General features: G+C 69.0%; 51 protein-coding genes (2 of these 51 cut by a window edge). 14 read left to right on the top strand and 37 right to left on the bottom strand.

The window, feature by feature from the left end:
• Both ACOCEP_RS37330 and ACOCEP_RS37325 read left to right on the top strand, forming a co-directional pair.
• Positions 1-1,253 carry the 3' portion of an ABC transporter substrate-binding protein gene (locus ACOCEP_RS37330; protein WP_482334430.1) on the top strand. It extends 37 nt beyond the left edge of the window, so 1,253 of the gene's 1,290 nt are visible here — the last part of the coding sequence; its start codon lies beyond the left edge, outside the window; its stop codon occupies positions 1,251-1,253.
• A gap of 9 nt (positions 1,254-1,262) precedes the next feature.
• Positions 1,263-1,589, top strand: a complete 327-nt coding sequence (locus tag ACOCEP_RS37325; protein ID WP_482334428.1) for a CU044_2847 family protein — start codon at positions 1,263-1,265, stop codon at positions 1,587-1,589.
• 110 nt (positions 1,590-1,699) lie between these two features.
• Here ACOCEP_RS37325 and ACOCEP_RS37320 read toward each other — a convergent pair whose 3' ends face one another.
• From ACOCEP_RS37320 to ACOCEP_RS37295, 6 genes are all read right to left on the bottom strand, one after another.
• Positions 1,700-2,278 carry a TetR/AcrR family transcriptional regulator gene (locus ACOCEP_RS37320; RefSeq protein ID WP_482334427.1) on the bottom strand — a complete coding sequence of 193 codons (579 nt, stop codon included), beginning with the start codon at positions 2,276-2,278 and terminating at the stop codon, positions 1,700-1,702.
• Positions 2,275-4,170 (bottom strand): YhgE/Pip family protein, encoded by a 1,896-nt coding sequence (locus tag ACOCEP_RS37315; protein ID WP_482334425.1) that lies wholly within the window; start codon positions 4,168-4,170, stop codon positions 2,275-2,277. The genes ACOCEP_RS37320 and ACOCEP_RS37315 overlap by 4 nt, the downstream gene beginning before the upstream one ends.
• Positions 4,167-4,856, bottom strand: coding sequence for an ABC transporter ATP-binding protein (locus ACOCEP_RS37310; protein WP_482334423.1), 690 nt, complete (start codon positions 4,854-4,856; stop codon positions 4,167-4,169). The genes ACOCEP_RS37315 and ACOCEP_RS37310 overlap by 4 nt, the downstream gene beginning before the upstream one ends.
• A 137-nt stretch (positions 4,857-4,993) precedes the next feature.
• Positions 4,994-5,923, bottom strand: coding sequence for a GNAT family N-acetyltransferase (locus tag ACOCEP_RS37305; protein ID WP_482334421.1), 930 nt, complete (start codon positions 5,921-5,923; stop codon positions 4,994-4,996).
• Between the two features lie 20 nt (positions 5,924-5,943).
• On the bottom strand, positions 5,944-6,846 hold the full coding sequence (locus tag ACOCEP_RS37300; RefSeq protein ID WP_482334420.1) for a GNAT family N-acetyltransferase: 903 nt from the start codon (positions 6,844-6,846) through the stop codon (positions 5,944-5,946).
• The gene (locus ACOCEP_RS37295; RefSeq protein WP_482334419.1) at positions 6,843-7,694 is read right to left on the bottom strand and encodes a class I SAM-dependent methyltransferase; all 852 of its coding nucleotides are present in this window, start codon (positions 7,692-7,694) and stop codon (positions 6,843-6,845) included. The genes ACOCEP_RS37300 and ACOCEP_RS37295 overlap by 4 nt, the downstream gene beginning before the upstream one ends.
• 302 nt (positions 7,695-7,996) lie before the next feature.
• On the opposite strand from ACOCEP_RS37295, the gene rpsA reads away from it, so the two are divergent.
• Positions 7,997-9,496 carry a 30S ribosomal protein S1 gene (gene rpsA / locus ACOCEP_RS37290; protein ID WP_007028125.1) on the top strand — a complete coding sequence of 500 codons (1,500 nt, stop codon included), beginning with the start codon at positions 7,997-7,999 and terminating at the stop codon, positions 9,494-9,496.
• 153 nt (positions 9,497-9,649) lie between these two features.
• On the opposite strand, the gene ACOCEP_RS37285 is transcribed toward rpsA, so the two are convergent.
• Positions 9,650-9,874, bottom strand: coding sequence for a hypothetical protein (locus ACOCEP_RS37285; RefSeq protein WP_482334417.1), 225 nt, complete (start codon positions 9,872-9,874; stop codon positions 9,650-9,652).
• 197 nt (positions 9,875-10,071) lie between these two features.
• Between ACOCEP_RS37285 and coaE the strand changes: the two genes are divergently transcribed.
• A complete protein-coding gene (gene coaE / locus ACOCEP_RS37280; protein WP_482334415.1) occupies positions 10,072-11,256 on the top strand; it encodes a dephospho-CoA kinase in 1,185 nt (394 codons plus the stop codon).
• Positions 11,257-11,259: 3 nt separating this feature from the next.
• On the opposite strand, the gene ACOCEP_RS37275 is transcribed toward coaE, so the two are convergent.
• The 5 genes from ACOCEP_RS37275 to ACOCEP_RS37255 all read right to left on the bottom strand — a co-directional run bounded on the left by ACOCEP_RS37275 (position 11,260) and on the right by ACOCEP_RS37255 (position 16,934).
• On the bottom strand, positions 11,260-11,886 hold the full coding sequence (locus ACOCEP_RS37275) for a response regulator (protein ID WP_482334413.1): 627 nt from the start codon (positions 11,884-11,886) through the stop codon (positions 11,260-11,262).
• Positions 11,883-13,142 carry a sensor histidine kinase gene (locus tag ACOCEP_RS37270; protein ID WP_482334411.1) on the bottom strand — a complete coding sequence of 420 codons (1,260 nt, stop codon included), beginning with the start codon at positions 13,140-13,142 and terminating at the stop codon, positions 11,883-11,885. Before ACOCEP_RS37270 ends, ACOCEP_RS37275 begins: the two co-directional genes overlap by 4 nt.
• The gene (locus ACOCEP_RS37265; protein WP_482334410.1) at positions 13,139-14,659 is read right to left on the bottom strand and encodes an ArnT family glycosyltransferase; all 1,521 of its coding nucleotides are present in this window, start codon (positions 14,657-14,659) and stop codon (positions 13,139-13,141) included. Before ACOCEP_RS37265 ends, ACOCEP_RS37270 begins: the two co-directional genes overlap by 4 nt.
• 89 nt (positions 14,660-14,748) lie before the next feature.
• Positions 14,749-16,275 carry an ArnT family glycosyltransferase gene (locus ACOCEP_RS37260; protein ID WP_482334409.1) on the bottom strand — a complete coding sequence of 509 codons (1,527 nt, stop codon included), beginning with the start codon at positions 16,273-16,275 and terminating at the stop codon, positions 14,749-14,751.
• A 143-nt stretch (positions 16,276-16,418) separates the two neighbouring features.
• Positions 16,419-16,934 (bottom strand): ribonuclease FAU-1 family protein, encoded by a 516-nt coding sequence (locus ACOCEP_RS37255; RefSeq protein WP_482334408.1) that lies wholly within the window; start codon positions 16,932-16,934, stop codon positions 16,419-16,421.
• Between the two features lie 143 nt (positions 16,935-17,077).
• Here ACOCEP_RS37255 and ACOCEP_RS37250 point away from each other — a divergent pair, with 143 nt between their 5' ends.
• Both ACOCEP_RS37250 and uvrB read left to right on the top strand, forming a co-directional pair.
• Positions 17,078-18,358 carry a DUF5685 family protein gene (locus tag ACOCEP_RS37250; protein WP_482334407.1) on the top strand — a complete coding sequence of 427 codons (1,281 nt, stop codon included), beginning with the start codon at positions 17,078-17,080 and terminating at the stop codon, positions 18,356-18,358.
• Positions 18,359-18,410: 52 nt separating this feature from the next.
• Entirely contained in the window at positions 18,411-20,567 is a 2,157-nt protein-coding gene (uvrB, locus tag ACOCEP_RS37245; RefSeq protein ID WP_482334405.1) for an excinuclease ABC subunit UvrB, read from the top strand.
• A 76-nt stretch (positions 20,568-20,643) separates the two neighbouring features.
• Here the strand turns inward: uvrB and ACOCEP_RS37240 are convergent, their stop codons facing one another.
• The 5 genes from ACOCEP_RS37240 to ACOCEP_RS37220 form a co-directional block, all read right to left on the bottom strand.
• Positions 20,644-22,053 carry a S28 family serine protease gene (locus tag ACOCEP_RS37240; RefSeq protein WP_482334404.1) on the bottom strand — a complete coding sequence of 470 codons (1,410 nt, stop codon included), beginning with the start codon at positions 22,051-22,053 and terminating at the stop codon, positions 20,644-20,646.
• Positions 22,054-22,122: 69 nt separating this feature from the next.
• Positions 22,123-22,896 (bottom strand): enoyl-CoA hydratase/isomerase family protein, encoded by a 774-nt coding sequence (locus tag ACOCEP_RS37235; RefSeq protein ID WP_482334403.1) that lies wholly within the window; start codon positions 22,894-22,896, stop codon positions 22,123-22,125.
• Between the two features lie 42 nt (positions 22,897-22,938).
• Positions 22,939-23,361: a hypothetical protein gene (locus ACOCEP_RS37230; protein ID WP_482334401.1), complete on the bottom strand. Its 423-nt coding sequence runs from the start codon at positions 23,359-23,361 to the stop codon at positions 22,939-22,941.
• A gap of 257 nt (positions 23,362-23,618) precedes the next feature.
• A complete protein-coding gene (locus ACOCEP_RS37225; protein WP_482334399.1) occupies positions 23,619-24,578 on the bottom strand; it encodes an ABC transporter permease in 960 nt (319 codons plus the stop codon).
• Positions 24,571-27,480: an alpha/beta fold hydrolase gene (locus tag ACOCEP_RS37220; protein WP_482334397.1), complete on the bottom strand. Its 2,910-nt coding sequence runs from the start codon at positions 27,478-27,480 to the stop codon at positions 24,571-24,573. Before ACOCEP_RS37220 ends, ACOCEP_RS37225 begins: the two co-directional genes overlap by 8 nt.
• Before the next feature lie 274 nt (positions 27,481-27,754).
• On the opposite strand from ACOCEP_RS37220, the gene ACOCEP_RS37215 reads away from it, so the two are divergent.
• Together ACOCEP_RS37215 and ACOCEP_RS37210 are read left to right on the top strand one after the other, a co-directional pair.
• On the top strand, positions 27,755-28,729 hold the full coding sequence (locus tag ACOCEP_RS37215) for a TerC family protein (RefSeq protein WP_482334395.1): 975 nt from the start codon (positions 27,755-27,757) through the stop codon (positions 28,727-28,729).
• 30 nt (positions 28,730-28,759) lie between these two features.
• Positions 28,760-30,721: a S9 family peptidase gene (locus ACOCEP_RS37210; RefSeq protein ID WP_482334393.1), complete on the top strand. Its 1,962-nt coding sequence runs from the start codon at positions 28,760-28,762 to the stop codon at positions 30,719-30,721.
• A gap of 57 nt (positions 30,722-30,778) precedes the next feature.
• Here the strand turns inward: ACOCEP_RS37210 and ACOCEP_RS37205 are convergent, their stop codons facing one another.
• From ACOCEP_RS37205 to ACOCEP_RS37195, 3 genes are all read right to left on the bottom strand, one after another.
• Positions 30,779-31,435 (bottom strand): RES family NAD+ phosphorylase, encoded by a 657-nt coding sequence (locus ACOCEP_RS37205; RefSeq protein WP_482334391.1) that lies wholly within the window; start codon positions 31,433-31,435, stop codon positions 30,779-30,781.
• A gap of 97 nt (positions 31,436-31,532) precedes the next feature.
• On the bottom strand, positions 31,533-32,114 hold the full coding sequence (locus ACOCEP_RS37200) for a DNA-binding protein (RefSeq protein WP_482334390.1): 582 nt from the start codon (positions 32,112-32,114) through the stop codon (positions 31,533-31,535).
• Between the two features lie 324 nt (positions 32,115-32,438).
• Positions 32,439-33,419 carry a LacI family DNA-binding transcriptional regulator gene (locus ACOCEP_RS37195; protein WP_482334388.1) on the bottom strand — a complete coding sequence of 327 codons (981 nt, stop codon included), beginning with the start codon at positions 33,417-33,419 and terminating at the stop codon, positions 32,439-32,441.
• 114 nt (positions 33,420-33,533) lie between these two features.
• On the opposite strand from ACOCEP_RS37195, the gene ACOCEP_RS37190 reads away from it, so the two are divergent.
• Positions 33,534-35,057 (top strand): FGGY-family carbohydrate kinase, encoded by a 1,524-nt coding sequence (locus tag ACOCEP_RS37190; RefSeq protein WP_482334386.1) that lies wholly within the window; start codon positions 33,534-33,536, stop codon positions 35,055-35,057.
• On the opposite strand, the gene ACOCEP_RS37185 is transcribed toward ACOCEP_RS37190, so the two are convergent.
• On the bottom strand, positions 34,988-35,674 hold the full coding sequence (locus ACOCEP_RS37185) for a helix-turn-helix domain-containing protein (protein ID WP_482334384.1): 687 nt from the start codon (positions 35,672-35,674) through the stop codon (positions 34,988-34,990). The two genes, ACOCEP_RS37190 and ACOCEP_RS37185, sit on opposite strands and share 70 nt — an antisense overlap.
• 30 nt (positions 35,675-35,704) lie before the next feature.
• Between ACOCEP_RS37185 and ACOCEP_RS37180 the strand changes: the two genes are divergently transcribed.
• From ACOCEP_RS37180 to ACOCEP_RS37170, 3 genes are all read left to right on the top strand, one after another.
• Entirely contained in the window at positions 35,705-36,109 is a 405-nt protein-coding gene (locus ACOCEP_RS37180) for an NUDIX hydrolase (protein WP_482334382.1), read from the top strand.
• A gap of 199 nt (positions 36,110-36,308) precedes the next feature.
• Positions 36,309-36,794, top strand: coding sequence for an MmpS family transport accessory protein (locus tag ACOCEP_RS37175; RefSeq protein ID WP_482334380.1), 486 nt, complete (start codon positions 36,309-36,311; stop codon positions 36,792-36,794).
• Between the two features lie 15 nt (positions 36,795-36,809).
• A complete protein-coding gene (locus ACOCEP_RS37170; RefSeq protein ID WP_482334378.1) occupies positions 36,810-37,577 on the top strand; it encodes an ABC transporter permease in 768 nt (255 codons plus the stop codon).
• Here ACOCEP_RS37170 and ACOCEP_RS37165 read toward each other — a convergent pair.
• The 11 genes from ACOCEP_RS37165 to ACOCEP_RS37115 form a co-directional block, all read right to left on the bottom strand.
• Entirely contained in the window at positions 37,540-38,226 is a 687-nt protein-coding gene (locus ACOCEP_RS37165; RefSeq protein ID WP_482334376.1) for a histidine phosphatase family protein, read from the bottom strand. The genes ACOCEP_RS37170 and ACOCEP_RS37165 overlap by 38 nt on opposite strands.
• Positions 38,227-38,407: 181 nt before the next feature.
• A complete protein-coding gene (locus ACOCEP_RS37160; RefSeq protein ID WP_482339894.1) occupies positions 38,408-40,276 on the bottom strand; it encodes a Na+/H+ antiporter in 1,869 nt (622 codons plus the stop codon).
• Between the two features lie 40 nt (positions 40,277-40,316).
• Positions 40,317-40,712, bottom strand: coding sequence for a VOC family protein (locus ACOCEP_RS37155; RefSeq protein ID WP_482334375.1), 396 nt, complete (start codon positions 40,710-40,712; stop codon positions 40,317-40,319).
• A 5-nt stretch (positions 40,713-40,717) separates the two neighbouring features.
• Positions 40,718-41,122 carry a helix-turn-helix transcriptional regulator gene (locus ACOCEP_RS37150; RefSeq protein WP_198941864.1) on the bottom strand — a complete coding sequence of 135 codons (405 nt, stop codon included), beginning with the start codon at positions 41,120-41,122 and terminating at the stop codon, positions 40,718-40,720.
• 120 nt (positions 41,123-41,242) lie between these two features.
• Complete coding sequence (locus ACOCEP_RS37145; protein ID WP_482334373.1) at positions 41,243-44,314, bottom strand: glycosyl hydrolase 2 galactose-binding domain-containing protein; 3,072 nt, start codon at positions 44,312-44,314, stop codon at positions 41,243-41,245.
• Positions 44,315-44,435: 121 nt separating this feature from the next.
• Entirely contained in the window at positions 44,436-44,822 is a 387-nt protein-coding gene (locus ACOCEP_RS37140; protein ID WP_482339893.1) for a YchJ family protein, read from the bottom strand.
• Positions 44,823-44,841: 19 nt separating this feature from the next.
• Positions 44,842-45,219, bottom strand: a complete 378-nt coding sequence (locus ACOCEP_RS37135) for a DUF1801 domain-containing protein (RefSeq protein WP_482334371.1) — start codon at positions 45,217-45,219, stop codon at positions 44,842-44,844.
• A 73-nt stretch (positions 45,220-45,292) separates the two neighbouring features.
• The gene (locus tag ACOCEP_RS37130; RefSeq protein WP_482334369.1) at positions 45,293-45,496 is read right to left on the bottom strand and encodes a helix-hairpin-helix domain-containing protein; all 204 of its coding nucleotides are present in this window, start codon (positions 45,494-45,496) and stop codon (positions 45,293-45,295) included.
• Between the two features lie 16 nt (positions 45,497-45,512).
• The gene (locus ACOCEP_RS37125; protein WP_482334367.1) at positions 45,513-47,732 is read right to left on the bottom strand and encodes a UvrD-helicase domain-containing protein; all 2,220 of its coding nucleotides are present in this window, start codon (positions 47,730-47,732) and stop codon (positions 45,513-45,515) included.
• Between the two features lie 76 nt (positions 47,733-47,808).
• Positions 47,809-48,462 (bottom strand): hypothetical protein, encoded by a 654-nt coding sequence (locus ACOCEP_RS37120; protein ID WP_482334366.1) that lies wholly within the window; start codon positions 48,460-48,462, stop codon positions 47,809-47,811.
• Between the two features lie 182 nt (positions 48,463-48,644).
• A complete protein-coding gene (locus ACOCEP_RS37115) occupies positions 48,645-49,898 on the bottom strand; it encodes an HNH endonuclease signature motif containing protein (RefSeq protein WP_482334364.1) in 1,254 nt (417 codons plus the stop codon).
• A 246-nt stretch (positions 49,899-50,144) separates the two neighbouring features.
• On the opposite strand from ACOCEP_RS37115, the gene ACOCEP_RS37110 reads away from it, so the two are divergent.
• Both ACOCEP_RS37110 and ACOCEP_RS37105 read left to right on the top strand, forming a co-directional pair.
• Positions 50,145-50,462 carry a putative quinol monooxygenase gene (locus ACOCEP_RS37110; protein WP_482334363.1) on the top strand — a complete coding sequence of 106 codons (318 nt, stop codon included), beginning with the start codon at positions 50,145-50,147 and terminating at the stop codon, positions 50,460-50,462.
• A 37-nt stretch (positions 50,463-50,499) separates the two neighbouring features.
• Positions 50,500-51,297 (top strand): DUF1684 domain-containing protein, encoded by a 798-nt coding sequence (locus ACOCEP_RS37105; protein ID WP_482334361.1) that lies wholly within the window; start codon positions 50,500-50,502, stop codon positions 51,295-51,297.
• On the opposite strand, the gene ACOCEP_RS37100 is transcribed toward ACOCEP_RS37105, so the two are convergent.
• From ACOCEP_RS37100 to ACOCEP_RS37080, 5 genes are all read right to left on the bottom strand, one after another.
• Positions 51,279-52,274: a BtrH N-terminal domain-containing protein gene (locus ACOCEP_RS37100; RefSeq protein ID WP_482334359.1), complete on the bottom strand. Its 996-nt coding sequence runs from the start codon at positions 52,272-52,274 to the stop codon at positions 51,279-51,281. The genes ACOCEP_RS37105 and ACOCEP_RS37100 overlap by 19 nt on opposite strands.
• Positions 52,271-53,074, bottom strand: coding sequence for a MerR family transcriptional regulator (locus ACOCEP_RS37095; RefSeq protein WP_482334358.1), 804 nt, complete (start codon positions 53,072-53,074; stop codon positions 52,271-52,273). Before ACOCEP_RS37095 ends, ACOCEP_RS37100 begins: the two co-directional genes overlap by 4 nt.
• A 46-nt stretch (positions 53,075-53,120) precedes the next feature.
• Positions 53,121-56,021, bottom strand: coding sequence for a discoidin domain-containing protein (locus ACOCEP_RS37090; RefSeq protein WP_482334356.1), 2,901 nt, complete (start codon positions 56,019-56,021; stop codon positions 53,121-53,123).
• A 158-nt stretch (positions 56,022-56,179) separates the two neighbouring features.
• On the bottom strand, positions 56,180-56,866 hold the full coding sequence (locus tag ACOCEP_RS37085) for a hypothetical protein (RefSeq protein ID WP_482334354.1): 687 nt from the start codon (positions 56,864-56,866) through the stop codon (positions 56,180-56,182).
• A gap of 38 nt (positions 56,867-56,904) precedes the next feature.
• On the bottom strand, positions 56,905-57,126 hold the end of the coding sequence (locus tag ACOCEP_RS37080; RefSeq protein ID WP_482334352.1) for a HEAT repeat domain-containing protein. It continues 486 nt past the right edge of the window; 222 of the gene's 708 nt are visible here — the last part of the coding sequence; its start codon lies off the right edge, out of view — the gene reads right to left on this strand; its stop codon occupies positions 56,905-56,907.

The following is a 57,126-nucleotide window of genomic DNA, read 5'->3' as shown; positions in this document are numbered from 1 at the left end:
TGGTCGCGGGCGGCTGCTCGGCGTCGGCGGAAGACGAGCCCGTCGTCGTCCTCGCGTCCTGGACCGGGGAAGAGGAGAAGGCGTTCCGCCAGGTGCTGAACGCTTTCAAGGCCGACACCGGGATCGACTACCTGTACGAGGGCACCCGCGCCGTCGACCAGGTGCTCGCTTCGGACGTCCAGCGTGGCACGCCGCCGGACGTCGCCGTCCTCCCCAACGCCGGAGTGCTGGCGAAGTACCAGAAATCGGGCGACCTGCTGCCGCTCGACGAGAACCTGTCCGCCGCCGTGACCCGGTCCTTCAGCCCGCAATGGGTCACGCTGCAGCAGATCGGCACCGAGCGGTTGTACGCGGTCGCCGTGAAGGCCGACCTCAAGAGCCTGATCTGGTACGACCCGGCGCGGATGACCGGGATCCGGCCCACGACGTTCGCCGGGCTCCGCGAGTACGCGGCAGGGCTGACGGCCGCCGGGGGCACGCCCTGGTGCGTCGGGATGGGCGCCCCGCCCGCCTCGGGCTGGCCGGGAACCGACTGGATCGAGGACATCCTGCTGCACTCGGCGGGCCCCGAGAAGTACCGGCAGTGGGCGTCCGGCGGCCTGGCATGGACGTCGCCGGAGGTCAGGCAGGCCTGGCTGGACTGGGGTTCCGTGCTCGAGCCCGCCGCGATCCGCGGCGGTACCGCGGCCGCCCTGCTGACCGACTTCGGCGATGCGGGCAAGCCGATGTTCACCGACCCGCCCGGCTGCGCGCTCGAACACCAGGCGTCGTTCATCATGAGCCGGTATCAGAACTTCCCACGGCCCGACGGCACTTTCCCCAAGCCGGGTACCGATTTCGACTTCCTCCCCTTCCCGGGGCGGGACGTCTCCGAGGTCGCCGCCGACCTCGCCGGGATGTTCCAGGACACGCCAGGGGCGCGGAAGCTGATCGAATTCCTCGCTTCGGAGAAGGCACAGCGGATCTGGCCGTCGATTCCCCGCGCGAACGCCTTTTCCGCCAACCGGAAGGCCGGCCTCGACGTCTACCCGGATCAGGTGAGCCGTCGGGTCGCGGACACGATCACGTCGGCGTCCGCGCTGTGCTTCGACGCCTCCGACCTGATGCCCGCGACGATGACCGGCGCGTTCCACCGTGCCGTCCTGGAATACCTGAGCAACCGGGACCGCCTCGAAATCCTGCTGAAACAACTCGACGACGTCCGGGAGAGCATCCAGCCCGGCGAATGGTTGAAAATCCATTGTGGACAGTGAGGAGCATCGGTGAACGACCTGGCGCGGTTCCCCCTCGAAGGCGGCGGTTCGGTGGTCGTCGAGATCGACCCGGTCCCCGGCACCGCCCGGGTCTCCCGGCGTGACGACCTGGTCGACGACGCCAAGGGGTCCTTCGAAGCGGCGCTCGCGAACGTCAAGGACGCGGCCGTGGCGGCGCTGGACACCTTCCGGTCGATGACCAGGGGACCGGACGAGGTCGAGCTCAAGTTCGGTGTCAAGCTGACCGCGCAGGCGGGCGCGGTCATCGCGAAAACGGGCCTGGAGGGGAACTTCGAGGTCAAGCTGAAGTGGGCCCGAAGCACCGAAGACGCGTGATCGAAGCCGTAACTCGCGTGATCAGAGCCGTAACTCGCGTGTTTGAAGCCGCAACACGTGAGTTACGCCTTCGATCACGCGAGTTACGCGTCTGAGCACGCGAGTTACGCCTAGCGGCCGAGGCCCCGGATCAGCACCATCACCGATTCCCGCACGTCGGCCCGGGTCCGCTTCGGCTGGAACACCTGCCAGTCGAGGGCGACCACCAGCATCGTGCCGAACAACCCGGCCGCCGCCGTCGGGATCTGGACGCCGTCGGGCAGCCGCCCGGCGGCGTCCAGCCGGTGGAGCTGGTCGCGCACGATCGAGATGATCTCCTCGCGCAGCAGGGTCAGCGTCTCGTGCCAGGTGCCGGGCGTACGCCACATCTCGCTCACCAGGATCTGCGAGAAGCCGGGGTATTCGGCGATGAACTCCAGCGCACCGTCCACTTGAGACTCGATGACGTCCATCGGGTCGCCGTCGCCGGTGGCCGCGCGCAGCCGGTCCGCGAGCACGCCGACGCCGTAGCGCAGCAGCGCGTCGACAAGGCCGTCCTTGCTGCCGAAGTTGTAGTAGACAGTGCCCTTCGCGACCTTCGCCTCGGCCGCGATGTCGTCCACCGTCAAGCCGACGAGACCGCGGCTGGCGGACAGCCGCAGCGTCGCCTCGAACAGCTTCTGTTTCGTCGCCTCACCCCGGGGACTCACAACGCGAGCTCGGGTTTCAGCGCCGAAACCGTCCACGTACGCCGTTTCCGCGCCGCCAGCGTCGAGACCAGGATCCCGCCGACGAGATACGCGACCAGGACGCCGATGTCACCGAGGATCTCCATCGAGGCGCCACTGTAGAGCAGGTGCCGGAACCCGTCGATCGCGTAACCCATCGGCAGCACGATGTGCAACGGGTACAACGCGTCCGGGATGGTCTGCCATGGGAACGTGCCGCCCGCGCTGACCAGCTGAAGCACCAGCAGCACCAGGCCGAGGAACTTCCCGACCGCGCCGAAGAACGCGTTGAGCGCGTGCACCACCGACGTGAAGGTCAACGACACCAGTACCGCGAACCCGATCGCGCCGAGCGGATGCGCGACGTCGATGCCGACCAGCCAGGTCACCGCGCCGAACAGCACGATCACCTGCGCGATCCCGAGCAGCGCCGAGGACAGCCAGCCGCCGAGCGCGACCTTGAACGGCGACGCGCCGGCGGTCAGGGCGCGGGTCGAGAGCGGGCGCAGCAACAGGAACAGCACGAACGCGCCGATCCAGGTCGCGAGCGAGATGAAGAACGGGGCGAGGCCGGCGCCGTAGGTTCCGGCCGAGGCGACGCCGGAGGAGTTGACCGCCACCGGGTCGGCGATGGTGTTGGCGGTCGCCGCGCGGGTCGGGTCGTCCGGGTTCGGGATCTCCTTGAGCCCGGCGGCGAGCCCGTCGCGCAGCTGCACCGAGCCGTCGGCGAGCTGGTTCGTGCCGGTGAGGGCGGCCTTCTCGCCGTCGTTCAGCTTCGCGGCACCGTCGCGGATCTGGTTCGACGCGTCGGCGGCCTGCGCGATGCCGCTGGTGAGCTGCGGCGTGGCCGAGGCCAGCTGGTGCGCGCCGTCGGACACCTGCCGGGCACCGGACGCGAGCTGGGCGAGCTGGCTGTTCGCGCCCTGGATCTTCGTGTTCGCCTGGTCGACCGGTGACCGGAGGGTGTCGAGGCGGCTCAGGATTTCCTGCACCTTCGCCTCGGGGACTTCGGCGGCGCGCAGGTCCTGTGCGAGCTGGGTGCGGTAGCCGTCGAGTTTGGCCTGGATGTCGCCGGAGGCCGTCGCCGCGAGCGAGGCGGCGTCGGAGACCTTCTGGTTGCCGTCGGCGACCTGACCGGCGCCGTCGGCGAGCTTCTGCGTCTGCGCGGGGAGCTGGGCGGTACTGGATTTCAGGGTGCCGAGACCGGTCGCCAGCTGGGAGCTGCCGGAGGCGAGCTGGTTGGCGCCGTCGGCCAGCTGCTGTTGCCCGGTCTTGAGTTCGCCCGCGCCGTCGGCGAGTTGCGAAGCGCCGGTCGAGGCCTCCTGGATCTTGCCGTAGATCGTGGAGAAACCGACCAGGAACTTGTCCGCGGCCTCGCTGCCGACCTTCTCCGCGATCGTCTTGCGGACCTGTTCGGCCACCTGTTTCGCGATGGTGCCGGACAGATAATTGTTCGCGTCGTTGGTGGTCAGCGTGATCGTCGCCTGCTGGGGCTGGAAGTTGCCCGAAGACAGCAGCGCGGTCGAGAAGTCGCGCGGGATGCCGATCGCGAACGAGTACTTGTCGTCGCGGACGCCCTTCGCGGCCTCGTCCTGGGAGACCTCGTGCCACTGGAACGTGCCGGATTTGACCAGTTCGTCGGTGACCTCGCGGCCGACGTTGCGTTGCGCGCCGGCCGAGTCCTTCGCGCCGGTGTCGGAGGTGAAGACGGCGGCGGGCAGCTTGTCCAGGCGCGAGTACGGGTCGTAGTTCGCGTAGAGGTAGAAGGACGCGTAGAGCAGCGGCACCAGGACGAGCGCGGCCATGGCGAGCTTCGGCAGGGTGCCGCTGCTCAGCCGGCGCAGCTCGTTGGCGGCGATCCGGACGGGGTTCATTCCTGGTCTCCTGAAGTCTTTTCGATCTCCGCGGTTTCGGCGGGCTCGGGCTCGACGGGCGCGCAGCGCACGGGGTCGGGCTGGTCGAGGGCGCCGCAGAGGGCGGGTTTCTCCGGCAGGGCCGAAACCGGGGTGGTGGCGGTCAGCACGACGACGGCGAGGCCGCGCTCGGCGTGCTCGCGCGCGAGCTTCGCCCAGCTGTCGACGTCGCTGGTGTGCCGGTCCGGGGTGTCGAGCACGAGGACGCCGACCCCCTTGCGGCCCGCGGCCAGCGCGGTCAGCAGCCGCGTGCGCGTCACCGGTTCGAGATTCTCGAAGCGGGTGGTGGCGAACGCGGCGGCGTCGTGTTCGGCCAGCCAGCTCGCGACGGCGGCCTTGTCCGCCGGGCGTTTCGCCAGTTCGAGTTCCTCCCCGACGACGACCTGCAGCGACAACGCGCCGTCCGGTTCGCTCACGCCGGGGGAGTCGACGATCGCCACGACCTGGCGCGGGTCGCCGCCCTCGACGGTCACCGTCCCGGTGGCGGGCTTCAGCCTCCCGGCCAGCGCCAGCCCGAAGGCGGTGACGCCGACCCCGGGCTCGCCGTGCACGATCGCCAGCTCACCGCCCGAAACGGTGAGCGAGGTGGGCGACAGCAACGTGCCGTGGGGTCCGGTCACGGACACCCTGTCGGCTTGAACCCGCACGAAGAACTCCCAGGTCGGTGACTCGCGGAACTTGAACTGACTGGTCAGTTCAAAAGTTAGCCCTGACCTGGGAGGTGCACAACCGTGGGGGGCCCACGTCACACGCAAGAGTGACGAAACCCCCGCAAACCGGACGGCTAACGCAGGGCCGAAGCCGGATGGACCTCCCAGGACGTCCACAGTGGACGATAACCCTGGCGGTGCCAGAACACCGAAGAAAGCGGGTTGGTCGGGTTGTAGTAGAGGTAGGTGCCGTCCGCGCCGCCCGCGGCGAACTCCTCGTGCACCGCCGCCATCAGTGTGCGGCCGAGACCGTTCCCGCGCAGGGCGGGCACGGTGACGACGTTGTTGACGTAACCCCAGTGGCCGAGGGGGAGGAGTTCGGCCTCGGCCGACCCCGGTGACGAGGTGATCCAGGCGCCGTGCGCGAACGCGGCCACGCGGCCGTCCCGTTCGGCCAGCCACAGCAGCGGGCGTTCCTTGTCGAGGGCGAGTTCCAGTGCCGGGGCGAGCAGTTCGGCGGCGTTCGGGCGGTGCCGGGTGGCGACCTGACCGATGTACTCGTGCGTCGACACGGCCAGCCCGAGCAGGGTGTCGAAGTCTTCGTGCCGGGCGCGGCGGACGGTCAAGCCGTCGACACCCTGGCCGGAGAGACGGCGCCCGGTGCGCACGGCGAGCGCGGACATCGGCACCAGCCCGTGGTCGAGGAACGCGCGGATCGCCTCGGCGTCCCGGCTCGGCCAGTTGATCACGCAGGCCGAATCCTCGTCCGGCGTTTCGGCGTCCATCCGCGTGCGCCACGCGCGCAGCAGCACGTCCATGCCCTCGGTGCCGGTGTCCCCGACGAACGGGAACAGCTGCCGCGCGTCGGCGGCCGACCAGAGCAGGGTGACGTCGTCCGGGCCGTGCAGCTGACGTTGCACCACCCCGGTGACCTGGACGCCGGCCGCCGTGGCGGCGTCCACGCGCTCGCCGCCGACCGGGGGCGGCGGGGCTTCGGGCAGGAGCCGGTCGATCGCCGCGAACCGGGCGCGGTGCGCGTCGAGCAACGTCTTCTCGATTTCCATCCCGTCCCCCGGGTCGACCGCTACCGCAGGGCCGCGGCGGGACCGGCGGCCCACGTCGTCCACAGTGGACGATAACCCTGCCGGTGCCAGAACACCGGGGAGAGCGGATTGGCCGGATTGTACGAGACGAAGGTGCCGCGCAGCGACGGCGAGAACAGTTCGTCGTGCGCGACGGCGGCCAGCGCGCGCCCGATCCCGCGCCCGCGCGCGGCCGTGGTCACCGCGAGCGTTCCGAGATAGCCCCATTCGCCCGGCCGCAGCCGCCCGGCGAGCGCGTCACCGGGGAGCGGGGAGCGCTTTCCCGTGGTCACCATCCCCACCGTGACACCTTCCTCTTCGGCGATCCAGACGCGGCCGCCGAACTGCAGGCCGCGCCGGACCTCTTCGGCGAGCAGGGCCTCGGCCCCCGGCCGGACGACACCATGGCCGACGAGCGAGGTGTAGTGGAGTTCTTCGAGGCGCAGACCGACGATCTCTTCCAGGTCTCCGTGGGTCGACGCGCGGACGGTCACGCCGGGTACGGAGTACTCCTCGCCCGTCGCGGGCGCGCGGACGGCCAGCGCCAGTTGTGGCGCGAGCCCGTGGTCGAGCAGTGCCCGCGACACCGCGACGTCACGGCTGGGCCAGGTGACCGTGCACGACGAATCGGCTTCGGCGTCGGCGCGCGCGATCCGCTCGCGCCAGGCGGAGAGCAGCGCGCTCATCCCGGCGGCGGCGTCGAGCGGGAGGATCGCGGAGAGGATCTGCAGATGGGCCGGGCTCCACAGACGTTGCCAGGAGCCCGCCGCGAACCGTACGTGCGCGATCGTGCCGAAGGCGCCTCCCGCCTCGACGGGTTCTCCGGCCGGGAGCGGGGGAGGCGGCGGAAGCAACGGGTCGAGCGCGGCGAACCGCGCCCGCTGCCGCTCCGCCGCCGGGGTCATCCCCGCTGGGTGCAGAAGATCGCCGTGCCGGGGAAGAGCTTGCCGCGCAACGGGCTCCACTGGCCCCAGGTGCGGGAGTGGCCCTCCGGCCAGGCGGGTTCGATGAGGTCGGTCAACGCGAAGCCGGCGTCGGCGAGCGCGCGGACGTAGTCGCCGAGTGTGCGGTGGTACTCGACGTAGGTCGCGACGCCTTCTTCGTCCACCTCGACGTACGGCGTCCGGTCGAAGTACGGCTGGGTGACGGTGAGGCCCTGCGGGCCGGGGTCGTCGGGGAAGATCCAGCGCATCGGGTGGGTCACCGAGAACACCCAGCGTCCGCCCGGCCGGAGCACCCGGTGCACTTCGGCGAACACGGCGTCCACCGACGCCACGAACGGCACCGCGCCGAAGGCCGAGCAGGCCGCGTCGAAACTCGCGCCGTCGAACGGGAGCGACTCCGCCGTCGCCTGCACGAGCGGGACGGGGGTGCCGGTCCGCTCGTTGCCTTCCCTCGCGTGGCGGAGCATTCCCGCCGACAGATCGGTCGCCACCGCGTCGGCGCCCTGCGTGGCGAGCCAGCGCGAGCAGGCCGCCTGCCCGCAGCCGACCTCGAGGATCCGCTTGCCGCCGACTTCACCCAGAAGCGCGACGTCGGCCTCGCGGACGCCCTCCGGGCACCAGACGAAGTCCGCGTCGCCGAGGAAGCCGCCATGGGTCGCCTGGTAGTCGTCGGCGTCGGCGTCCCACCACGCCAGGTTGGCGGCGGTGGCTTCCGGCGCCGAGACCGCCCGATAGGCGACCCCCGCGGTGCCGAGCCGCTCCTCGGCCTCTGCGTGCCGATCGGGCTCGGTGACGGACTGCTGGCTCAAACCGATATCCTTTCCCCAGGTCAGGGCTTCGCGGGACAGTTTATCCGCCCGCCGTGATCGTGGGGGCGACCCTGATTGTGCCGTGTACAGGGGGCCGCGTAGGATATCTGTTAGCGCAGTGGGTTCGCGCTACTCTTTCCCCCGGTTCGCTCAGCGTCCGGGTCAGGGGGTCGCGTACCGGATGCGGTGATGCTCGCGGTCGTTCCCTGTGGACGTTTGCTTATGCGGTCGCCTCATGTCGGAAGCCCATGGTGCCCTAACCGCAAACCCACTACTTCCCATCCACCGGAGCAACCCGCCTAATGACGACCGACACCGCCACCGCCCCGACCGCCCCCGCCGGGCCCCAGCAAGTCGCTATCAACGACATCGGGTCGGAGGAAGACTTCCTCGCTGCGATCGACAAGACGATCAAGTACTTCAACGATGGCGACATCGTCGAAGGAACCATCGTCAAGGTCGACCGTGACGAGGTCCTGCTCGACATCGGCTACAAGACCGAGGGTGTCATCCCCTCGCGCGAGCTCTCCATCAAGCACGATGTCGACCCGGCTGAGGTTGTCACCGTCGGCGATGAGGTCGAAGCCCTGGTTCTCCAGAAGGAGGACAAGGAAGGCCGTCTGATCCTGTCCAAGAAGCGTGCGCAGTACGAGCGCGCCTGGGGCACGATCGAGGAGCTCAAGGAGAAGGACGAGCCCGTCAAGGGCACCGTCATCGAGGTCGTCAAGGGCGGCCTCATCCTGGACATCGGCCTCCGCGGCTTCCTGCCCGCGTCGCTGGTCGAGATGCGCCGCGTGCGCGACCTGCAGCCGTACGTCGGCCGCGAGCTCGAGGCGAAGATCATCGAGCTGGACAAGAACCGCAACAACGTGGTCCTGTCCCGCCGCGCCTACCTCGAGCAGACCCAGTCCGAGGTGCGCAGCGAGTTCCTCAACGCGCTCGCCAAGGGTCAGGTCCGCAAGGGTGTCGTGTCGTCCATCGTCAACTTCGGTGCCTTCGTGGACCTGGGTGGCGTCGACGGCCTGGTGCACGTCTCCGAGCTGTCCTGGAAGCACATCGACCACCCGTCCGAGGTCGTCGAGGTCGGCCAGGAGGTCACGGTCGAGGTTCTGGACGTCGACATGGACCGCGAGCGTGTCTCGCTGTCGCTGAAGGCGACCCAGGAAGACCCGTGGCGTCAGTTCGCCCGCACCCACGCGATCGGCCAGATCGTGCCGGGCAAGGTCACCAAGCTCGTCCCGTTCGGTGCGTTCGTGCGCGTCGAGGAGGGCATCGAGGGCCTGGTGCACATCTCCGAGCTGGCCGAGCGCCACGTGGAGATCCCGGAGCAGGTCGTCCAGGTCAACGGCGACGTGATGGTCAAGGTCATCGACATCGACCTCGAGCGTCGTCGCATCTCGCTCTCGCTGAAGCAGGCGAACGAGGGTGTCACGCCGGAGACCGAGTTCGACCCCACCCAGTACGGCATGGCCGCCGAGTACGACGCCGAGGGCAACTACATCTACCCCGAAGGCTTCGACCCGGACACCCAGGAGTGGCAGGAAGGCTTCGACAAGCAGCGTGAGGAGTGGGAGCGTCAGTACGCCGAGGCTCACACCCGCTACGAGGCTCACATGAAGCAGGTCCAGAAGGCCGCCGAGGCCGACGCCGAGGCCGCCGCGGACGCCGCGACCGGTGTCACCTCGGGCGACTCGGGCGAGCAGAGCTACACCTCCGCTCCGGCCGAGGCCAAGAGCGGTGGCACGCTCGCCAGCGACGAGCAGCTCGCGGCTCTCCGCGAGAAGCTGTCGGGCGGCGCGTGATCCAGGCGCTCAGCCACTAGCTGACAGACAGCGGCCCCGGTCCTCTTCGGACCGGGGCCGCTTTCTTGTCCGCGTTTAGTCCTCTGAATGCGTTCCTTGCACGCGCAACTACCGCATTTAGAGGACTAAACGCGGACAAGGGGGGAGCAGGGGTCAGGAGGTGGCGGTCCGGACGGACGGCACCCAGATGCGTTCGAGCGCGGCGGCGCGGGCCTTGCGGCGCAGGCCGGCGAAGCTGTGCTTGGCGGGGACGAGGAGCGCGCTCAGCCACGTGCGCCGATACTCGGCGAGGGCCTCGGCCACGGGACGATGGAGGACACAGTGCACCAGGCCCGGCGTTCCGAGCCGGTGCCTTCCGCCGTGCTTACCGTCTGCCATCTTTCCTCCGTGTGGGCTACCTTCGCCGCGCACGGTACGCAACCAAGCCTCCGAAGACCGGTAACCGCCCGGCGTGTCACCCGTAAAGGTTGAGTCTCGCGTCACGATGAACTTGCCTTTTGCATCCTTCTGTGCCGGATGTGCGCATCCCGTGACCCTGCGCGGTCGGCCCGGCTCGCGGCACTAGGCTGCTCGACATGCTGCGTGTGGGCCTGACCGGCGGGATCGGCGCCGGAAAATCGACGGTGGCGAACCGGCTTTCCGAGCACGGCGCCGTCCTCATCGACTCCGACAAGATCGCCAGGGAGGTCGTCGAGCCGGGGACACCGGGGCTCGCCGAACTCGTCGAGGCGTTCGGGGAAGACATCCTCGCCGCCGACGGCGCGCTGGACCGGGCCGCGCTCGCCGCCAGGGCGTTCGCCGACGAAGAGTCCCGCAAGCGGCTGAACTCGATCGTCCATCCGAAGGTCGGCGCCAGGACTGCCGAGCTGATGGCGGGCGCCGCGCCGGACGCGATCATCGTCCACGACATCCCGCTGCTGGTCGAAGGCGGGCTCGCGCCGATGTACCACCTCGTCGTCATGGTCGACGCGCCGGAGGAAGTCCGGGTCCGCCGCCTGGTCGAGGCGCGGGGGATGGCGGAGAACGACGCGCGAGCCAGGATCAAGGCGCAGGCCACGACCGATCAGCGCCGGGCGGTGGCCGACGTCTGGTTCGACAACAGTGGTACGCGCGACATCGTGCTCGCCGGGGTCGACGCGCTGTGGGCGGACCGGCTGACCCCGTTCGAGGCGAACGTGCGGCTCCGCAAGCCGCGCGCGCCGATGTCGCCGAAGATCGCGCCGTACGACGAGACCTGGCCCGCGCAGGCCGAACGCGCGCTCGCGAGGATCCGCGTGGTGGTGGGTGACGACGCCGTGCGGGTCGATCACATCGGTTCGACGTCCGTGCCGGGGCTGCCCGCCAAGGACATCCTCGACCTCCAGCTCACGGTGTCCACTTTGGACAAGGCCGACGAGCTGGCCGACGCGCTCTCCGACGCGGGGTTCCCGCGGGCGGAAGGCGAGTGGTTCGACGACGCGCACGGTGAAGAGGGCACCTGGCCCAAGCGGTTCCATTTCGGCGGCGACCCCCGCCGTCCGGTCAACCTGCACGTCCGCTCCCAGGAGACGCCGGCCTGGCGGCTCGCGTTGCTGTTCCCGGAATGGCTGCGCCGGAACCCGGACGAGCGCGACGCCTACGCGGCGGTCAAGAACGCCATGGCCGCGAAGCACGCGGGCGACGGGACGGTCGAGCGATACACCGACGAGAAGCAGGGCTGGGTCGACGCGGCCTTCACCAGGGCCGACGCGTGGGCGGACTCGACCGGCTGGACCCCGTAGGGCTCAGCCGCCGAGCAGCCCCCGCGCGAAAGCGGTCGCGACGGCGGCCGCGCGGTCTTTCACCCCGAGTTTGGCGTACGCGTGCACGAGGTGCGTCTTCACCGTGGCCTCGCTGATGAACAGCAGTTTCGCGGCCTCCTTGTTGGTCGAGCCGCGCGAGATCAGGGTGAGGACCTCCAGCTCCCGCTTGCTCAGTGGCTCCGGAGTGGGTGCGCGCATCCTGCCCAGGATCAGGTCGGCGACGGCGGGCGAGAGCACCGCCTCGCCCCGCGCCGTCGCCCGGACCGCGCGGAAGAGCTCCTCGCGCGGAGCGTCCTTGAGCAGGTAGCCGGTCGCGCCCGCTTCGATCGCCGGGATGACGTCGGTGTCGGTGTCGTAGGTCGTCAGCACGAGGACCCGCGCGGGATTGCCGAGCTTCGCCAGCTTCGCGATCGCCGCCACCCCACCGGAACCCGGCATCCGCAGATCCATCAGCACGACGTCGGGGCGGAGCTGCTCGGTCAAGGCGACGGCCTCGTCACCGGACGACGCCTCCCCGAGCACCTCGAATCCTTGCTCCGTGGTGAAGATCCCGCGCAGCCCGTCGCGGACGATGGGGTGGTCGTCGGTGATCAGCAGCGTGATCGTCATACCCCGGCCTCCAGCGCGATGGCGGGCAGATCCGCGGACACGGCCGCCCCACCGCCCGGCTCGGATTCGACGTGCAAGGTTCCCGCCAGCCTGGCGACGCGGGCCCGCATCCCGGGGATGCCGAAACCACCTTCGCCCACCGTGTCCGGTTCGAATCCCTTCCCGTCGTCCCGGACGTCGACGGTCACCTGATCGCCCATGTAGGACAGCGTGAGCCCCACGATCGTCGCGGCCGCGTGTTTCTCGACGTTGGCCAGCGCCTCCTGCGTGATGCGCAGCAGCGTCGCCTCGATCTCGGGATGCAGCGCCCGCGCGGTCCCGGTGGTGGTGAACCGGACCTCGACACCGGTCCGGCCGCTCCATCGCCGGGAGACCTCGCCGAGCGCGTCCGGCAGGGTCGCGACGGCCAGCGGCTCCGGGCCGAGCGCCCGCACCGAACGGCGGGCGGCGGTCAGGTTCTCCCGCGCCAAGGCCATCGCGGAGCCGACGTGCCGCTGCCATTCCACGGGGTCGCCCTTCGCCTCGGCGGCCGCCTCCAGCTGGGTGATGATCCCGGTGAAGCCCTGGGCGAGCGTGTCGTGGATTTCCTGGCTCAACCGCTGACGCTCGTCGAGGACGCCGGTCTCGTGCGCCTGGCTCAGCAGTTGCCGCTGCAGCACCGCGTTCTCCTCCTGGGCGGCGGCCAGTTCGTCGAGCACGCGTTTGCGCTCCGCGTGCTGCCGTGCCATCGCCGCCGAGACGAGCCCGCCCCCGCCGACGGCGGCCGTCTGGATCAGCGTGACCACGGCCCACAACGCCGGCTGATCGGCGAACGCCCGCAGCGGGCCGCCGTTGGGGATCGTGTTGATCAGCGCGGAGACCACGAAGATCCCGGCCAGCGCCAGCGGAGCGGGCCGCAGACGCATCGCGTCGAAGAACCCGGTGATCATGAAGATGAGGAAGATCGTGTCGTGCGCTTCGAGCACCGCCGCGATCGCGACCAGCCCGGCGAAGGACACGGCGACCACGACCGGATGATCCTCCCAGCGCTTCGGCATCAGCGTGAGACCGAGAAGGAGCCAGACGGCCGCCAGCCCGGCCAGCCCGAGGGTGCGCAGCGGGTCGCGGCCGGAGATCAAGAGACTCAGCACCGTGCTGAGCGCCAGCAGCGCGTACGGCAGATACCTTTCGACCCGGCCGCCCCACGGGCGCCACAGTGACCCGCCGTCGTCAGGCGACGGCCACAGCGAGTCCTGCCACCGGATCCAGCTGGTCATACCCGGAATTCTCGCAGGCCCGGCCACGCCGTGGCCCACGTTTCGGTCTGGCCGGTGACCAGCCAGATCGGCATCTCCCGGCTCACGTTGCGGACGCCGGCCGCGTTGTCCACGCGGGAGACGATCCGGGCGTCGGTGAACGAACGCAGCAGCCGCGCCGGATCCGGCCCGACGAACAGCACACTGTCCGCGGTCTCGGGCGGATGCCCGAAGTACCAGAAGCCCCGGCTCGGGCTGTACACGGCGGGCAGCCCGTGGTTGGCGCCGTACCGGTCCAGCGCTCCGGCCTGCCAGTACCCGGCCGTGACGAGCGTGGTGCGCGCCCGCTGGTCCGGTGGGAGACGGTGATAGGCGTCCGCGACCGAACGCGCGAGGTCGGGCCAGCCGATCTCCTCCAGCGCGTACGCCGGGCGCGGGACGTCCCGGCCTTCCGCGAGCCAGGCGGAGGGCCACACCGGCAGCGCGTACGGGAGCGTGTACAGCGCGGAAAGCAGGAACACCGGCCAGGTCGGGATCCAGCGGAACCACCGGGACGGCCTCAACTGTCCGAAGTGGACGACGGCACCCGCCCACAGGACGCCGAACATGCCTGCCGCGTAGTAGTACCGGCCGTTCGACAGGATGAACAGGGCGATCACCCCGACCGCGGTCCAGCCGAGGAAACGGTACTCGCGCAGCCTGGCCGAGAACAGCAGGACCCCGAGTCCATAAAGGACACCGACGACACCGATGCCGAGCCCGGCGCCGGTCAGCAGGGCGGGCAGGAACCCGGCGCGGCCACTCCAGCCGCCGGTGGTCTCGTGCGCGATGACGTCGCCCATCTCCAGCTGCGGCCAGCCGTTCGCGGCCTGCCACCAGAGCGTCGGCACCATCGAGAGGGCGGCGATCCCCGCGCCGAGCCAGAGTTTGGGCCTGCGCAAGAGATCCCGGGGACCGAAGAGCAGGATCGCGACGCCGGCGGCGACCCAGAACGTCGCGATCAGGAGCTTGACGTTCAGCGCGACGGCGGTCGCCACGCCCAGCCACAGCAGCAGGTTGTCGTCGCGGGTCCGCATCCACCGCACGAGCAGCCACGCGATGAGCGTCCACAGCGCCGGGTCGATCGTCGACGTGGCCAGGTAGTGACCGCTGCCGAGGAACTGCCCGCAGATCGCGTACGCGGCGGCGGCGCGGGTCTGCGCCCGGCGGTCCCCGCCCATCTCGTAGGCGATCAGCCCGGTGAACACCACACCGGCGGCCGTCGCGAGGACGGCGGGCAGGCGGAAGACGAAGACGTTCCCCGGCGCGAGCGTGTCCATGGCCAGCGCCAGGGCCGGGAGCACCGGCGGCTGGTCCGCGTAACCCCAGGCCAGCCGCTTGCCCGCGGAGAGGAAGTACAGTTCGTCGCCGAAGTAGCCGTACCGCCACGCCGTCGCCATCAGGACCGCCGCGGCCGCGGCGGCGAGAAGCCCCACCGGGAGCCGGGCGGACGCCGCACTGGACACGGTCGGTGTTTCGGCCGCGTGGGCGGCTTCCATCCATTCCTCGCAGATCCCTCGGGTGCCGGTCCTCTCGCACCTTACGTGCCACCGGTGCGACGCGTCGGGCGTGAGAGGACCGGTGGGGCTCAGAAGCCCCAGTCCGTGAGTTTCGGCCACACCGTGTCCCAGTTCCCGTTCCGGCCGGTGGCCAGCCAGATCTTCATACCCTGACTCACGTTCGCGATTCCGGCGCGGTTGTCGAGCGCGCCGACTTCACGCACCTGCGTGAAGTACGGCACAAGGCCCGAAGCGTCGTTCCCGACGAACAGGATGTCCCGTGCCGATTCCGGCGGCCTCGGCAGCGTCACGTACCCGCGGTTGGGGCTCGACGGCGAGGGAAGCCCGAACTCCGGTCCGTAGTGGTCGATGGCACTGGCCTGCCAGTACTTCGCCGTGACGACACCGGTGCGGGACGGATCGGGCACGGCCCGGTGTGCTCGCGCCACCGACTCCGTGATCTCCCGCCAGCCGACCTCCTCGACGGCGAAGATCGGCCGCGCCCACACCGGGGCGCTCGCCAGCTGCGCACGCGGGAGGATCGGAAGTGCCTGCGGGATCGCGATCACCGCGGCCAGGACGAACACCGGCCAGGTGGCGATCCAGCGCCAGTACTTCGACGCCTGGCCCGCCTCGATCTCCACCGCCGCCGCGGCGAACAGCGGCGCGAACATCCCGGCCGCGTAGTAGTAGCGCCCGTTCGCCAGCAGGAAGAGGGCGAGGACGCCGAGCGCGGTCCAGCCGAGGAACCGGTACGGCCGCAGGCGTTCGGACCGCAGGAGGCGCCACAGTCCATAACAGACCAGGATCGCGCCCACGGGTACTCCGGCGCTCAACACCAGCGTCGGGACGAACGTGATCCGCCCGCCCCAGCCCGCCGAGACCTCCTGGGAGATCGCGGCGCCCATGGTCAGTTGCGGCCAGCCGTTCGCCGCCTGCCAGACCAGGGTGGGTGCGATCATCGCGGCGGCGATCAGCGCGCCGAGCCACAGCGCCGGACGGCGGACGAGGTCACGAGGCCCGAACACCATCGCGGCGGCCAGCACGACGAGCCAGAAGCCCCCGACGAGGAACTTCGTGTTCAGGGCGAACCCGGTCACCACGCCTGCCCAGACCAGGAGCTTGTCCGTCCGGATCCGGACCCAGCGGACGAGCAGCCAGATCAGCAGTGCCCACAGGAACGGGTCGATCGTGCTGGTCGCCAGGTAGTGCCCGCCGCCGAGCATCTGGATGGACACCGCGAACGTCGCCGCCGCGATCGTCTGCGCTTTGCGGCCGCCGCCCAGTTCCCTGGCGATGAGCGCGGTCAGCACGACACTGGCCACCATCGCCAGCATCGCCGGGATCCGCAGGACGAACGGCGAATCCGCGCCGAACGAGTCCATCAGGCGGGCCAGCAGCGGCAACAGCGGTGGCTGGTCGGCATACCCCCAGTCCAGATGCCGGCCGGCCGCCAGGAAGTACAACTCGTCGCCGAAGTAGCCGTAGCGATCGGCCGTCGCGGCCAGGACCGCCCCCATCGCCCCGGCGATCACCAGCACCGGTGTCCTGGCGAACGGCGCGACCTCCACGCGTTCTCGTCCCTCGGACCGTTCCCGGAGTCCCTCGGCCTCCATGACCACGGGTATCCGCCCCCTCTCGATCGGTTACGCCCTTGATCGAGAGTCCCGTATCGCCGCTCCGCCGGGGATCCATCAGCCGGTCGGGATCGGCTCATCCAAGGGATGAGCCGGGATCAACCGATCGATGGATGCGCGGGTCAGTGCCGTCGCCAGCCGAGCGTGATGTCCTTTGTGGACAGCCAGCCGCGCAGGTCGTGGCCGTGCGAGGCCAGTCCGTCCACGGTCGTGTGGCTGACGCCGAGCGCGCGCTCGCCGTCGGCGGGGGAGAGCAGCCCGGCCGTGACCGCGGCGAGGAGTTCGTCGGTGTCGATCACCTGGACGGACTTCTTGTCCCGCAGGACGAGGTCGAGGTAGAGATCGGTGGCCACCCAGACGTCGTCTTCGCGGCGGATGTCGACCACGTCGAGGTAGAAGTCCTGATCGCGTTCGTGTCCGGGGTTGAACCAGAAGTCCGTGATCCGCAGGCCGAGATCCGGCAGCAGCCAGGACTCGAGGTAGTGGAACTGCGTCCGCCCCGGCGTCGGCCTCGCCAGGTAGAGGCCGAAGGGCTCCTCGCGGTATTCCTCGACGTCCCTCACGATGCCCTTGGGGTCCGTGTTGGTCTTCGCGGCGGGGTCGAAGTACTCGACCTTGGGCGGATGCGGCTCGGTCATCCGCCCATCTTGGAAGGCGGCGCCGTCCGCGACCACCGCCCAACCGGGTGGACGATCACGGTTCGCGACTTCCGGGGGAGTAGCGGCGCCGGGCCGGATAAGGTGCGCTGGTTACGCCATAGGGGTGAGTGGGGAGTCGACGCATGTTCGGGATCATCAGGCCGTGCCGCCACCGGCTTTCCGCGGGTCTGCACGCGGACTGGCTCGCCCATCTCTGCGGTCTCTGCCTGGCGTTGCGGGACGAACACGGACAGCTCGCCCGAATGGTGACGAACTACGACGGGCTGATCATCTCGGCTCTCGTCGAAGCCCAGTCGCCGCGGGCGGAAGGCCGCCGCGACGCCGGCCCTTGCCCGCTCCGGGCGATGAAGGGGACGTCGGTCGCGAAGGGCGGCGGTGCCCAGCTCGCGGCGGCGGTCTCCCTCGTGCTGGCGTCGGCCAAGATCAACGATCACGTCGAGGACCGTGACGGCGCCTTCGGCCGGCGTTCCGTCGCGCTCGCCGCGAGGCGGGTCGCGACGCGCTGGGCGGATCAGGGGAGCCGCACGGGGATCCGGGTCGGCTTCGACACGGCGGTCCTGACCGAGGCCGTCGACCGGCAGGCCGAGATCGAGAACGCCGTCCGGCTGGGTGATTCGGCCGTCCTCGCGACCGAACCCGCCGAACTGGCGACGGCGGCGGCGTTCGCGCACACCGCGGTCCTGGCGGGCCGTCCGGAGAACGCGGCGCCCCTGGCCGAGGCCGGACGCCTGTTCGGGCGGGCCGCGCATCTTCTCGACGCCGTCGAGGACCTGACGGAAGACGAGGCCGCCGGCGCGTGGAACCCGCTGACGGCGACCGGGACGGGGCTCGCCGAGGCACGGCGGTTGTGCGACGACGCCGTGCTCGGTGTCGAACTCGCCTTGCGCGAGGTGAGGTTCGATCAGCCCAAGCTGGTGCACGCGTTGCTGGTGCACGAACTGCGCCAGGCGGTGCGGCGTTCGTTCGGGCACAACCTCACCGGGCACGGCCACGGGCCGCAGCAGCCGCCGCCGGGCTGGATCGGGCCCGGCCCGCAGCCGCAGCAGCATCCCCACCAGCCTTATCCGCCCCAGCAGTACCCACAGGGCGGCTACCAGGCGCCGCCTCCGCCGCCGGGTGCTCCCGGCAGCGGCCCGCCGCAGGAGCCGCCGAAGAAGAAGCGGAAGCACGGCGGCCCGCCGACCGACGGTCAGGGCGGGTGCTGCTGGACGCCGAAGTTCCGGGTGCCCGCTCAGCCGCGGGGGTTCTTCCTCGGTTGCGCGGTGGCCACCTACATGTGCTGCTCGTGCCAGTTCTGCTGCCGGGACCCGTTCCCCGGGTCGTGGAGCGGGAAGCCGCACGAGGCCTGGTGCAACAACTGTGACGGTTGTGACTGCTGCAACTGTTGTGACTGTTCCTGCTGATCCCGACCAGGCGAAACGGAAACTGTCGGACCCAGCGCCTACTCTGGTTCCCGTGGCTTTCGCAACCGAACACCCCGTGCTCGCCCAGTCGGACTTCCGCCCCGTCACGGACATCCCCCGGACAGGCGGCCGGTTCGAGGTGGTCAGCGAATACAAACCCGCCGGTGACCAGCCGGCGGCCATCGACGAGCTCGAACGCAGGATCAACGCGGGCGAGAAGGACGTCGTGCTGCTCGGCGCCACGGGTACCGGTAAGTCCGCGACGACGGCCTGGCTGATCGAGCGCGTCCAGCGTCCGACGCTGGTGATGGCCCCGAACAAGACGCTCGCCGCACAGCTGGCGAACGAGCTGAGGGAGCTGTTCCCGCACAACGCGGTCGAATACTTCGTCAGTTACTACGACTACTACCAGCCCGAGGCGTACATCGCGCAGACGGACACCTACATCGAGAAGGACTCGTCGATCAACGACGACGTCGAGCGGCTGCGGCACTCGGCGACGATGAACCTGCTGTCCCGGCGCGACGTCATCGTGGTCGCGAGTGTCTCGTGCATCTACGGCCTGGGCACCCCGCAGTCGTACCTCGACCGGTCGACGAAGCTGAAGGTCGGCGAGCAGCTCGACCGGGACGTCTTCCTCCGCGCGCTCGTCGACGTGCAGTACACCCGCAACGACATCGCGTTCGCGCGGGGCACCTTCCGCGCCCGCGGCGACACGGTCGAGATCATCCCGGCGTACGAGGAGCTGGCGATCCGCGTCGAGTTCTTCGGCGACGAGATCGAAAAGCTGTACTACCTGCACCCGCTCACCGGCGACATCGTCAAGGAGGTCGACGAGGTCCGCATCTTCCCCGCCACGCACTACGTGGCGGGCCCGGAGCGGATGGAGAAGGCCATCGGCGGTATCGAGGCGGAGCTCGAGGAGCGGCTGGCCGAGCTGGAGAAGCAGGGCAAGCTGCTCGAAGCCCAGCGGTTGCGGATGCGCACCGCCTACGACATCGAGATGATGCGCCAGGTCGGGTTCTGCTCCGGTATCGAGAACTACTCGCGGCATATCGACGGCCGCGGCGCCGGTTCCGCGCCCGCGACCCTCATCGACTACTTCCCGGAAGACTTCCTCCTGGTCATCGACGAGTCGCACCAGACGGTCCCGCAGATCGGCGGCATGTTCGAAGGCGACATGTCGCGGAAGCGGAACCTGGTCGACTTCGGGTTCCGGCTGCCCAGCGCGGTCGACAACCGGCCGCTGACCTGGGAGGAGTTCACCGACCGGATCGGCCAGACGGTGTACCTGTCGGCGACGCCGGGGCCGTACGAGATGGGGCAGGCGGGCGGCGAGTTCGTCGAGCAGGTCATCCGGCCGACCGGCCTGGTCGACCCGAAGGTCGTCGTGAAGCCCACCGAGGGCCAGATCGACGACCTGGTGCACGAGATCCGCGAGCGAGCCGAGAAGGACGAGCGCGTCCTCGTCACCACGCTCACCAAGAAGATGGCCGAGGACCTCACCGATTACCTGTTGGAGCTGGGCATCCGGGTGCGGTACCTGCACTCCGAGGTGGACACGCTGCGCCGGGTCGAGCTCCTGCGGCAGCTGCGCGCGGGCGATTACGACGTGCTGGTCGGCATCAACCTGCTCCGTGAGGGCCTCGACCTGCCCGAGGTGTCGCTGGTCGCGATCCTCGACGCGGACAAGGAGGGCTTCCTCCGCAGTGGCACCTCGCTGATCCAGACGATCGGCCGCGCGGCTCGAAACGTGTCGGGCGAAGTGCACATGTACGCGGACAAGATCACCGACTCGATGCAGCACGCCATCGACGAGACCGATCGCCGCCGTGCCAAGCAGGTCGCGTACAACAAGGAGCGCGGAGTCGACCCGCAGCCGCTGCGGAAGAAGATCGCCGACATCCTGGACCGCGTCTACAGCGAGGCCGAGGACACGGAGTCCGTCGCCGTCGGAGGTTCGGGCCGGAACTCGTCGCGCGGCAAGAAGCCCGAGCAGGGCGACCGGGTGCGCAGCTCCGGGATGCTCGCCGACAAGGACGTCGCCGGCATGCCGCGCGCCGAGCTGGCGGATCTCATCCAGCAGATGACCGACCAGATGATGCAGGCCGCGCGCGACCTGCAGTTCGAGCTGGCCGCCCGCCTGCGGGACGAGGTCGCGGACCTCAAGAAGGAGCTCCGGGGCATGGACGCCGCCGGCATCAAGTAACCCTCGCGTTTCGTCCTCTGGTTGCGATCCTTGCGCGTGCAAGTACCGCAACCAGAGGACGAAACGCGTGAGGGGGTCAGAGCCGACGGCGCTCCAGCATGGTCAGGTCGGCGTCGAAGTCCGGGAACCCGGCGGGGGCCGAATGCGTGCTGACGCCCGGCGAGACGGGAGGAAGACCGGCCCACCGCCGCACGGTGTTCGTCGCTTCGGCGGCCTGGGCCGGGGGAAGCTGCGAAATCCGGGCGCCGTGGTTCCCGCCCGGCACGGTGTAGCTGTAGGAGTCCTTCGTGCCGAAGCCGAGCTTGAACGGCTCGGCACTCCACGGGTCGTTCCCGCCGTTGACGAACATCAGCCGCTTTCCCTGGGACTTCACCCAGAAGTCGATGTCCGGCATCGCCAGGTGGTCGAACCGCGGGATGTCGACCGACTTCGGCACGAACGTCCGCGACACGTTGGATCCCGGGTAGCGCAGCAGGTCCCGAAGATAGCCTTCGTAGGACTCGGGGGCGCCGAGCTGATAGGCCGCCTGGAAGTAGTACGGCACATAGATCTCGAGGTTCTGGTCGGAGTAGGTGTTGAGGCTCTCGACGCGTTCGAACCAGGCGTAGACCTCCGCCGCCGGAGCGCCCGCCTTCGGGATCGTCGCGCAGTCCGACTGCCTCTGGTACTGCCAGAAGGCGAAGTACGAGTCGATCACGGAGATCTCCAGCGACACGTCCGCCGAGCCGACGGTCTTGAACGTGTAGCCGTTCTTGGCCGCGTCGGCGGCGGCGAGCGCCGCGAACTCCGAACGCCGGGTCAGCACGTCACGCTGGATCGCCTTCAGCGCCGACCGGCAGGCCGGATCGTCGCCGACGTTCGCCAGGAACCGGTTGTAGCGGTCGTGCGAGTTGATGACGTCGTTGGGCGCTACGTACGGGATCGTCGCGTCGACGTCGTCCGGGAAAAACCTACGGAAGTAGGTCGCCGTCATACCGCCCTTGCTGCCGCCGGTCGCGAGCCACTTGCCCGGATAGATCCGCTTGAACGCCTCGACGGCGCGGTGCTGATCGGCGGCGGCCTGCCAGATCGTGAGCTGCTTGCCCCAGTCCGGACGGTCCGGCCGGGAGGGGGTGAAGAACCGGTACTCCATGGACAGCTGGTTGCCGTCGACGATCTGTGTCGGCTCCGAGCGGTTGGGTGATTGCGAGACGTTGTACCCGCTCGTGAACACCACGGTCGGCGACCGGAATTCCTTGTGCAGCAACGTGAATCGTTGCTGAAAGGTGCCGCGGTCCGGCCTGCGGTGGTCGACGGGCTGGGTGTAGGCGAGTTTGAAGAACCGGTATCCGGTCGGCGCCGGATTCTCCGAGACGACGGTCAGCCCGGGGACCCGCCCGAGCGCGTCCTCGATGTCGCCGGGTGCCGCCTGCGCGGCCGGGGTCAGCCCGGCCAGTGCGAGAACGGTGACCGCCAGAACCGGCCACGCGGCCGTGAGCTTCCGCATCCATGCCCTCCCCATCGGGACCTGTTGAGCTGTCGGATACTCACAGAGTCACCGCCGGTGGGCAATCGCCTATCCGGTCGAGCCGCGCAGCACCCGGTCGACATAGGCCTTGATCGCCGCGGTGGCTTCGGGCGAACTCCACAGTTCGAGGACGTGGGCGTCGTCGCCGGTGCGGTGTTCGGCGATCCGCTCGTGGAACGGCCGGTGCAGCTGCGCCTTCGTGTGCGCGTACGCGGCCGCCGGGATCTCGGCGAGTTTCCGGGCCACTTCCACCGCCCGCCCGACGACGTTCTCGGGCGCGGTCACCTCGTTCACCAGGCCGAGCCGGAGCGCGTCCGCGGGCAGGTGGGTCTCGCCGAGGAAAGCGAGTTCGGCGAGGACGTCGGCACCGAACCCGGACCGCAGGATCTCCAGCGCCGCCAACGGGAACGGCACACCGACGAGCAGCTCGGTGATCCCGATCCGGCCTGGGCCGTCGGCGAGGACGCGGCGGTCGCAGGCGGCGGCGAGTACCGCCCCGCCCGCGATCGCGTGCCCGTTGACGGCCGCGATCACCGGGCCGGGAAAGCCGAAGACCGAGAGGAACGCGTCCGACAGCGCGGGCAGGAAGTCCTCGATGTAGTCCGCCCCGCCGTCGTGCACGCGCCGAAGGTCGACACCCGCCGAGAAGATGCCACCCGTGCCCGTCAGCACGACACCGCGATAGCCGCCGAGCTGCACGTCTTCGAGCCGGAGGGTCAGTTCCTGGCAGAACTCGGTGTCGAGGGCGTTCGCTTTGCCGTGCTGGAGGGTGACGACGGCGATCCCGCCTTCGTCGTCCACGCGGATCGAAGAGGTGGCCATGGCCCGACCGTACCCGAGCCCGCGAGGATCTACAGTGGACCGCTAGTCCCTCAGCCGCACGGTGACCGTCGGGCTGAAGGACCGTTTGCGGTTCCAGCCGGTCTCGGCGCCGATGCTGAGCTGGATGGCGCGGTCGGCGGGCGCCCAGTAGCCGGTGCGCACGAAGTAGGCGTCCATCGAGCACAGCCTGGCGCAGGACTTGCGGTTGCAGATCGTCTCCCAGCCCCACTGCCGGCCGCTCTCCTCGACGCCGTTGCGCCGGACGAACAGATGCGGGTTGCCGATTTCACGGCAGTAGGTGCTGCCCTCGGAGATGTAGAGGACCCCGTCGATCTTGTAGAACCGATTGTTGTCGAGAAGTGTCACCTGGCCCGAAACGGCGAATCCGACCCGGCCGCCCTTGCCGGCGTTCATGGTCCAATCGAGAGAGAATTCTTGGACCGGAGTCTCGACTGACTGGGTCATGGTGACATCCCCGCTTTCCGCTCGCGTCGGCACCTTTGCACTGAAGATAAGGATTTCCCGGAGGTGTCCGAAGGTGAATGCGAGGTTTTCACCCAATGAGTCGATGATCGGAAAATCAATGTTCGCATGCGCATGAAACACCGGTTACCAGCGCTAACGGGTGAAGGTCGCCACGGCCAGTGAAAACCGGGGCCCACCAGGGAAGAGGATTTCGTCTTCCCGGTGGACCCCGGTGATTTTCCGGTACGGAAACGCTCTCAGCTGGTGATGTCCTTCGTCGCGAACCGGCGGCCGGCCAGAAGGAAGAACACCGTGCCGTACAACGCGGCGGACAGCATGCCGTTGGCCATGTTCGTCCAGTCGATGTCGGTCGAGATCAGATCCATCCACGAGAACGCGAAATGCGTCGGAAGATAGTCGCGCAGCCCTTCCAGCGCGGTGATCTGGTCGAGGATCTGGGAAACGATCGCGACGATCACCGCCCCGCCGACGGCGCCCAGCGGGGCGTCGGTGGCGACCGAGAGCAGCATCGCCAGACCGGCCACCCACGCCAGCTGCAGGATGATGTAGACCGTCGCCAGCCCCATCGCGACGAGACTGTCGCCGAACGACACCGCGTCCCCGGTCGGGCTGATCGCGTCGCCCGCGCCGTAGAAGATGACGCCGACCACCAGCGAGACCAGCGGCAACAGGATCAGCGCGACCGCGGAGAGGATGCCCGAGACGATCGCCTTCTGCCGCAGTACCCGATGCCGGGGGACCGGCATCGCGAGCAGGTACTTCAGGCTCGACCACGACGCCTCGCTCGCGATCGTGTCGCCGTAGAACAACGCCACGATCATCGGCAGCAGGAACGTCCCGGACACGAACAGCGCGAGCACCACGAAGTTCGGCGCGCTCGCGGTGGCGAGGTCGACGAAGCCGCCGCTGCGGCGGTTCGGGTTGGCCTGCCCGATCTCGAACGCGATCACCAGGATGAACGGCAGCAGCGCGACGAAGCCCAGCATCAGCTGGGTCCGACGCCGTTTGAGCTGGCGCTTCAGTTCGACGCCGAGCCGCAGCGTCCGGTCGGCGCGGTACCCCGCCACCGCCCCGTCGGGGCCGACCTCGGTCGGTTCGTGCGACGCGACCTCGGTCAGCTCCAGCAGTGCCGCCGGATCGGTGTGCACGCCGTGATCCGCCCGGGTCGCCGGGCCGGAACCATTGGTCTTACTCACCCTTCGAGTCCTCTCCGACCAGCTGCAGGAACGCGTCTTCCAGACGACGTCGCGGCCCGGCCTGCTCGACCGCGACCCCGGCCCGCACCAGGGCGGCGACCGCCTCGGCGCGCGCGAGACCGTCGAGATCCGCGTGGACCAGTTCGCCGTCGATGTCGACGCCGGAAACGCCCCCGACCTTTCGCAGCGCTTCGGCCGCTTCGGCGGGCTTGTCGACGCGGAACGTCGCCTCGCCGCTGGACGCGGCCAGTTCGCCGACCTCGCCCGAGGCGACCAGCATGCCGCGGTGCATCACGACCACGTGCGTACAGGTCTGCTCGACCTCGGCCAGCAGGTGGCTCGAGACCACCACGGTGCGCCCGGTCGCCGCGTAGCGCTGGAGCACTTCGCGCATCTGGTGGATCTGTGGCGGGTCGAGCCCGTTGGTCGGTTCGTCGAGCACCATGAGCTCCGGGAGGCCGAGCATCGCCTGCGCGATCGCGAGCCGTTGCCGCATGCCCTGGCTGTAGGTGCGGACCCGCCGGTTCACCGCGTCGCCGAGCCCGGCGATCTCCAGCGCCTCGGCGAAATGCGCCTTGTCCCTCGGACGGCCCGTGCTCGCCCAGTACAACTCCAGGTTCTCCTTGCCGGACAGGTGCGGCAGGAAGCCCGAACCCTCCACAAAGGACCCGATCCGGGACAGCACCGGCGCGCCGGGCGCGATCAGGTGGCCGAACACGCGGATGGTGCCCGCGGTCGGCGTGATGAGCCCCATCAGCATGCGCAGGGTGGTCGTCTTGCCGGCGCCGTTCGGCCCGAGCAGGCCGAGCACCTGACCGGGTTCGACGCGGAACGACAGATCCTTCACCGCGACGAACCCGCCCGCGTAGGCCTTGCGCAGACCATCGATCACGAGCGGCGTCTTCGCCAGGCTCTCGTCGACGTCGTGGGCGCGGCGGCGGCGGAACGCGGCGATCACCGTGATCGCGATCCCCGCGAGCAGCGTCCCGGCGATCCCGAGCAGCTGCGCGGTGGGCGCGCCCGCGCCGACCGAGTTGCCGGGGACGACCGGCACGCCGAGCCGTCCGCCGTCGGCCAGCCCGATGCGGAACACCGCGGGCTCGACCGGCGTCGCGAACGCCTGGTCGGTCGTGCCGACGACCAGCCGCAGGGTGTGACCGGCCTCCAGCGGCCGCACGATGCCCGGCAGCGTCACCGTCACCTCGACCGGGCTGCCGTCGGCGGGCAGGCCGGAGACGCGGAAGGGGGCGACGGCGTTGGCCGGCAGCGTGCGGACACCTTCCGAGTTGACGTCGTAGAGCTTCGCGAACAGGACGGCTTCCTTTTGCGGAGCCGCGGCGGACGGATCGGCCGAGACCTGCAGCCGGACCGTCGACGAACCGGCCACGATCGTCTGCGCGTCGAGCGCCGGCGTCGCGAACTGCGCGGCCTGCCCCGGCGGGTCCAGGCTGAACAGTCCGGAAAGGCGGGACGAACCCGCCACCGCTCCGTTCAGGCCGGGGATCCCGCTCACCGCGGCGGGGTTGCCGCCGGCGGGGCGCACGACCGGCTGGGCCGGGCCCGCCAGGGTGAACTGCCGCCGTTCGGTGGCGTCGCCGGTCGCTCCCGGGTACGCCGGTGCGGTGACGGTCCGGACCGAGGGGGCGCCGTTCGCCCGCAGCGTGCCCTGGATGTCGTAGCTGAACCCGGTGCCGGGATCGGTGCCCTGCCCGGTGAGGGAGAACTTGAGGAAGTCGGCGATCTGCGCACGCAGCTTCTGCCCGGGCTTCCCGCCGTCGTGGCCGCCGGTGTACCAGATCGTGCGGACCTTGCCGCCCGCCGCGGTGATCTGCCGCGCCGTCGCGTCGGACTGGTCCAACCCGAACAGTGTGTCGCTTTCGCCCTGTACCAGCAGGGTCGGCACAGTGATCTTGTCCGTCACGGACGCGGGGGAGACCCGGCGGAGCAGCTCGACGGTCTTCTGGCTCGCCTTCCCCGTGGTGGCGAGCTCGGTGTAGGCCTGGCAGACATCGGTGGTGAACCGTCCACAAGGGTCGGCCGGGCCGGCTGCCGGCCGCTGGCCGTTCTGCCCGCCGAGCGGCAACGACTGCGCCGCGGCTCCCGCCGCGCCCGCGCCCTGCGCCGCACCGGATTCGCTCGTCTCGTCACCCGCTTCGGGCGCGTCGTTGCCGGGAGAGCCGCTCTGCGCCGCGCCGGAACCGGCGGAGAAGAAGATGCCCGCCCACGACCTCTTGAAGACGCCGTCCGCGGTGAACGCGCCGGCGGCCGGGGTCGTGGCGTCCGGCGCGGCCGGGGCGGCGGCGTTCGGGAAGAGGCCCTGCGCGAGATCGTTGTAGGTGATCACCGGCGCGATCGCGTCGACGCGTTTGTCGGTCCCGGCGAGCAGCAGGGAAAGCGCGCCCCCGTACGAGGCGCCGGACACGGCCACCTTCGGATCGCCGTTCTCGCTGAGGACCTCGGGCCGCGCGGCCAGGGTGTCGATCAGCTTCTTGGCGTCGGCGACCTCGCGGTCGGGGTCGTTCAGCGCGATCTTCCCGGTGCTGCGGCCGAAACCGCGCGCGGACCAGGTCAGCACGACGAAACCCTTGTCGGCGAGTTCGCGGGCTTCGGCGGCGACACTGTTCTTGTCACCGCCGAAACCGTGGGCGAGCAGGACGGCCGGGGCCGGGGTCTGTTCGGGCAGGTACGTGGTCGTGTCGATCTTCACGACCTCGGACGAGCCCGGGGTTTCGGGCAGGTCGAGGGTCGCGTCCTGGGTTTCGACCGCGGACGGCGCGGGTTCGCTGTTCGTCCACACGACGGCCGCGGCGGCCAGGACCACCACGACCGCGGCGAGCGCGGTGAGCTTCGCGCCTCGCGTGCGAGGGAGCGGGATTCGGGGCACGGAATGACCGTATTTCACCGAAGCTGAGAATCGCTTCCCTGGCACACACGGACCACACATGTGTGCGGGGTGTGACGGGAGTTACGCCATCTTCTTGGTGACAAGGGCAACCTTAACTGGCGTCATGCGTACAGACAGGTCAAACTGGACCAGCTGTGAGGGGAGTATTCCTTCGCGGCGGTGTCGTCAGCACGGTGGCCTTCGCGGGCCCCCGGCACCGTCGGCCGGTATCGCACCGGCGGAAGAGACCTCCGGTTAGTTGCTGCTGTGCACTATCCGGAGGGTTGGATACATGTCTGTTCCCCTGTGGCTGTGGATCGCCACGGTCGGTGGCCTGCTCGCGCTCATCGCGCTGGACCTGGTCATCGTCGATCGCAAGCCGCATGAGGTCACCACCGGCGAAGCCGCCCGGTGGGTCATCTTCTACATCGCCGTGGCCATCGCGTTCGGCGTCGGTGTCTGGGTGTTCGCCGGCCACGACCCGGGGGTCCAGTTCTTCACCGGGTACATCACCGAGTACTCGCTGAGCGTCGACAACCTGTTCATCTTCATGATCATCATGACGTCGTTCAAGGTGCCCGCGATCCATCAGCACCGGGTGCTGCTGATCGGCATCCTGCTCGCGCTCGCCATGCGCAGCGTGTTCATCGCCGTGGGCGCCGCGCTGATCGCGCAGTTCGTCTGGGTCTTCTTCCTCTTCGGCGCCGTCCTCATCTGGACCGCGGTCAGCATGGTCCGCAACAAGGACGAAGAAGAGGAATACGAGGAGAACGCGCTCACCCGCTGGGTGCGCAAGCTCTTCCCGGTCACCGAAGAGTGGCACGGGCACAAGTCCTTCGTGAAGAAGGACGGCAAGCGCTGGATCACGCCGATGTTCCTGGTGATCGTCGCGATCGGCAGCGCGGACCTGTTGTTCGCGGTCGACTCGATCCCCGCGATCTTCGGTATCACGCAGGAGGCCTTCCTGGTCTTCACCGCCAACGCGTTCGCGCTGATGGGTCTGCGCCAGCTGTACTTCCTGCTCGGTGGCCTGGTCACCAAGCTGGTGTACCTGTCCTACGGTCTCGCGGTGATCCTCGCCTTCATCGGCGCCAAACTGTTCCTGCACGCGCTGCACGAGTACCACGTCGTCCCGGACTGGCTGGACATCAACAACTGGGTCTCCCTGGGCGTCATCGTCGTGGTCCTGACCGTGACGACGGTGGCCAGTCTCGCGAAGGCGAAGAAGCTGGAAGCCGCTGAGCAGGAATCTTCGATCAGTAGTTAGAGCTGCTAAGGATCGGGTACCGTCGGGGCCGTGCGTCCCGTTGACATCGAAGCCCTGACGGTCCCCGGCAGCCTCGCGCTGCGCGGCGACCTGCTGCTCACCGCGGTGAGCAGGCCTGATCTGAAGACGAACGGCTACCGCGGAGCCCTGCGCAGGGTCGACCTGGGTGGCGGCGGGGAAGCGGCCTGGACCCACGGGGCCAAGGACTCCGCCCCCGCCCTCTCGCCGGACGGCCGGTGGGTGGCGTTCCTCCGGGCCGGGGAGGGCTCCGGGCGCGCGGCCAAGCCGCAGGTGCACGTGATGCCCGCGGCCGGCGGCGACGCGAAACGGATCACCGGCCTGCCCCTCGGCGCGGGCGCCCCGGTCTGGGCCCCCGATTCCCATCGGATCGCCTTCGTCGCCCGCGTGCCCGAACCCGGCCGGTACGGCACCGAGAACGCGGACGGCGAAACGCCCGAGCCGGGCGAAGAAGCGCCGCGGCACATCAAGAACCTCTTCTACCGCGTCGACGACGTGGGCTTCCTCGACGACCGTCCACAACGTCTGTTCGTCGTGGACGCCGTCGCCGCGCTGGACGACGAGCCGCCCGCCGAGCTCACGCCGCTGACCGACGACCGGGCCGACGTCCACCATCCCTCGTGGACGATCGACGGTGAGCACGTCCTGTTCACCGCTCCGCGTGACTGGGCCGCCGAGGACACCGTCCGTTCGGACGTCTACGCCGTGCCCGCGGGCGGCGGCGAACCCCGGCAGCTGGTCCGGTCCCTGGGCACCGCGGACCGGCCCGTCGCCGCCCCGGACGGTTCGATCCTGTTCTACGGCAACGAATTCCCCGGCGAGGAAGACGTCGCCCGCAACACCGGGCTCTGGCAGGCGCCGTGGCCCTCCGGTGACGAGCCCTCGTCTCCGCGCCGGTTGACCGACGTCGAAACGGTGGACTGCGACCACGCGGCCAGCCCTCCGGTCGTCGTCGGCGGCGAGGTCCTCGTCGTGGTCGGCACCCGCGGTGCCGCCGAGCTGCGTGCCGTTCCCCTCGGCGCCGAACTCGCCGAGCTCGGGTCCCTGCGCCGCCTCGCCGGTGAACGCGCCGCGGTGAAGTCGTTCGCCGTCGACGGCGAACGGATCGTCGCGGTGATCGGGACGCCCGAGAGTTCCGGTGACGTCGTACTCGTTTCGGACGGCGAACCGCGTGTGCTCACCGACTACTCGAAGGCGTTGCGGGACACCGGGATCCGGCCGCTGGACGAACTGAACGCGACCGCCCCGGACGGCTATCCGGCCCACGGCTGGGTCGTCCGGCCCGAGGGGGACGGGCCGCATCCCGTGGTCCTGATGGTCCACGGTGGACCGTTCGCGGCGTACGAATGGAAGGTCTTCGACGAGGCGCAGGTGCTCGCCGACGCGGGCTACGCCGTCGTTCTCGGCAACCCGCGCGGTTCCGCCGGCTACGGCGAAAGCCACGGCCGGAGCATCGTCCACGGCCTCGGCACGGTGGACGCGGACGATCTGCTGGCCCTGCTGGACGAAGCGCTCAAGCTGCCCGATCTGGACGGTGACCGGGTCGGCGTCATGGGCGGCTCGTACGGCGGGTTCATGACGAGCTGGCTCGCCGCGCACCACGGCGGCCGGTTCCGCGCCGCGTGGAGCGAGCGCGCGGTCAACGCCTGGGACTCGTTCGTCGGAAGTTCCGACATCGGCTGGTTCTTCGCCGGGGGCTACGCCGGCGACGACATCGAAGAGCAGCGCAAGCGCAGCCCGCTGACGTACGCGGGGAAGATCGACATCCCGTTCATGGTCGCGCACTCCGAGCAGGACTGGCGATGCCCGCTGGAGCAGGCGCAGCGGATGTACGTGGCACTGCGGCGGAACGGCGTCGCGGCCGAATTCCTGCTGTTCCCCGGCGAGGGGCACGAACTCACGCGGTCGGGGCTGCCGCGGCACCGGGTGCAGCGGTTCGACGCCGTGCTGGAGTGGTGGGGCCGCCACCTCTGACACCTCGTGAGTGGTAAGGACGGTTAGAACCGTCCTTACCACTCACGAGGGCAGGGCTCAGCTGAGCAGCGTGTAGTTCAGCTCTTCGCAGACCCGGCCCAGCGGGACGTCGAGCCCCGGATGGTCCAGCGGGAGCAGCACGTCCGGCGCGACCGGCAGCGAGTTGCCGGCGGGCGGATCCCACAGCGCGAGCGCGGGGCCGCCGGAATCCATGGAGGACCGGTACCAGACGCCGTCGAGGTCACCGAAGGCGGCGCGGATGGCGCGGGCCCAGGCCTGGGTGATCTTCTTCGGGCCGCTGGAGATCTCCTGCGAGGCACCGACCCGGGTCGGCCAGAGGCCGGCGAGGTCGAGCAGCCGCAGCGTGCGGGTCGGCCGGACGACGACCAGCCGCGGGCCGCGGGACTTGCGGTCGACCGTCGACGTGGTCTGGAAGACCTCCGCGACGCTGGTGCGCACGGTGAGACCGAAGTACAGGACACCGTTCCCGGGGTCGGTGACCGGGCGACCGCCGCGACCGGGGGTCTGCGGGTCGAACCGGCCGTGCGGGAGCGGGCCGCTGTAGCGGAACGAATTCCACTGCTGGGGGTGGTTGCCGTGCGCGGTGAAGATCCTGACCAGCCTGGTGCCGGGGTGCACCGTCACCACGTCGTTGGTGCGGTGCAGCTCCTTGACCAGGACAGAGCGTGCGGGCGGCAGGGGAAGCCGGGCCATACCTCGGGAGTCGTCCGTCCTTGTCGGGTGATCTTGCTCGGTGGGGTCAGCCTACGGCCTACCCCCGACTGAAATTCTCCGTCGTCGGGCAAGGATCTCAGAACGGTGAACCCAGCGTGGCCACCAGTCTCGCGACGTGCTCGGGATCGCCGCCGGACAGGAGCCATTGGCGCGGGGTGGCGGGGTGGTCGTTGATCACCAGATCGGCCTGCGGGGTGCTCATGAACGCGGCGACGACGAGCGCGGGCTGGTCCTCGGGGACGGCGCGCAGCACGACCTCCAGGCCGGGAAGCACCCCGGAACCGGCGAACTGCCAGGCGGGCAGCCGCCAGCCCTGGTCCTTCCAGCCGGTGAGCCTGCCCTCCTTCAGGCGGTGCCTGATCCGGCTGTCGTCCACGCCCAGCGCCTTGGCCGCTTCCAGCACACTCAGCGCGGAATCGGCGAGAACGGCGTGCGCGGCGACCGTGCGGGCGCGGAAGTCCGGCTCGTCCTCGTCACGGGGGGAGAGGTCCAGCCCCACGTCGGTGAGCGCGGCCCGCTGGTCCGCCGAGAAATAGTGCGACGGGTCGGGGTTCGGTGGGGTCAGTCTCCGCGCCGCGTCCTCGACGAGGTTCAGGAACTCGTTGGCGTCGACCTTCAGGCCCGCCTTGGCGAGAACGTTCTCGAGCGCTATCGACATAGCGCCTAGGGTAACGCGTCTGTGCGGGTTCGTGCGGTCTCATCTCGATTTCGTGGGCGAATTCACCGGAGACGAACACAGAGTGCACGGAATCAAACACGTGCAGTAGGCAACGTCGCCACAGTCTGCCCGGATCGGGCGAGCTTGTCCAGGAGTTCGGCTTGACAGGTGGTAAACGGGAACTTACCTTCCGAAAGGTAAACGATTTCTTCCCACCGCTTCGGAGAACCCGGCTGGTGTGGGGCCGGCTTGGGGGAACAAGGGGGTGGGGCGTTCCTGGGCGGCCGGTGCGAGCCGGTCGCCCAGGCACGTCGTGCACGCGGGTCAGTCGCGACGTGAGCTCCGGCGCACGATCAGTTTCGCCTGCAACGTGGTCGTCGTGGCCTTGCGTGTGCTGTCGCCGATCCGCGCGAGCAGCAGCTCGGCGGCGACCTTGCCCACCTCGTTCGCGGGCTGGGCGACCACCGTCAGCGGCGGGTCGATCAGCGTCGTCCACGGCGCGTCGTCGAACGACACGATCCCCACGTCCCGTCCCGAGCGCAGGCCGCGCGCGGCCAGGGCCTCCAGGACACCGATCGTCATCGTGCTGTTGCCGACCAGCAGCGCGTCCGGCGGCTCGGGCTCGTCGAGCAGGCTGAGCGCGGCGAGCCTGCCGCCCTCGGCGCGGAACTCGGCCCGCCGGGTGAGCGCGTTCTCCTCGCCGACCGCGTCGGTGTAACCGGCCAGCCGGTCTTCGGCCGTGCGCACCCCGGGTGGCCCGCTGACGCAGGCGACCCGCCGGTATCCGCCGTCGAGCAGGTGCCGGGTGGCGTCGCGGGCGGCGAGCCGGGTGTCGACCAGCACCTGGTCGCCGGTGTTCTTCAGCAGCGGCCGGTCGACGGCGACCACGGGGGTGCCGCGTTCGGTCAGCCGGTCGACGTTGGTGGCCCGGCCGGTGGGGGAGAGCACCACGCCGGCGACCCGTTCCTGGAGCGCGACGTCTATGTAGCGCCGCTCCTTCTCCTCGTTGTCGTCGGCGTTGCACAGCACCACCGAATAGCCCGCCGTCTGCGCGATGTCCTCCACGCCGCGGGCGATCGCGGTGAAGAAGGGGTTCTCCACGTCGGAGATGATGAGCGCGAGTACCGCGGTCTCCTGACGGCGCAGATTCCTCGCGAGCCCGTTCGGGTGGTATCCCAATTCGGCCGCGGCGGCCTGCACCCGCGCCGCGAGCACCGGGTCCACAGTGGACTTCCCGTTGAGCGTTCTCGACACGGTCGCCGTCGAAACCCCGGCCTTCGCCGCCACGTCGTTGATGGTGGCCACCGTGACCTCCCCTTCCACGGGTGTGTTGACACCCTCGCACGGGAAGAATAGCTTGGCCGACAATCGTTACCATCCGCTGATCGCGCTACTCGCGCGGAGGAGTTCGGAGGCGTCGTGCGAGAACCGGGCCTGGTGCTCGGCGTCGACATCGGCACTTCGAGTTCCAAGGGCGTCCTCGTCGATTCCCGGGGCACCGTGGTGGCACGGGCGTCCCGGCCGCACGAGACCTCCCGGCCGCGTCCCGGCTGGTTCGAACACGACGCGGAAACCGTGTGGTGGCAAGATTTCCTCTCGCTGGCGAGAGAGCTTTCGGCGGGCGCGGAGGATCATCCCATCATCGGGGTGTCGGTCAGCGGGATCGGGCCGGTGCTGCTGCCCGCCGACGCTTCCGGGAAACCGTTGCGCCCCGCGATCCTTTACGGCGTCGACACCCGCGCATTCGACGAAATCCGCGAATTGAACCGGGAATTCGGCGAAGAATCCATTGTGGAACGCGGCGGGAGCGCGCTCGGCTCGCAGGCCGTCGGGCCGAAATGGCGCTGGCTGGCCAAGAACGAGCCGGACGTGTTCGAGCGGGCGAAGCTCTTCTTGATGGCGAGCTCGTTCCTCGTGCTGCGATTGACCGGCGAGTACGTCCTCGACCATCATTCGGCGAGCCAATGCGATCCGATGTACGACCTGCGTGAGGCGCGCTGGGCGCCGGACCGGGCGGCGGCGATCGCCCCGGGCATCGACCTGCCCAGACTTGCGTGGCCGACCGAGGTGGTCGGTTCGGTCACCGCCGAGGCGGCGGCGGAAACCGGCCTGCCACAAGGGATTCCGGTGACGGCGGGAACCGTCGACGCCTGGGCCGAGGCGACCAGTGTCGGGGTCACCGCGCCCGGGGACACGATGCTCATGTACGGCACCACGATGTTCCTGATCCAGATGCTCTCCGATCCCCGCCCCGGGCGGGGACTGTGGACGACCCGCGGCGCCTTCCCCGGAACTTATTCGCTCGCCGCTGGCATGGCGACTTCCGGCGCGATCACCGATTGGCTGCGGGAACTCGTCGGCGGCGAGTTCGGGGAGCTGGCCGCGGCGGCGGCCGAGGTCCCGGCGGGCAGCCGCGGTCTGCTGATGCTGCCGTATTTCGCGGGAGAACGGACACCGGTGCCGGATCCGGACGCGAGAGGGATCATCGCCGGGCTCACCACGTCCCATGATCGTGCGGATCTGTACCGCGCGGCACTGGAAGGCACCGCATACGGCGTGCGGCACAACCTCGAAGCCATGCGCGAGGCCGGTGGCGGCTCCGGCCGGTTCGTCGCCGTCGGCGGCGGGACACGGGGCGGGGTGTGGACACGGATCGTCAGCGACGTCGCGCGGATCGAGCAGGAGATCCCGGCGGAAACCATCGGCGCCGCGTTCGGGAACGCCGTTCTCGCGTCCGTCGCGCTGGGGCGGGAGCCGGATATCGAAGCCTGGAACCCCGTCGCCGAAATCGTCCGTCCTGGCGCGGACGCCGATGTCTACGACGAGTTCCATCCGTACTACCTGGACCTCTATCGGTCCACTGTGGACATCGCTCACTTCCTGGCGCGGAAGAACTCGCTCGCCTTCAGTCCGGAGAACTCCCGGCAATCCCGGCTCAAGTGAGCTTGATCGGCGTAGCCCGCCGAGAACGCCAGCGAGGCGAGATCCGGCGCTGATCCCGCGAGGCCGATGGCGCGCTGGAACCGGCCGACCCGCAGGTAGGTCGCCGGACCGTAGCCCACCGCGAGGGTGAACCGCCGGCGCAGCTGCCGCTCCCCGGTGGCGAACGGCTCCAGCGCGGCGGAAACCCTGGACGCCCCGCCGTCCAGCCTGGCGATCAGCTCCGAGACCTCCCGGTCGGCCGGTGCGGTGCGTCGCCGCGCCACGACGTCGGTCAGCGAAGCGGCGCCGGAGAGCACCTGCTCGGCCAGCAGTTCGCCGTCCTTCCCCCACAGGTCGCCGAGGGGGACACGCTGATCGCGCAGCTCGTCGGCGCCCAGGCCCAGGACGTCCCCCGCTCTGCCGGGGGCGAACCGCACGCCCCGCGCAGGGCCCCTGGTCTCCCAGGTCCAGGCAGCGGTGTCGGGCCCGGCGACGAAGACCTCGCCACCGCTCTCCACCAGGTCCACGCAGCCGTCGGGCACTATCCGCTTCGGCACCGTGCCCGCGGCCTCCCACAGGCAGCGCACCACGCCGGCCGTCCCGCCGGGCGCCGTCGTCTCCCGATACACGGTTGCCATGATGCCCCCGGCCTACGACAGAATCAGGCCGTGCCCGAAGCAGAGATCGATTCACTGGCCTGGATCCACGTCCGCGACCGCCGTCTGCTTTCGGTGCGGACCGAGGGAAAGACCAAGTTCTACCTGCCTGGAGGCAAGCGCGAACCCGGTGAGGGCGACGTCGCCGGGCTGTGCCGGGAGATCAGGGAAGAACTCGGTATCGAGCTGGACCCGCAAAGCTTTCGCTTCTTCGCGGTGCTGAACGAGCAGGCCGACGGTTTCGCCGACGGCCGCCGCGTCCGCATGACCTGTTACACCGCCGACCATCGCGGGGAGCCCGCGCCCGGCCGTGAGATCGCGGAGTCCGCCTGGCTGTCGTCGGCCGACGCGCACCTCTGCCCGCCGGCCGGGCGGCGGATGCTCGGGCTGCTCGCCGACGCCGGTCTCGTCGACTAGTCAGGTCACTCAAAGTGAGCTGATCGGCTCACTCTGCTTACGCCGATCGCCCCATGACCAGGCGGTATCCGCTCACTGGGACACCCAAAAGGGTGAATATCGGGTTTCTTCCCGATAACGGCTAACGCGGAGTCACCTTCGTGCGAGAAGTAGTCGACGCACTCGACGGAAGTGCGCTCGGACGAGAGAAGACCTCTCCATGGGTGTTCCCACCGCGACCCCTCCGGCATCGGCGCCGGGACAGGGTGCCCCCGGCAGGCTGAAGCCGCTGGGGACCGTCGTGGTCGTGCTGGGTGTGATGGCCGTCGCCGTCACCCTGACCAGTTACGTGCTGCCGAAGACGTCGAGGCCCGTGCAGAGCCAGCCCGCGCCGCAGGTCGAACAGGCCGTGGCCGCCGTGCGTACCGTGATCCACTCCGTCGTCTACGAGCTTTCCGGCGCGGCGGGCGCCCGGAACGTCACCTACGTCGCGCAGGGTTCGGAACTCATGCAGAAGACCGAAGTGACGACGCCGTGGAGCACCACCTTCGAGCGCAGGAGCGAGGAAGGCCGCGACGAGTTCTACAGCCTGTCCGCGCAGGGGTCGGGGAGCCGCGCGCTGCGGTGCCGGATCCTCGTCGACGGCGAGGTCGTCAGCGACCGCACCGCCCCCGCCCCTGGCGCACCGGTGACCTGCACGTCCTAAGGCAGGATCATCCGGGTGACGGATGGTGCGATCGAGTTCGGCCCGGTGCTCGCCGTGGTCCTGGCCGTGCTGGCGATCTTCGGCGCGGCGGTGGTGCAATTCGGGCGGCTGGGCCAGGGCAAGGCGGTGCTGTTCGCGGCCGCGCGCGCCGTCGTCCAGCTCGCCGCCGTGTCGCTGGTGATCGTCGGGATCCTGAAATCGGGCTGGCTGACCGGCGGTTTCGTGCTGCTGATGTTCACGATCGCGGCGGTCACCTCCGCGCGCCGGATCGGCGTGGCGAAGGATCTCGCGTGGGTCGCGCTCGCCATCGCGTCCGGGGTGGTGCCGGTGCTGACGCTCGTGCTCGCGACCGGGGTGGTCCCATGGCGGCCGATAGCGATCGTGCCGATCGCCGGGATCGTCATCGGCGGCGCGATGTCCGCGACCTCCCAGGCGGCGAGGCGCGCGCTGGACGAGCTCGTTTCCCGGCACGGCGAATACGAAGCCGCGCTGGCGCTGGGCTTCCTTCCCCGGCCGGCCGCGCTGGAGATCTGCCGCCCCTCGGCGGGGCACGCGCTGATTCCCGCCCTCGACCAGACCCGGACGGTCGGCCTGGTGACCTTGCCCGGCGCCTACGTCGGTGTCCTCCTCGGTGGCGCCGGGCCGGTGCAGGCCGGGGTGACCCAGGTGCTCGTGCTCGTCGGGCTGCTGGCCGCCGAGGCGGTCGCGGTCCTGGTCGTCGTGCACCTGGTCGCGGCGGGCCGGATCAGCCGAAAGGCGACTGAAGATGCGACGTGTCGTTGAACCGCCGCACCATCCAGTTCTCGCCCGACACCACCAGATGGGAGATCGAGCCGTTGTCCGCGCCCAGGAACGCGAACCGGTTCTTCGCGCCGCTCGCCTGCGCGAAGACCTCGCCGATGACACCGCCGTGGGTGAACACGGCGATCCTCCGGTCCGGGTTGGCCGCCGCGAGCCTGCCGATGGCCGCCCTGATCCGCCCGCCGAACGATTCCATCGTCTCCGCGCCGGGAATGACGTCCCAGCGCTGTTCGCGCCACAGCTGTTCGACGATCGGGTGGCCTTCGTAGGTATAGCGCCGGAAGAGCCCGTTCTCCCAGTCGCCGAGGTGGATCTCCCTCAGGTCCGGCTCGACCTCGGGGGTGAGACCCAGCTTCGCCGCCAGGGGCGCCGCGGTCTGCGGGGTCCGGCGCAGCGTCGTCACGTACAGCGCGGAGATCCGCTCGTCCGCCAGGCGGCGCCCCACCCGCTCGGCGTGCTCCCTGCCTTCCGGCGCGAGGTCCGGATCGGCCTGCCCGTCGACGAGGTCGAACGGGTTGTCGCCCCTCGCCGGGGCCGATTCACCGTGGCGGACAAGGAAGATCTCGGTCGCGCCCGGGGGAGGTGAGAACCGGTGCTGGCGGTATTCGACTTCCTGCTCAGGGGTGCTCATATCCGGGACCCTACCGAGGTCGTGTCCGGTGAGTCTTGTTCGCGGTCTTCGCGCCCAGGCGGCCCCTGACGGCACGGGCGGATGCGGCCGAGTACGACCCGGTACGAGGCCGATCCGCCCGCACCGCCAGGAACCACCTGGATCACGAAGCCCATCGAACAAGACTCACCGGACACGACCTTCAGCCCAGCTGTTTGTCCACGAAACACCAGCGCCAGGTCTCGCCGGGCTCGTGGCTGCGCATCACCGGGTGCAGGGTGTCGTGGAAATGCTCGGTCGCGTGCTTGCCCGGCGAGGAGTCGCAGCAGGCGACGTTCCCGCATTTGACGCATTCGCGCAGGTGCACCCAGGTCATCCCGTTCTCGACGCAGACGGCGCACACGTCCGGGGAGCTGGGCTCGACCGACGGCCAGTTCTTGGTCAGATGCTTGCACGATCCCGCCGTCGCGGCGGGGGTGCGCAGTTCCCGATCGGAGTCCGGCACGGTCTCCTCCTCCCTGTCCAGCATGGATTCCTCGATGTCGAGGCGTTCGAGGATCCGGCGCAGGACATCATCATCGGCCATCCCGGCGTCACGCGCCTCCAGGAACTTCTCCCGTTCGACTTCGAGCAGCCTCAATCGAAGCCGCCGGTACGCGTCGCTCGGTGTTTCGGTCAGCGCGCTCTGCCTGCCGAGCTCCTCCCACGCCGAGTCCGAACGGTGCTGAAGCCGGCTGCGCAGCCGCTCGACGATGTCTTCCGGATCCTCGGGGGTCCGGATCTTCTCCAGCTCTTCGAGCGCTGCCCTGGTCATGTCGTGGAGCACGGCCGCCTCCTGCAGCGCGTCCTCGGCCGGATCGGGCGGCGGCAGCTTCAGGCGGCGGACCAGCACCGGCAACGTCGTCCCGTGCAGCAGCAGTGTGCCCGCCACCACGACGAACGCGACCAGCACCAGCACGGCCCGCTGCGGGGTGTCCGCGGGCAGCACGAACGCCGCGGCGAGCGTCACGACGCCGCGCATCCCCGCCCAGGCGATCACGGCCGAATACCGCCACGGCCAGGCGTGACGGCGGAACACACGGCGCGCCAGGCCGATCCCGGCCATCCACACGATCCGCGTGACGATGGTCGCGGCCAGGGTGGCGGCGCAGATCAGGACCAGTTCCAGGGCGGTCAGGCCGCTGTCGCCGACCTCGGTCATGATCCGGCGGACCTGCAGCCCGATCAGCAGGAAGACGATGTTCTCCAGCAGGAACTGGATGGTCTGCCAGTTCAGCCTGCTGGCCAGCCGCGAGCGGCCCGAAAGCATGCTCGGCGCCTTGTGCCCGAGGATCAGCCCCGCGACGACCACGGCGATCACGCCGGAACCGTGGATCGCCTCGGCGGCGAGGTAGGCGACGAACGGGACCACCAGCGAAAGCGCGGTGTCGGTGACCGGATCTTCGAGGCGGGTGCGGATCAGCGCGGCGAGCGCGCCGACGGCGAACCCGATCACCAGCCCGCCGCCCGCGGCCAGCAGGAAATCCCCGCCGACCTGCAGCAGGCTCACCGAACCCGCGATGGCCGCGATGGCCGTCCGCAACGCGACCAGCGCGGCCGCGTCGTTGAACAGGCTTTCGCCCTCCAGCAGCCTGGTCAGCTTGCGCGGCATCCCGACCTTGCGGGCGACGGCGGTGGCCGCGACCGCGTCGGGCGGCGCGACCACCGCGCCGATCGCGAGCCCGGCGGCCAGCGGCAGCCCGGGGATCACCAGCCACGCCACGACCCCGACCGCGGCCGTGGTGAAGATGACGAGCCCCACCGACAACAGCAGGATCGGCCCGCGGTTGCGCCGGAAGTCGATCAACGAGGTGCGGATCGCGGTGGCGTAGAGCAGCGGGGGCAACAGCCCCAGCAGCACGACCTCCGGATCCAGTTCGTACTCCGGGACGCCCGGCACGTACGACGCGGCGACCCCGACCGCGATCAGGCACAGGGGCGCCGACCAGTCGAGTTTCCGTGCCGCGGCGGTGACCAGGAGGACGGCCACCACCAGTGCCACTAGTTCTACCGCGATCTCCACGCCGCTCATCATCACCCGGGAGCGTCAGTGCGCGCGCATCGAGGCCCGGCTACCGCTCCTCGAATCGCACCAGATTGCCGGCCGGGTCGCGGAACGAGCAGTCGAAAGCGCCCCAGGACTGCTTCATCGGTTCTTGGACGACGTCCGCGCCCCTCGCCTGGATCCGGTCGAAGGTGCCGATCAGATCGGGGGTGGACAGCACGATGATCCCGTGGACGCCCTTGGCCATCAGTTCGGCGATCGTGGCGCGTTCCTGGTCGGTGAGCTCCGGATCGGCGGCGGGCAGGTGGAGCAGGAGCGACGTCTCCGGCTGCCCCGGCGGGCCGACCGTGGCCCGGAGCGGGCCCTCGTCGCGCACTTCGAAGCCCAGGATGTCGCGATAGAAGGAAACCGAAGCCCCGAGATCGTCCGCGGGGAGGTAGGAAGCCTGAATCGAGAGGGTCATACGGCTCAAGGTAGGTCGGCGCGCGGCGGCGTCGCTTCTCGATTCCTGATCGGTCGCATGACCTGTTTGACGACGCAGCCGGGCATGCCCCGGCCGTCTTCCGCCGCCTGTTTGCGGTACGCGCTCGGCGAGATGCCGACCAGCTCCGAGAAGCGCGTGCTGAACGTGCCCAGTGAGGAGAAACCGACGTCGAAGCACACTTCGGTGACCGACATGTCCCCGCGCCGCAACAGCATCATGGCTCGCTCGATCCGGCGGGTCATCAGATAGCTGTACGGCGATTCGCCGTACGCGGCGCGGAACTCGCGGCTGAGGTGCCCGGCGGAGACGTGGACGCCGCGCGCCAGCGCTTCGACGTCCAAGGGCTGCGCGTAGTCGCGGTCGATCCGGTCGCGGACACGGCGCAGCATCGCCAGGTCCCGCAAGCGCGGGTCGGGTTTGCCGGTCACCCGGGAAGCGTAACCCACGCCGGACACCGAAAGGCCCCCTTCGCCGGGCGGCGAAGGGGGCCCTCTCAGGCGACTCCCGGGCTAGAGCGTGATCTTGTCGATGTTGGGGCCGCCGTTCGCCGTGGTGGCGACCGCCTTGATCTTGTTCACTCCCGTCGCCAGCGTGACCTTGACGGTTCTGGTCGTCCAGTTCGGCCAGGCCCCGGTGCCACCGAAGCCGACACCGGACGCGCTGATCGAACCGTTGACGGAGAAGTCGAGCGGCCGGTTCGACGTCGTGCCGTTCGCATAACGGACGACGACGTCGTAGGTGCCCGCGGACGGCACGTTCACCGTCCACTCGACCGAGCTGCCCGCGACGTTGTCGTAGTTGACGAACCCGGAGCCGGTGAACCCGGCGTGGTTGGACTCCACCGCGCCCTGGACGATCGAGGCGTCCTCGGCCTGGTAGTCGACCGGGTCGCTCGGGCCGGAGCCGTCCGCCGGAACGGTCTGCGTACCGGTGTTCCAGCCCGAGACGCGTACCGAAGGCTTGGAGCCCTTGAGATCGGCCGTGCGGTACTTCGCGGTCAGCGTGGTCGTTTCACCCGGCCACAGGCTCACCGCGTTGTCGTTCCACTCCACCGGAAGCACCGGCTTGCCCGCGGCGTCCACGACCTTCGAGTCGACGTAGAACGCCGGGAGCTTGCCGCCCGAGGTGTTCTTCAGCGTCACGGTGGTCGTGGTGGTGCCGTCGGCACCGGCCACGGACTTCGCCGTCGCGCTGACGGCGGACTGCCCGAGGTTCTTCAGCCCGGTCAGGTCGGCGTAGCCCGACTGGGGGGTGTAGTACCAGTCGCTGCCGCCCCAGTTCAGCGTGTCGGCCTTGGTGGAGAGCCAGTACACGTTGCGGCTGACCTCCTTGCCGGACGAGTCGGTGAGCACCAGCTTCGCCAGGTAGGTGTTCGACAGCCCGCTCACCGCCGGGACGGTGACCGCGGTGGCCTTGGCGCCCAGCGCGCCGACCGACAGCCCGGTCTTGGTGTTGCTGTACTTCTCGGTGCCGTCGAGGTTGTACAGCTTCGTGGTCGCCGTCAGCCCGCTCACCGCGTTCGACGTCTGGTTGAGCACCACGACCGAGCGATTATCGTGCGAGTACTGGATGTGCAGCGGCTCGTTGGCCTTCTTCGCCCCGTAGTAGGCGCCGTTCTGGTCCATGTAGGCGTCGAACAGCTGCCAGTGCAGCGAGGTCCACGGGCTGTTGAGCATCCAGTAGATCAACCCGGTCGACGGGTTGGTCGAGTCGGTGTAGTTGCGCGAGTGCGACTCGAACTCCGCGCGGACGTTCTCGTACTGCGCGAGCTGAGCCTTCCGCACGAAGTCGTTCAGGTCGGCGGGAGCGCCGTAGCGCTTGGTCAGCGCGGTGGCGAAGAGCTTCAGGTTCGCGAACGTCGTCGACGAAGAACGGTGGTACTGGGGTGCCGACGGGTCCTTCCACATCGTTTCCAGCTCACTGTCCGACATCATCCGCTTCAACGTGTCCATCGTCGGGATGTCGACGCCCGCGCTCGTCTCGGAGTTGAAGCTCCACGCGCCGCCACGGTCCTTTTGCGACTTGTCGTACCAGTAGACGGGCGGGACGTAGTCGTACGGGCCGTTCATCTTCATGCCGGACGCGCCGGTGATCGGGGACGGCCGCTTCGACGCCGACGGGATCACCGGGAGGGTGAAGTCGGCGGCCTTCATCGCGTCGAGGTAACCCTGCTCGATCCGCCGGTCCGGCGCGAAGTCGCTGCCGATGTGGAACGAGATGACACTCGGGTGGTCACGCAGGCGCTCGGCCTCGGAGAACATCGACGCCTTGGCGATCGGGTAGTCCGACTCGACCCAGGGCTCGCCCTTCTCCTCGCCGTTGACGTGCCCTTCCCATTTGTCGCAGCATTCCCAGCCGGGCATGGTCAGCACGCCGAGGTCGTCGGCGAGGTCGAAGAACTCGTCCGGCTCGATGTGGCCTTCCAGCCGGACCGTGTTGAGCCCGAGGTTCAGCACGTACTTGAGCTTGTCGGCCGCCGCGGTCTCGTTCCAGCGCAGGAACAGGTCCGGTGTGTAGCCGCCGCCGCGGATCAGCAGCGGCTTGCCGTTGACGCTGTACTGCCGCCCGCCGCTGGAGTTCAGCGGTGCCTTGACGTCGCGGACACCGAACTTCGACTTCGAGGCGTCGGACGGCGTGCCGCCGACGCTCGCGGTCAGGTCGAGTTCGTACCGGTGCTGGCCGCCCATCCCGGCGGGCCACCAGAGGTTCGGCTTGTCGAGACCGACCACCGGGAACGTCACGGTCTTGCGTTCCTTGGCGGCCAGCGAGACCGTCTGGGTGACCGGCTTGCCCGCGACCGTGCCGGCGACGGTGGCCTGCACCGCGTTCGCCGAGTCGTTGCGGACGTCGGCCTTCACCGTGAGGTCGGCGTGGTCGAGCGAGGAGTTCAGCTTCTGGACCACGTGGGCGCTGCGCAGGGCGACCGCGCCACTGCGCCGCACGAGGACGTCGCGCACGATGCCCATGTTCTGGTCCGGCGGGGTCTGCGCCCAGTCGATCCAGCCCATCGAGAGGTCGTTGTTCGGGTCGTTGGGGTAGACCTTGAACGCGACGCTGTTGACGCCCTGGCGCACGTGCGAAGTGATGTCCAGGTCGTGGCGGGTGTAGGCGCCGTTGACCTGGTCCTTCGTCGCGATCCTGGTGCCGTTGACCCAGACGTCGGCCTTGGAGAGCACGCCGCTGAAGTCGAGGTACGTGCGCTTCGAGGTGTCCTCGACGTTCAGGTCGGTCCGGTACCACCACGGCACCGAGAACTGCGCGGTCGGGACGTTCTTCATGTTCGTCGAGTAGAACGGGTCGGCGTACTTGCCGTTCTGCAGCAAGCCGGCGTAGACCGTCGAGCGGGACGACACCGGGTACCAGCCGGCGGTGGGGAAGCCCGGCTTCGACACCGCCGAGTCGTCGCTGACCTGCGCCGAAGACTGGATCACGTAACCGGGGATCGGGGTGGCGTTACCCGCGACGGCCACCTCCGCGCCGGTGGCGGCAGGGGCGGTGGTCACCCCGCAGACCGCGGCGGCCAGCGCGGTGACGGTCAAGGCCAGTAATGGGATCCGGGTTCTCTTCTGCCGAAAACTCACGAGCGCGCCTCCTCGGGCACACGGCGGCGGACCTTGGCGAAATCGTTAAGAAAGTTCCCTAACAATATTGGGGGAGATAGTAGCCGCCTCGTGGCGCGGAGAACAGACCCTTGCGCCGGACTCAGCCGACGGGCGCCACGTAGCTCCACTGCCCGTCAACGCGGACGAAATGGCTGTTCTCGTGCATGCTGTCCGCCCGGCGGTCCTGCCGGTAGTGGGCCCGGAACTCCACGGTGCCCTCTTGTTCCAGCAGTCCGCCGCCCGTCTTGCCGAGGATCTCCAGGAACGTCCAGCGCTGCCCGGGATCGAGCTCCAGGTCGGCCGGCCTGGTCTTCGGATGCCAGGTCTTCGTGAGGTATCCGGTGTCGCCGACGGCGAACGCGCTGAACCGCGACCGCATCAGGAGTTCGGCGGTCGGCGCGGTCGCGGCTCCCCGGTGGAAGCGGCCGCAGCACGCGCCGTAGGGCTCGCCAAGGCCGCAGGGGCAACGGGACTCGTCGGTGATCACAGGCACGCCGCCGATTGTGTCATCGCGCCGCCGCGGTGATTTCGAGGTCTCGCGCCTGCTTGAGCCAGCCGGTGAACAGATCGGCGTCGATGTCCTCGACGGAGCGCAGTTTGACGTGCGCCATCTCCCGCGCGCTCGCCTGCAGCCTGCCGGACTCGTCGTCGACGAGCTGACCCTTCCACAAGGCGAAGGTGACGTACGACGAGTAGGCCTTCAGCAAGCAGACGAGGTTCTTTCCGGCGGCTTCACCGGCGCTCCAAGTCGGGGACGCGTGATACATCGCCTCGATGGAGCCCGGGAGGGTGGCGTTGACGATCGGGCGCAACGCGGTGGCGACTTCGCGCAGGTTCTCCGGCAGGGCGGCGATGTAGTCGTCGACGTTCGCGAACTTGGCCATGACTGGAACTCCTTCGGTCGGTGTGCTGCGCCCAGCTAACCGTCCGATGGTTGAAGTTGTCAAGACAAAAAATTTAGTCGGTGGGTTTGAATGCTTGACCTCGTGTTTCCAGCGCTTCGCGGATGATGCGGAGCGCTTTGGGGCCGACGCCGTGCAGGCTCGCGAGTTCGGCTTCGGTGGCACGGGTGAAGTGCTCCAGCCGCGTGTAGCCGGCGCCGGTGAAGGCGCGGGTCGCCGGGTTGCCGATGCCGGGCGGCAGGTCGGTCTGTTCGTTCATGGGGAGTCCTCTTCGATCAGTGGCCGTGCCGTCGCATCCATTGTGGACTGCAGCAGAACTCGCACGGTTCGAGCTCGCCTGGGGCGACGGAACCCCAGGCGAGGCGCGTGACATCGTGGACGTTCATGCCCTGCCGATGCGCGCGACCCTGGCCCTTGCGCAGCCAAGTGCAGTCCGGGTCGTTGTGATACGCGCTTCCCCCGGAGGTCCGGAAGCCATGGGAGAGGACGTTCGGTGGCGGCTTACGGCACAACGAGCACCAAGAGATCGGCATGTCGTGGACGCAGTCCTCTTCGGCTTCCACGGCTTTCGCCGGCTCATCGGCCTGCTCGGGCGCGGTGTCGTCGAGCACGCCCCACCAGAGGAAGTCACGGGCCCGCGTCGCCGCGACGAGATGCTGTCTGCCGCGCAACTCACGGCGCTCCTCTTCGGCCTGGCTGCCGGTCACACTCTCGTGGGTGTTCTGCAGTACCAGCACGGCCTCGAAGTCCAACCCCTTCGCCCGGTGCACAGTGCCGACCTTGAGCTTGCCGTCGGCCGCACCGGTGTAGTGCTCCAGCGCCAGCGTGGGAATCCCGGCCGCACGCAGGATCTCGAAGCATCGACCGAGATCCTTGTGGTGGAAGACGATCAGCGCCGAATGGTCAAGGCGCGCCGGCAGTTTCCGGACCGCTTCGACCAGCGCGCCGGTCAGTTCTCCGGACGTGCCCCGCCAGGTTTCGGTCGTGCCGCCCTCGCTGGCGGACTCGGCCGCCCGGAGCGCGATCCCGTCGGCGCCGTCGAGATCGTCGACCCGGTTCGTCGCGTCGAAACGTCGCGCGAAACCCAGAACCTCGGCACGGTTGCGGTAGTTCACCTTCAGGATCTCGCCGCGGCCCTGGACGGGGATGCCGGCGTCGGACAGTCGCCAGCCGCCGGGGTAGACCTGCTGCTGACCGTCTCCGACCAGCAGTAGCCGGTTCGGGCCGTCACCGGCCAGGTCGCGCAGCAGTCGCAGCCCGCACAGCGGGATGTCCTGCACCTCGTCGACGACGACTCCCGCATACGGCGTTTCGAGCGGCCGCTTCGCGAGTTCGGTGCGGCCGAGCTCGATCAGGTCGTTGTAGTCGTGCACGGCCCTCTCGGCCAGTCCTCGCTGGTAGTGCTCATAAAGGTCCCAGACGTGGGCTTTCTGGTTCGCGTCGAGCCGGAGGATCCGTCCACGCCGCTGGACCGCGACGTAGCCGGCAAGCGTCGCGATGCCCCTGCCCTTGATCACCCGGTCCAGTTCCGTGCGCCAATAGTCGACGCTCGGCTCGATGACCTGCAACTTCTCGCGGTGGGCCATCCAAGCGAAGCTGAACGCCGTGTCGATCTTGCGTCGATCCACCCGCACGGGCACTTCGCGCTCGGCGAGGAACCGGCGGACCCAGGCGTGCAGGTTCGTGAACTCGACGCGACCGTCCAGCTCGGGTGCGAGCCTGTCGAAGGCGGTCTTGATCACCGAGGGCAGCGTGTGGACGTAGGTGGTGAACAGCAGCGGCCCGGTGTTGAGCCGGGCCAGATGCCTGAGCCGGTGGAGAGCGACGACAGTCTTGCCGGTCCCCGCCGGGCCACTGATCCGCGCAGGCCCCGAGTAGTCCCGCTTGACGATCGCGTTCTGTTGCGGATGCAGGAAGGTGAGCCACGAATCGAACGGACGTCGCTGGGCTGCTCCGAGTTGGTCCTCGATCAGTTCGGTGACCTCTAGCAGCCCTCCCGTGCTCGGCTCGCGGTCCGGCTGCGGGACGGCCAGGGTCCGGTAGCCGCGCAGCCGTCGTTCCGCTTGCTCCGCGATGACGGCGACCGACCGTTTGTCGAGATGGAGCGCGTCCCGCCGGAAAATCCGGCCGAGGCTCGACTCGGTCAGAGACCAGTGGACGCCGTCCTGACGGGGATCGCCCGCGCCCTGGCCGATCACCGCGAGGTGGATAGCGCTTTCGGCCAGGGAACGGCCCCGTGGTCCGGGGATACCGGCAAAGCGTTCTTTCGCATGGCGCAGGATCTGGTTCGCGGTCTCGAAATCAGGCCTCTTGTCCGAGATCAGGAGAGCGAAAACGCCGGTCTGCCCGATCAGGAAGGCGTCCGCGCTCCGGCTGTCCCCCGACGGCAGCGCCGCCTTGACCATGAGCCGCCAGCCCGTACCGGTCCGGCTGAGCAGGGCGGTGAGCACGTTGCGTTGTAGTGAGTCCAGACCGGTGAAGGTTCTCTCGAGCATTTGACTGGCTTGGTTTTCGAGTCGCCTTCTGGAATGGTCGCTTCTGCTCACATGCGTTCCGTTCGTCGGTGGTGGTTCAAGGTGCGGGGAACTCGACGGCGACATCGACGGCCGTTTCAAGCGTCGCTTCGCTCGGCCGTCCGGAGGCCGGCGCGGATTCGGCGATCACGACCAGCTTCTTGGCCTGGCGAGAGTCGTAGTTCTTGCCGGTGTAGCGGCTCCCCGGCGGCGCCTCGCCGAAGAGAATGACATTGCCAGTGCCGTCCTTGTCGACGAGCCGTTTCAGGTCGCTCGCCTCCTTTGCCTTCGGCATCTCCACCCACGCGACGGAGACGGTGATGGTGTTTCCGGCGCTGTCGTCGACGACGATCAGCATGCGGTCGAGATCGACGCAAGGATGGCGCAGGAAGAAGCGCTGGACTTCACCGAAGGAATGCGGTCCGCATTCGAGTTCTCGTCTGGCGGTCTTCTTGAGCTGACGCCAGCCAAGACGTTGCCATGATTCGGAATGAAGGCCTTTCTTGGCGGATTTCTTACTGGAGCTTTTGCCCTTGAGGGCTTGGCTCGCGGCGGAATCCAGGGAGGCGGCGGTGCCTCCGCCTATGGTGTTGGTGGCGGCTCCGACAGCCAGTGCGCCGCCGCTGACCACGGCCGCTGCAGCGACAGCTGCTCCTTTTTTCGGCTTGTCGTTCCCGAAAGGGCGCGGTTTGCCGCCCACCATCCTGACCATGCGTTCCGTCCCCTCCCAAGTCCGGAACGGTGATCTTGCTCCGGGCTCTGCGGAATAATCGAGGACTCATGCGCCAATACGCCCGAACGGCGCAATCGATCTGCGGGTTTCCGCCGGTACTGAACGGTTTTAGGCATGATGAGGAGCCCGTCGCCGGTGTGGCCGACGGGCTCCTCGGGTGTTCAGCGGTGGTGCAGGGTGTTGCGCCGGGGTTGTCGGAGCGGATCCCGGTACTGGGGTGGAATGAATTCCGGTCGCCCATCAACGGCCATCCGTACTTCCCAGTCGCCGTGGTGGATCAGGCGGTGGTGGAATCCGCACAGCAGCACGAGATTCCGCAGATCCGTCGGTCCGCCGTCCACCCAGTGCTCAATATGATGGGCGTGGCAATTCTTCGGTTTCCGATGGCAGCCGGGGAACGCGCAACCCCCGTCGCGGATGTTCAACGCCCGCCTCTGGCCCGGTGTGACGAACCGCCTGAGCCGTCCCACATCGAGGGGCTCCCCGGCGGCGCTCATCACGACCGGCAGCATGAGGCAGTCGCAGGCCGCGAGCCGTGCTTCCCGTGCGGTCATCGTGCCGACGAAGTCCAGGCAGGCGGTGCCGAGGCCGGTTTTGAGTTCCTCGAGTCCGATGGTGACGTTCACCAGGGTGCGGTAGCCGCTGGTGCCGGGTTGGTCGGGGCAGGCGATGGCCAGGTCGAGCAGTTCGGCCCAGGCGTCGCCGAGGCGTTCGCATTTCATCCGCAGGTCGGCTTGCCCGAATTCGTCGACGGGCCGGGGCTGGGCATACGCCTCCAGCGCGGCGGCGGTGCGGGCGCCGGTCTCGTTGTCCAGCAGCCCGGTGAGTTTCCAGAACCCGTCTCTGCGTCGTTCCAGGGTGATTTCCCGGCGTGGTTCTTTGGGTTCGGGGTCTTTGGGTTCGTTGCCGTCTGGATCCAGCAAGCCCAGCAGGTTCGCCTCGGCTTCCGAGAGCTGGCGGGGTCCGGCGTTCGGGGCAAGATCGCCGAGGATCTGCTCCGCAGCCGCCCGATCCTCAGCCGAAATGTCGGAAGGGAGTTTCTTCAAGATCTCCAGGATCTGATCGATCCGCTCATCCCCGACCAACCCCTGAGCCGCCACCGCGGCAGTCGCCGGCGCGAGAGGTGGAACCTCCGTGCCGTCTAAAGCGCGCGTCGGGTTCAAGGCGATCGCGCGCTTCACGATCGCGCCCGCTTCGCCGCGCGATAGCCCGGCCAGATCCGCGAGCCAGCTTGCCGTGCTGCCATACCCGTACAAGTCCTTGGCGCCACGAGACTCGATCTCCGCAAGAAACCGCCCCAGACAAGCGGTCGCCATCCGGATCACCTGCAACGACTGCTGCACACCATGGGCAAGCTCCAGCTTGCCGGCGCGCCACAACTCTTGCGGCAACTCGGGGAGGAAGGTCTCGGACACGACTCCAGAATACACCAATGAATCGAACGCGTGTTCGTAATTTTAAGCAATCAGCGAAAGCGCGCGAACAACACCGAAGAGTGAAACAGTCGCCAATGCCGAATCACCCTGCGAAGCCAACCTGCGCATTTAGTCGACTAAATGCGGGGCATTGAGCAAAGCGAGTAGTCGACCGAACGCGAACAGCAGTCGCCTAACATCCACCTCATGACGACAAGCACCACAGAAACAGGCGCCACGACCACGGTGGAACTGACCCGCTTCAAAGTCCCCGCCGACCGCGCGGACGAACTCCTCCAGGCCCGCCCCGCGATGATTGCCGACTTCCGGGCCGATCGGGAAGGGTTTCTCGACGCCCAGTTGATCCGGGTCGACGACGACACCTGGCTCGACGTCGTGTGGTGGCGTTCCTCCGAGGATTTCGCGGCGTCCAGGGAGAAGGGCGCCAACCTGCCCGGGATCAAGGCCTTCTTCGCGCCGATCGCCGAGCTGGTCTCGGCCGAGGAGGGTGTCACGGGCGACCACATTCCGGGACGGGAAATATCGCCGCCGCCAGTCCGTTGACCAGGGGGAACGAGCAAGGTCACGGAAGGGATCGGCGATGAGCACAAGCCTGGACACGTTCACGCACGACTGGCAGGACTGGAAGACCCAGCGCGAGCGCGATCTCGCCGATCCGCTCGGCTGGCTCGCCCTGGTATCCCTCGACTGGCTTGAGGACAAGCCGCGTGCGTACGACGGGCTGCCCGGCCTGTGGTGGCAGGACGCCGACGCGGCGTACCTCGACCCGCAAGGCGCCGATCTCTCGCATGACGGTGAGCGGGTCACCGGTGTCCGTCGCTTCGAACTGGTCAACAGCGGCGCGACCACCAGGGTCGTCGCCGGCGACATCGAGATCGAGGTGGCTCGCCGCGGCGGGTACCTGATCCGGACGCACGACCCGAAGGCACCGGTGCTGAACGCTTTCCGTGGTGTCCCGGCATACGAGCCCGACGCGGCCTGGGTGCTGTCCGGGACTTTCGAGCCCTTCGACGAGCCGCGGCCGACCACGGTCGGAGCGGTCGTCGAAGGGCTCAGCCACGTCTACGTCTCGCCGGGCATCGTGCGTTTCGAGCACGACGGCGCGGAGCACGAGCTCACCGCGTTCAACGGCAAGAAGGACGGCCTGCTCATCCTCTTCACCGATGCCACGAGCGGCGTCACCACCTACGCGGCGAACCGGTCGCTCGCGGTGCCGCCGCCGGCGGCGGACGGGTCGGTCGTCCTCGACTTCACCCGCGCGACGAATCTGCCGTGCGCGTTCACGGACTTCGCCACGTGCCCGCTGCCGCCGGCGGGCAACGATCTGCCGTTCGCGGTGGAAGCGGGGGAGAAACTGCCCTACGAACGCACACGCTGAACGGTCGCGAGCGCCGTCATCGCCTCCTGTTCGAGCCTGGCCAGCTCGGACAGGAGGGCGGAGGCGTCGTCCAGCTGGCCGACGTCGCCTGTTTCCCCGGCCCGCGTGAACAATCCTGCGACTTCTGTCCATAGTGGAGTGATCGTGCGGTATTTCTCATACGCGGTGCGGAGGCCGGTGTCCTCGACCAGGGGCAGGCATTCGTCGAGGAAGTCGCGGTAAATCCGGCGGAACAGCGCGCCGCCGGTCCCCGCCCGCTCCATCAGCATGGCGGCCTGTGGCAGGTCGCGCGCCGGATCGGTGCTGCGCTCCAACCATTTCCGTACCTGGACGGCCGCCTTGCCGATCCCGCGATACCCGAGGTTCGCGATGGGCGGATTCAGGAACTCCGCCGCGTTGGCCCGGACCGCCGTCCGGATGGCGTCGGCGAGCGGGACGAGAGGCGCGTCGACACCGATGGTGAACGAGCGGTTCTTCGCCGTCATCGGGCCCTTCTCCCCGCGGGCGCGTTCGAGGCTCTCCAGTGATGTCGACACGGCCCCACCCTGCTGGGCCGTGTCGACGAGAAGAGCACGCTCGTCGTCATAGCCGTACAAGGCGGCGAAATGCCCGCCGAAATGGACCTTCGACGTGAAGTACTCCAGGTGGTACGAGTCGAGTTGCAGGCCGACGGGCACCCCGGCGTCGATCTCCTCGGCCACGTTCCGCCACGCCGTGCGCACCGACGTCGTTTCCTTGACCCGCAAGGACAATCCGAGCCGATCGGTCAGCTTCCGCGTGATCTCGGCGGGTTTGCTGCGCCCCCCGAGGAACGGGAACGGCAGGTTCTTCCCGTCCCAGTAGACGAAGCCCAGACCTTCCCCGAGCCCGAACAGCATCGGCTCGGACAGCTCGACACCGGCGTGCCGCAGGAGGACGCCGAGCGTGCTGGTCTCGCAGTGCTCCCCGCCCGTGGCCGCGATTCCCTCGATGATCACGAGGCCACCGGCCAGGCGACCTCGGTGCGGTAGGCCTCGGACGCGACGCCCGGTCCCGGTGCCACCAGATACAGCTCTTCAGCGGGCCCGGCCGGGACGCGGTCGCGCTCGGCGATCCAACGGCCGAGAGATCGGTACGCGGCCTCGACGTCTTCGTAGCCGCCCTCGTGGATCGTCGCCACGAGCAGCCCGCCGGGCAGCTCGGCGGGACCGATCTCCCCGTCGTCGCGCACCGGCCCGTCGACCGGGACGAACAGTTCGACGGTCAGCTCGTCGGGATCGCCGGTGAGGTAACGGGTTCCCGGCGGTCCGGACGGCGCGACCCCTTGCGCGCCGAGCGCCGCGAACAGCCGGCCGTACGCGGGTCCGATCAGCCCGGCCAGCCCGCTCAACGGGGTCCGGATCGCCAGCCGGGCGATCGATTGCGGTTCTCGCACACGTTCGTAGACGTGCAGCCACCGCGTCGGTTCGGCGAGCACGGAGCCGAGCCCGTCGATGATCGCCGCGAGCTCCGCGGCCCGCGCCGCCACGCGGTCGTGATGCCGTTTGACCGCGGCCCTCACCTCGTCCGGGTCGCCCGCGTCCAGGATGGCGGCGATCTCCGCCAGCGGCACCTCCAGTTCCCGCAGCCGCCGGATCAGGCCCGCGCGGGCGAACTGGTCGAGCGAATACCGGCGGTACCCGGTGCCGGGGTCGATGCTGGCGGGTACCAGCAGCCCGATCCGGTCGTAATTCCGCAGCGCGCGGACCGACAGCCTGGTGGCGTGCGCGAACACGCCGATCGGCATCAAGGTCGTCATGGGACCAGCCTGAACCCTCTCCCGGGGAGAGGGTCAAGCCGGTACCTCATCCCAGTGACAGCCGATCGAGATCCGGCGCGGACGCGTGGTCGTTGTGCAGTTTGATCGTGTTCGACCCCGCCTTCAGCTCGACCGGCAACGACGTCGTGAGCTGGGTGTTGTTGCCGGCGCCGTCGACCTTCACCTCGATCGGCGCACCGCCGTTGACCGTGACGAAGTACGAGCGCGGCCCGTTGACGGTGAAGTCGACGTGGAGGGTGTAGCGCCTGGTCTCGGGCACGATGACGTCGTCGAACCGGACGAACGAGCCCGGGTCGCCGCCGATGTTGCGGACCTTCTGCCCGCCCGAGCACGCCCCGCAGTTCGTGACGCCCGCGTCGCCGACGTCGTTCGCCGAGTCTTCGGCCTCCCGCATGAAGACCCGGTCCGCCGGTCGCGGGCTCACCCGCACGGGTTTGCTCACCGCCAGAGCCCGGCCGAGCAGGGTGAACGACGCGGTGACCGGGATGTCGGCCGCGGTGACACCCTCGGGGGAGATCAGGGTCCAGGAGGCTTCGAGCTCGTTCCCGACCCGCATCGATGCCGCCTTGGCAGGAGCACCCTGCAAGGTCCAGCCCGCCGGGACCACGGGTGCGAGGCTGACCCGCTCGATCGTGTCGTCGGCGTCGAGCCGCAGCTTCGCGGTCACCTGAAGGGACTGCTTGCCCGGCGCGAGCCACTGGACGCCGCCCGGTTCGACGGTCAGCGTCGTTTTCGGCGTGTAGGACGACGGTGGCAGGGGAGCGACCGCGATCCGATCGAGGCCAGGCCCCGAGGTGGCGTCGCTGAACACCTTGACGGTGTTGGCGCCGGCCTTCAGCTCGACGGGGATCGCCGTCGAGGTCACGATTCCCGGTGTTCCGGCGTCGATCGCGGTCTCGACCTTGGCGCCACCGTTGACACTTACCGCCACCGAGCTCGCGGGACCGCCCGTGGTGTCGAGCTGAAGCCGGTGATTTCCGGCCTCGGCGGCGGTCACGTCCGGGAAGGTGACCGAGTTGCGTTCGCCGCCACCCAGCCCGGTGACGTGGAACGAACCGGAACAGGACGAGCAAGGGCCGAGCCGGGCGCGGCCGTCGTGGTCGTTGCGGAAGGACTCGGCCTCCAGCGGAACCTGGGCGCCCAGTACAGAACTCGGGTAGCCGTACGCCACCTTGATCTCGTCGATCGCCAGCTGCTTGAAGAAGGGTTTCGCCTGCGGCCCGGACCAGGTGTTCAGCACCTCGAGTTTGACGAACCGGGTCTGCCGCTCGCCGAAGTCGACGAACTGCACGCCGCGGGCGCTCGGCATCGCGCCGGTGCGGACCGGTTGACCCCAGTTCCGCCCGTCGTCACTGACGTAGACGCGATAGTCCTTGATCCGCGCCGAATCCTCCGGCCTGCCGAACGATTCGCGCGCGTGCGTCGGCGACATCTCACGCTGGTTCACCGCGAGGTAGGTGGCGGTCCGCCGCCTGCCGAGGTCCAAGATCAGCGAAACCGGCTGCTTGCCGTCGGCGTCCCAGTAGTTCTCGAAGTTCCCGTCGATCAGGTTCGACGCCGGATGGCCGTCACGTGCGGACGAAGCCGTCGCCTTGATCGTGCGGGGGTCGTGGAAATACCGTTGCCCGGCCGTTTCCACCTTGAACACCGTGTCGTAGGTGTCCCAGTCCTTGATGTCCACAATGGTCAGATAGCCGCCGGATTGGCTGAAGCGCATCGGCTTCCCCGTGCGCAGGTCGGACACCCTGGTCACCTTGTACCCGTTGTCGCGCAGCCGGAGCAGGTCGGTGCGTGGCCGCGTGACCACGTGGAGGTACTGCGTTCCCGCGCCGGGCTCGACGGTGATGACGCCGTGCGCGCCGTCGTTCCAGAACCCTGGCTGCATCCCGCCGTACAGGTAGCCGCCACCCTCTTTGCCCGTCAAGGAGGACTTGATCGGGGGCACCCAGCTCGCCATGAAGTTGTTGTACGCCTCCTGTCGCGGCGGGAACTTCCCGTTCACCATCGGGGTTTCGGCCATCAGCGACTTCATCGACGAACCCGCGTTGGTGACGTAGCGCCCGGTGGACAGCCGGAAGTCGACGGCCTGATCGGTGCCGTCGTACCACCAGGCACCGTTGGTCGGCAGCTTGTAGTCGGCCTCGGTGAGTCTCGGCATCGGGGTGAAGGCGGCCTGCGGGTAGTCGTACGGCGGGGTGATGCCGGTCTTCTGCTCGTTGCTGACGGTGTCCATGATCGGGGTGTCCTCGTTGTTGTTGCTCAGCAACCAGGACGGCCGTTTCTCGCGGATCTGTTCGTAGAGCCGGTTCTTCTCCCAGTAGTCGTTGTCGTTGTCGATCCAGAACCCGGCCAGGTCCGCGTACCGGTCCATGACCTCGTGGAAGAGGTCGTAGCTGTACTCGCCGAAGCCAGGGCGGGTCGTCAGGTCGACCTGCTTGCCCTTGTAGGCGGAGTACGCGGCGGAATCCAGGGACTCGACGCCGGTCTCCTTGTGCCACTGGGGATCGTCGGTCATGTAGAGGATCGTCCGGACGCCTTTGGCATTGCCCGCTTTGACGAGTTCGCCGAGGAGGTCGCGGCGCGTGGAGCAGCTGCCCGGGATCGCCGACGGCCACGGACGCGCGTAACCCAGCCTGCTGTGGAAGGTGGCGAGCACGATGTAGGAGGCGCCCAGCTTGCGGGCCTCGTCCACCCAGTAGTCCGCGCTCCAGCCGCCGTCGGTGACGGCGCGTTCCCACGCCGCGCAATCGGTGTGCCGTGGCGCGGTGAACATGCCCCAATGGAGGAAGAGACCGGCGGTGGCTTCGCGCAGCCACTTCTGCCTCGGATGGTGTACCTCCGCGCTCGCGGCTGTCGTGGTGAGCAGGCTCGCCAGCAGGGCGAGGACCAGGGCGAGCCAGGTGGCGCGGTGCACTCTCATGACCATCCGCTCTCATCCAGGGCATGGTTACCGAGAGATCCGATGATTGCGGCAGAAATCATCGTGGTCAAGCCCCGATGAGCGGAACACAAGTTCAGTCATCCGAGGTATTTCGCGGACATGCCCTCTCGTCTGCAGTACGAGAGGGCCTTGCCGGTCGTGCTTCAGATGGTGAAGCCCGGATGGGTCGCGAAGGCGTTGTCGATCACGAGGTTCCCGCGCTGGCGGGCTCGTTCACGCAAGGCCGACGTCGTGCGGGCGCCCTGCGCGAAGAACCACCACAGGTAGAGCGCGCCGTACATCCAGGCGCCCTCGTAGCCCCAGGTGGAGTCGGCGCCGCTCTTGCCGGCGCCGAACACCGAACCCGCCGGGAAGTTCGCGTTGTGCGGCTTCCCGCCCTGGTGGCGGGATTCGTGGATCAACGTCTCGGCGCGGCCGGGAACGTCCTTGGAGTACCAGAAACCGAGGTACAACTCGATCCGGTCGTCGACGAACGCCCCTTTGAACGAGCGCGCGATCGCACTGCCGTCGCCGCAAAGCGAGCGGAGGTCGTCGCAGTTGTCGCGGACGTAGCGGCGTGCCCAGTTCAGCATCGCCCCGGAATAGGCGTCGTTCTGGTAGTCCTGCGCCGAATAGGTCAGCAGGTAGCACGCGTTGAACGTCCGGGCCAGCGGCTTGTCGGTGTTGCACGCGTCTTCCCAGCCGAAGCCGTCGTCCCAGTAGTCCTTGTTGCCCGCGAAACCGTAGGTGTTCCAGAAATAGTCGATGTAGGTCTGGTTGCAGATCGAGGCGCCGTAGAAATTGTCCCCGGTCACGTTCTTGTCGGGCACGGTGTAGCTGCAAGTGGCCATCGGAGATCACCTGTCTGTAGTAAGGAATTTGTTGTGGTTCAGGAGGGTGGCGGCACGTCGTCGGTCCGCGAGTCCTTCACGTACCGGCCGCCGACGGCCTGCGGGACGCCGCGGACGTCGACCCGCCGGATGGTCAGCAGGCGCTCGTCCTCGGTGCCGCCGAGCTCCTCGCGCACCCGGGCGGTGAGCTCGGTGTCCCCGGTTTCGGCGATGGCCTGGACCGCCGCGCGCCGTACCGTGAACACCTCGTGCCGGACCTG

It is taken from the genome of Amycolatopsis sp. CA-211722 (assembly GCF_056828465.1).
Note: the sequence above shows the minus strand (reverse complement) of the source record. Positions and strands in the feature narration are given on the sequence as shown.

Bases quoted from the DNA above. Each gene is read 5' to 3' on its own strand.
- ACOCEP_RS37240 (WP_482334404.1), bottom strand. From the start codon at position 22,053: ATGCGGAAGCTCACGGCCGCGTGGCCGGTTCTGGCGGTCACCGTTCTC.
- ACOCEP_RS37250 (WP_482334407.1), top strand. From the start codon at position 17,078: ATGTTCGGGATCATCAGGCCGTGCCGCCACCGGCTTTCCGCGGGTCTG.
- ACOCEP_RS37175 (WP_482334380.1), top strand. From the start codon at position 36,309: ATGGGTGTTCCCACCGCGACCCCTCCGGCATCGGCGCCGGGACAGGGT.
- ACOCEP_RS37205 (WP_482334391.1), bottom strand. From the start codon at position 31,435: ATGGCCCGGCTTCCCCTGCCGCCCGCACGCTCTGTCCTGGTCAAGGAG.
- ACOCEP_RS37255 (WP_482334408.1), bottom strand. From the start codon at position 16,934: ATGACCGAGCCGCATCCGCCCAAGGTCGAGTACTTCGACCCCGCCGCG.
- ACOCEP_RS37275 (WP_482334413.1), bottom strand. From the start codon at position 11,886: ATGACGATCACGCTGCTGATCACCGACGACCACCCCATCGTCCGCGAC.
- ACOCEP_RS37230 (WP_482334401.1), bottom strand. From the start codon at position 23,361: ATGACCCAGTCAGTCGAGACTCCGGTCCAAGAATTCTCTCTCGATTGG.
- ACOCEP_RS37300 (WP_482334420.1), bottom strand. From the start codon at position 6,846: ATGACCCCGGCGGCGGAGCGGCAGCGGGCGCGGTTCGCCGCGCTCGAC.
- ACOCEP_RS37215 (WP_482334395.1), top strand. From the start codon at position 27,755: ATGTCTGTTCCCCTGTGGCTGTGGATCGCCACGGTCGGTGGCCTGCTC.
- ACOCEP_RS37315 (WP_482334425.1), bottom strand. From the start codon at position 4,170: ATGAACCCCGTCCGGATCGCCGCCAACGAGCTGCGCCGGCTGAGCAGC.
- ACOCEP_RS37305 (WP_482334421.1), bottom strand. From the start codon at position 5,923: ATGGAAATCGAGAAGACGTTGCTCGACGCGCACCGCGCCCGGTTCGCG.
- ACOCEP_RS37235 (WP_482334403.1), bottom strand. From the start codon at position 22,896: ATGGCCACCTCTTCGATCCGCGTGGACGACGAAGGCGGGATCGCCGTC.
- ACOCEP_RS37130 (WP_482334369.1), bottom strand. From the start codon at position 45,496: ATGAACGAACAGACCGACCTGCCGCCCGGCATCGGCAACCCGGCGACC.
- ACOCEP_RS37125 (WP_482334367.1), bottom strand. From the start codon at position 47,732: ATGCTCGAGAGAACCTTCACCGGTCTGGACTCACTACAACGCAACGTG.
- coaE (WP_482334415.1), top strand. From the start codon at position 10,072: ATGCTGCGTGTGGGCCTGACCGGCGGGATCGGCGCCGGAAAATCGACG.
- ACOCEP_RS37200 (WP_482334390.1), bottom strand. From the start codon at position 32,114: ATGTCGATAGCGCTCGAGAACGTTCTCGCCAAGGCGGGCCTGAAGGTC.
- ACOCEP_RS37135 (WP_482334371.1), bottom strand. From the start codon at position 45,219: ATGGCCAAGTTCGCGAACGTCGACGACTACATCGCCGCCCTGCCGGAG.
- ACOCEP_RS37090 (WP_482334356.1), bottom strand. From the start codon at position 56,021: ATGGTCATGAGAGTGCACCGCGCCACCTGGCTCGCCCTGGTCCTCGCC.
- ACOCEP_RS37160 (WP_482339894.1), bottom strand. From the start codon at position 40,276: ATGAGCGGCGTGGAGATCGCGGTAGAACTAGTGGCACTGGTGGTGGCC.
- ACOCEP_RS37085 (WP_482334354.1), bottom strand. From the start codon at position 56,866: ATGGCCACTTGCAGCTACACCGTGCCCGACAAGAACGTGACCGGGGAC.
- ACOCEP_RS37185 (WP_482334384.1), bottom strand. From the start codon at position 35,674: ATGGCAACCGTGTATCGGGAGACGACGGCGCCCGGCGGGACGGCCGGC.
- ACOCEP_RS37260 (WP_482334409.1), bottom strand. From the start codon at position 16,275: ATGGAGGCCGAGGGACTCCGGGAACGGTCCGAGGGACGAGAACGCGTG.
- ACOCEP_RS37095 (WP_482334358.1), bottom strand. From the start codon at position 53,074: ATGACGACCTTGATGCCGATCGGCGTGTTCGCGCACGCCACCAGGCTG.
- ACOCEP_RS37120 (WP_482334366.1), bottom strand. From the start codon at position 48,462: ATGGTCAGGATGGTGGGCGGCAAACCGCGCCCTTTCGGGAACGACAAG.
- ACOCEP_RS37165 (WP_482334376.1), bottom strand. From the start codon at position 38,226: ATGAGCACCCCTGAGCAGGAAGTCGAATACCGCCAGCACCGGTTCTCA.
- ACOCEP_RS37150 (WP_198941864.1), bottom strand. From the start codon at position 41,122: ATGCTGCGCCGTGTCCGCGACCGGATCGACCGCGACTACGCGCAGCCC.
- rpsA (WP_007028125.1), top strand. From the start codon at position 7,997: ATGACGACCGACACCGCCACCGCCCCGACCGCCCCCGCCGGGCCCCAG.
- ACOCEP_RS37155 (WP_482334375.1), bottom strand. From the start codon at position 40,712: ATGACCCTCTCGATTCAGGCTTCCTACCTCCCCGCGGACGATCTCGGG.
- ACOCEP_RS37285 (WP_482334417.1), bottom strand. From the start codon at position 9,874: ATGGCAGACGGTAAGCACGGCGGAAGGCACCGGCTCGGAACGCCGGGC.
- ACOCEP_RS37105 (WP_482334361.1), top strand. From the start codon at position 50,500: ATGAGCACAAGCCTGGACACGTTCACGCACGACTGGCAGGACTGGAAG.
- ACOCEP_RS37265 (WP_482334410.1), bottom strand. From the start codon at position 14,659: ATGGAAGCCGCCCACGCGGCCGAAACACCGACCGTGTCCAGTGCGGCG.
- ACOCEP_RS37270 (WP_482334411.1), bottom strand. From the start codon at position 13,142: ATGACCAGCTGGATCCGGTGGCAGGACTCGCTGTGGCCGTCGCCTGAC.